38 protein-coding genes, 1 tRNA gene and 1 pseudogene (1 of these 40 only partly in view) are annotated in these 40,379 nt (G+C 64.5%); 31 read left to right on the forward strand and 9 right to left on the reverse strand.

What is annotated here, in order from left to right; genetic code table 11:
• On the reverse strand, positions 1–1,636 hold the 5' portion of the coding sequence (uvrA, locus tag AC5P99_RS11685) for an excinuclease ABC subunit UvrA (protein WP_012479453.1). Its footprint begins 1,358 nt before the window's first position; only the first 1,636 of its 2,994 coding nucleotides appear in the window; the start codon lies at positions 1,634–1,636; its stop codon lies off the left edge, out of view.
• Positions 1,637–1,954: 318 nt separating this feature from the next.
• Here uvrA and rplU point away from each other — a divergent pair, with 318 nt between their 5' ends.
• The 3 genes from rplU to cgtA all read left to right on the forward strand — a co-directional run bounded on the left by rplU (position 1,955) and on the right by cgtA (position 3,775).
• Entirely contained in the window at positions 1,955–2,263 is a 309-nt protein-coding gene (gene rplU / locus AC5P99_RS11690) for a 50S ribosomal protein L21 (protein ID WP_005408557.1), read from the forward strand.
• Positions 2,264–2,281: 18 nt separating this feature from the next.
• Positions 2,282–2,545: a 50S ribosomal protein L27 gene (gene rpmA, locus AC5P99_RS11695; RefSeq protein ID WP_005408558.1), complete on the forward strand. Its 264-nt coding sequence runs from the start codon at positions 2,282–2,284 to the stop codon at positions 2,543–2,545.
• A 177-nt stretch (positions 2,546–2,722) separates the two neighbouring features.
• The gene (cgtA, locus tag AC5P99_RS11700) at positions 2,723–3,775 is read left to right on the forward strand and encodes an Obg family GTPase CgtA (protein WP_049404715.1); all 1,053 of its coding nucleotides are present in this window, start codon (positions 2,723–2,725) and stop codon (positions 3,773–3,775) included.
• 343 nt (positions 3,776–4,118) lie between these two features.
• Here the strand turns inward: cgtA and rpsT are convergent, their stop codons facing one another.
• Positions 4,119–4,388 (reverse strand): 30S ribosomal protein S20, encoded by a 270-nt coding sequence (gene rpsT, locus AC5P99_RS11705; RefSeq protein ID WP_005408560.1) that lies wholly within the window; start codon positions 4,386–4,388, stop codon positions 4,119–4,121.
• Between the two features lie 117 nt (positions 4,389–4,505).
• Between rpsT and murJ the strand changes: the two genes are divergently transcribed.
• From murJ to ispH, 5 genes are all read left to right on the forward strand, one after another.
• Entirely contained in the window at positions 4,506–6,110 is a 1,605-nt protein-coding gene (murJ, locus tag AC5P99_RS11710) for a murein biosynthesis integral membrane protein MurJ (RefSeq protein WP_032965638.1), read from the forward strand.
• A gap of 75 nt (positions 6,111–6,185) precedes the next feature.
• Positions 6,186–7,133, forward strand: coding sequence for a bifunctional riboflavin kinase/FAD synthetase (locus AC5P99_RS11715; RefSeq protein WP_005408562.1), 948 nt, complete (start codon positions 6,186–6,188; stop codon positions 7,131–7,133).
• Positions 7,130–9,961 carry an isoleucine--tRNA ligase gene (gene ileS / locus AC5P99_RS11720; RefSeq protein ID WP_495213182.1) on the forward strand — a complete coding sequence of 944 codons (2,832 nt, stop codon included), beginning with the start codon at positions 7,130–7,132 and terminating at the stop codon, positions 9,959–9,961. Before AC5P99_RS11715 ends, ileS begins: the two co-directional genes overlap by 4 nt.
• The gene (lspA, locus tag AC5P99_RS11725) at positions 9,961–10,485 is read left to right on the forward strand and encodes a signal peptidase II (RefSeq protein ID WP_005408564.1); all 525 of its coding nucleotides are present in this window, start codon (positions 9,961–9,963) and stop codon (positions 10,483–10,485) included. Before ileS ends, lspA begins: the two co-directional genes overlap by 1 nt.
• A gap of 27 nt (positions 10,486–10,512) precedes the next feature.
• Entirely contained in the window at positions 10,513–11,463 is a 951-nt protein-coding gene (gene ispH, locus AC5P99_RS11730; protein ID WP_049448422.1) for a 4-hydroxy-3-methylbut-2-enyl diphosphate reductase, read from the forward strand.
• 70 nt (positions 11,464–11,533) lie between these two features.
• Here ispH and AC5P99_RS11735 read toward each other — a convergent pair whose 3' ends face one another.
• Positions 11,534–11,914, reverse strand: coding sequence for a hypothetical protein (locus AC5P99_RS11735; protein ID WP_123958321.1), 381 nt, complete (start codon positions 11,912–11,914; stop codon positions 11,534–11,536).
• Positions 11,915–12,329: 415 nt separating this feature from the next.
• Between AC5P99_RS11735 and AC5P99_RS11740 the strand changes: the two genes are divergently transcribed.
• The 4 genes from AC5P99_RS11740 (at position 12,330) to AC5P99_RS11755 (ending at position 15,980) form a co-directional block, all read left to right on the forward strand.
• The gene (locus AC5P99_RS11740; protein ID WP_141097954.1) at positions 12,330–12,668 is read left to right on the forward strand and encodes a hypothetical protein; all 339 of its coding nucleotides are present in this window, start codon (positions 12,330–12,332) and stop codon (positions 12,666–12,668) included.
• Complete coding sequence (locus tag AC5P99_RS11745) at positions 12,649–13,227, forward strand: hypothetical protein (RefSeq protein WP_143572877.1); 579 nt, start codon at positions 12,649–12,651, stop codon at positions 13,225–13,227. The genes AC5P99_RS11740 and AC5P99_RS11745 overlap by 20 nt, the downstream gene beginning before the upstream one ends.
• A gap of 207 nt (positions 13,228–13,434) precedes the next feature.
• Complete coding sequence (locus tag AC5P99_RS11750; RefSeq protein WP_123958324.1) at positions 13,435–15,318, forward strand: M61 family metallopeptidase; 1,884 nt, start codon at positions 13,435–13,437, stop codon at positions 15,316–15,318.
• On the forward strand, positions 15,315–15,980 hold the full coding sequence (locus AC5P99_RS11755) for a lysoplasmalogenase (protein WP_049482710.1): 666 nt from the start codon (positions 15,315–15,317) through the stop codon (positions 15,978–15,980). The genes AC5P99_RS11750 and AC5P99_RS11755 overlap by 4 nt, the downstream gene beginning before the upstream one ends.
• A gap of 82 nt (positions 15,981–16,062) precedes the next feature.
• Here the strand turns inward: AC5P99_RS11755 and AC5P99_RS11760 are convergent, their stop codons facing one another.
• From AC5P99_RS11760 to AC5P99_RS11780, 5 genes are read right to left on the reverse strand one after another with little or no spacing between them, the layout of a single operon-like run.
• A complete protein-coding gene (locus AC5P99_RS11760; protein WP_123958325.1) occupies positions 16,063–16,782 on the reverse strand; it encodes a hypothetical protein in 720 nt (239 codons plus the stop codon).
• Positions 16,779–17,735 (reverse strand): hypothetical protein, encoded by a 957-nt coding sequence (locus tag AC5P99_RS11765; RefSeq protein WP_495213183.1) that lies wholly within the window; start codon positions 17,733–17,735, stop codon positions 16,779–16,781. Before AC5P99_RS11765 ends, AC5P99_RS11760 begins: the two co-directional genes overlap by 4 nt.
• Positions 17,736–17,781: 46 nt before the next feature.
• Positions 17,782–20,568 carry a TonB-dependent receptor gene (locus tag AC5P99_RS11770; RefSeq protein WP_065183107.1) on the reverse strand — a complete coding sequence of 929 codons (2,787 nt, stop codon included), beginning with the start codon at positions 20,566–20,568 and terminating at the stop codon, positions 17,782–17,784.
• Positions 20,569–20,582: 14 nt separating this feature from the next.
• On the reverse strand, positions 20,583–21,551 hold the full coding sequence (locus AC5P99_RS11775) for a FecR family protein (RefSeq protein WP_495213184.1): 969 nt from the start codon (positions 21,549–21,551) through the stop codon (positions 20,583–20,585).
• Entirely contained in the window at positions 21,548–22,057 is a 510-nt protein-coding gene (locus AC5P99_RS11780) for an RNA polymerase sigma factor (protein WP_076738471.1), read from the reverse strand. The genes AC5P99_RS11775 and AC5P99_RS11780 overlap by 4 nt, the downstream gene beginning before the upstream one ends.
• Before the next feature lie 255 nt (positions 22,058–22,312).
• Between AC5P99_RS11780 and AC5P99_RS11785 the strand changes: the two genes are divergently transcribed.
• From AC5P99_RS11785 to AC5P99_RS11875, 19 genes are all read left to right on the forward strand, one after another.
• The gene (locus AC5P99_RS11785) at positions 22,313–25,183 is read left to right on the forward strand and encodes an autotransporter domain-containing protein (RefSeq protein ID WP_495213185.1); all 2,871 of its coding nucleotides are present in this window, start codon (positions 22,313–22,315) and stop codon (positions 25,181–25,183) included.
• A gap of 97 nt (positions 25,184–25,280) precedes the next feature.
• Positions 25,281–26,285 (forward strand): 2-hydroxyacid dehydrogenase, encoded by a 1,005-nt coding sequence (locus AC5P99_RS11790; protein WP_012479515.1) that lies wholly within the window; start codon positions 25,281–25,283, stop codon positions 26,283–26,285.
• A gap of 50 nt (positions 26,286–26,335) precedes the next feature.
• Positions 26,336–26,411 (forward strand) — tRNA-Thr (locus tag AC5P99_RS11795).
• A 138-nt stretch (positions 26,412–26,549) separates the two neighbouring features.
• The gene (locus AC5P99_RS11800) at positions 26,550–27,329 is read left to right on the forward strand and encodes a hypothetical protein (RefSeq protein WP_130519109.1); all 780 of its coding nucleotides are present in this window, start codon (positions 26,550–26,552) and stop codon (positions 27,327–27,329) included.
• A 38-nt stretch (positions 27,330–27,367) separates the two neighbouring features.
• Positions 27,368–28,339 (forward strand): hypothetical protein, encoded by a 972-nt coding sequence (locus AC5P99_RS11805; RefSeq protein WP_024957509.1) that lies wholly within the window; start codon positions 27,368–27,370, stop codon positions 28,337–28,339.
• 210 nt (positions 28,340–28,549) lie between these two features.
• Positions 28,550–28,798: a hypothetical protein gene (locus AC5P99_RS11810; RefSeq protein ID WP_024957510.1), complete on the forward strand. Its 249-nt coding sequence runs from the start codon at positions 28,550–28,552 to the stop codon at positions 28,796–28,798.
• 126 nt (positions 28,799–28,924) lie between these two features.
• Positions 28,925–29,614, forward strand: a complete 690-nt coding sequence (locus AC5P99_RS11815) for a DNA N-6-adenine-methyltransferase (RefSeq protein ID WP_447377079.1) — start codon at positions 28,925–28,927, stop codon at positions 29,612–29,614.
• The gene (locus tag AC5P99_RS11820) at positions 29,607–30,395 is read left to right on the forward strand and encodes a DNA methyltransferase family protein (RefSeq protein WP_242881240.1); all 789 of its coding nucleotides are present in this window, start codon (positions 29,607–29,609) and stop codon (positions 30,393–30,395) included. The genes AC5P99_RS11815 and AC5P99_RS11820 overlap by 8 nt, the downstream gene beginning before the upstream one ends.
• Positions 30,388–31,050 (forward strand): N-6 DNA methylase, encoded by a 663-nt coding sequence (locus AC5P99_RS11825; protein ID WP_031421652.1) that lies wholly within the window; start codon positions 30,388–30,390, stop codon positions 31,048–31,050. Before AC5P99_RS11820 ends, AC5P99_RS11825 begins: the two co-directional genes overlap by 8 nt.
• A gap of 498 nt (positions 31,051–31,548) precedes the next feature.
• Positions 31,549–31,719: a ribbon-helix-helix protein, CopG family gene (locus AC5P99_RS11830; RefSeq protein WP_140222693.1), complete on the forward strand. Its 171-nt coding sequence runs from the start codon at positions 31,549–31,551 to the stop codon at positions 31,717–31,719.
• A 46-nt stretch (positions 31,720–31,765) separates the two neighbouring features.
• Positions 31,766–33,415 carry a DNA primase family protein gene (locus AC5P99_RS11835; protein ID WP_480984727.1) on the forward strand — a complete coding sequence of 550 codons (1,650 nt, stop codon included), beginning with the start codon at positions 31,766–31,768 and terminating at the stop codon, positions 33,413–33,415.
• A 62-nt stretch (positions 33,416–33,477) separates the two neighbouring features.
• Positions 33,478–33,723: a hypothetical protein gene (locus tag AC5P99_RS11840; protein WP_099595987.1), complete on the forward strand. Its 246-nt coding sequence runs from the start codon at positions 33,478–33,480 to the stop codon at positions 33,721–33,723.
• Positions 33,724–33,790: 67 nt separating this feature from the next.
• Positions 33,791–34,819: an ArdC family protein gene (locus AC5P99_RS11845; RefSeq protein WP_149500834.1), complete on the forward strand. Its 1,029-nt coding sequence runs from the start codon at positions 33,791–33,793 to the stop codon at positions 34,817–34,819.
• A gap of 360 nt (positions 34,820–35,179) precedes the next feature.
• Entirely contained in the window at positions 35,180–36,934 is a 1,755-nt protein-coding gene (locus AC5P99_RS11850; protein ID WP_114618572.1) for an ankyrin repeat domain-containing protein, read from the forward strand.
• Positions 36,935–37,041: 107 nt separating this feature from the next.
• The gene (locus AC5P99_RS11855) at positions 37,042–37,521 is read left to right on the forward strand and encodes an outer membrane lipoprotein (protein WP_114618573.1); all 480 of its coding nucleotides are present in this window, start codon (positions 37,042–37,044) and stop codon (positions 37,519–37,521) included.
• Between the two features lie 223 nt (positions 37,522–37,744).
• On the forward strand, positions 37,745–38,062 hold the full coding sequence (locus tag AC5P99_RS11860) for a hypothetical protein (protein ID WP_197599486.1): 318 nt from the start codon (positions 37,745–37,747) through the stop codon (positions 38,060–38,062).
• On the forward strand, positions 38,059–38,373 hold the full coding sequence (locus AC5P99_RS11865; protein ID WP_040234037.1) for a hypothetical protein: 315 nt from the start codon (positions 38,059–38,061) through the stop codon (positions 38,371–38,373). The genes AC5P99_RS11860 and AC5P99_RS11865 overlap by 4 nt, the downstream gene beginning before the upstream one ends.
• Before the next feature lie 68 nt (positions 38,374–38,441).
• The gene (locus AC5P99_RS11870) at positions 38,442–39,485 is read left to right on the forward strand and encodes a hypothetical protein (RefSeq protein WP_480984728.1); all 1,044 of its coding nucleotides are present in this window, start codon (positions 38,442–38,444) and stop codon (positions 39,483–39,485) included.
• The gene (locus AC5P99_RS11875; protein WP_241889220.1) at positions 39,482–40,030 is read left to right on the forward strand and encodes a hypothetical protein; all 549 of its coding nucleotides are present in this window, start codon (positions 39,482–39,484) and stop codon (positions 40,028–40,030) included. The genes AC5P99_RS11870 and AC5P99_RS11875 overlap by 4 nt, the downstream gene beginning before the upstream one ends.
• A gap of 214 nt (positions 40,031–40,244) precedes the next feature.
• On the opposite strand, the pseudogene AC5P99_RS11880 reads toward AC5P99_RS11875, so the two are convergent.
• Positions 40,245–40,379: pseudogene (locus tag AC5P99_RS11880) on the reverse strand (IS3 family transposase); the annotation flags it as partial.

A 40,379-nucleotide genomic window follows, 5' to 3' on the forward strand; every position in this document is an offset into this window, starting at 1 on the left:
CCACGATCACCGTGTTGCCGAGGTCGCGCAGGCGGGTGAGGGTGCCGAGCAGGCGTTCGTTGTCGCGCTGGTGCAGGCCGATGGACGGCTCGTCGAGCACGTACATCACGCCGACCAGGCCGGCGCCGATCTGGCTGGCCAGGCGGATGCGCTGTGCCTCACCACCGGACAGGGTGTCGGCCTTGCGCTCCAGGGTCAGGTAATCCAGGCCCACATCGACCAGGAAGCCGAGGCGTTCGCCGATTTCCTTGACGATCTTCGCGGCGATTTCGCCACGCCAGCCCGGCAGGCTCAGTTCGCTGAAGAACTTCAGCGCCTCGTCGATCGGCAGCACCACCAGGTCCGGCAGCGGGCGGTCGGCCACGAACACGTTGCGAGCCGCCTTGTTCAGGCGCGCGCCGTGGCATTCCGGGCACGGCTGCTCGCTGATGTACTTGGACAGTTCTTCGCGCACCGCCGGCGACTCGGTTTCCTTGTAGCGGCGTTCGAGGTTGGGAATGATGCCCTCGAAGCGGTGCTTGCGCTGGGTGCGGCCACCGGCTTCGGTGAAGTAGGTGAAGGTGATCGCTTCGTCGCCGCTGCCGTACAGCACGGCCTGCTGCACCTTGGCCGGCAGCGAGTTCCACGCCGCGTCGACGTCGAACCGGTAGTGCTTGGCCAGCGAAGCGATCAGCTGGAAGTAGTAGGCGTTGCGGCGGTCCCAGCCGCGCACCGCACCGGCGGCCAGCGACAGTTCGGGATGCACCACCACGCGCGAGGGGTCGAAGAACTCGGCCATGCCCAGGCCATCGCAGCCGGGGCAGGCGCCCATCGGTGCGTTGAACGAGAACAGGCGCGGTTCCAGCTCCGGCAGCGAGTAATCGCAGACCGGGCAGGAATACTTGGAGGAGAACAGCGTCGGCGCGGTTCCGGTGTTGTCCAGGCTCTGCACCGAGGCCATGCCGTCGCCCAGCTTCAGCGCGGTCTCGAAGCTCTCGGCCAGGCGCTGCTTGATGTCCTCGCGCGGGCGGAAGCGGTCGATCACCGCCTCGATGGTGTGCTTCTGGCGCAGTGCCAGCGGCGGCACCGCGTCGATTTCATGCAGCTCGCCGTCCACGCGCACACGGACGAAGCCCTGCGCACGCAGCTGGTCGAACACCTGCGCATGCTCGCCCTTGCGGTCGCGGATGACCGGCGCCAGCAGCATGTAGCGCTGCTCCGGGTCCAGCGTCAGCACCTGGTCGACCATCTGGCTGACCGTCTGCGCTTCCAGCGGGTAGCCATGGTCCGGGCAGCGCGGGGTGCCGACGCGGGCGTACAGCAGGCGCAGGTAGTCGTAGATCTCGGTGATCGTGCCGACGGTCGAACGCGGGTTGTGCGAGGTCGACTTCTGCTCGATCGAGATGGCCGGGGACAGGCCTTCGATGTGGTCCAGGTCCGGCTTTTCCATCACGCTCAGGAACTGGCGCGCATAGGCCGACAACGACTCGACATAGCGGCGCTGGCCTTCTGCATAGATGGTGTCGAACGCCAGCGAGGACTTGCCCGAGCCGGACAGGCCGGTGATCACGATCAGCTTGTCGCGGGGCAGGTCGAGGTCGAGGTTCTTCAGGTTGTGCGTCCGCGCGCCGCGGATGCGGATGAAATCCATCGCCATGGGGGATCCGGTTGTGGGGGCGTTGGCTGGGTGCCGGGCCAGCAGGGAACGGCAATCGGTCAGCCTACCGAGGTGACCAGATGGGGGCAATGGGCGACAATGCCAGCCCGGTGTCTCACCTTGTGAGACAGGCCGTCAGCCAGGGGTCAGATCCCTTTTCACGCCGTGAAAAGGGATCTGACCCCCGTGCCGCTGCCGTCTCCTTCGACGTTCAGGGGTTGACTTGACCCGCGCCCGCTGATCTGCGTACAATTCCGCTCCTGTCCGCCCTCGATGGCGGCAGCTCAGACCACAATAACTACAGAGGAAGGCCTGGTCATGTACGCAGTACTGGTCACCGGCGGTAAGCAATACCGCGTGGCGCAGGGCGAAAAGCTCCGCATTGAAAAGCTCGAAGTCGAAGTCGGCAGCGAGATCAAGTTTGACAACATCCTGATGCTGGGTGACAGCGACGGCGTGAAGCTGGGCGATGCGCTGAAGGGCGCTGCCGTCACCGCCAAGGTCCTGTCCCAGGGTCGTGCTGACAAGGTCCGGATCATCAAGTTCCGTCGCCGCAAGCACCACATGAAGCGTCAGGGTCACCGTCAGTACTACACCGAAATCGAGATCACCGGCATCGCCGGCTAAGCATCAGGAGAAGCAGTCATGGCACATAAAAAGGGCGTAGGCTCCTCGCGCAACGGTCGCGACTCCAACCCGAAGTACCTGGGCGTCAAGATCTTCGGCGGCCAGGCCATCGAAGCCGGCAACATCATCGTGCGTCAGCGCGGCACCCAGTTCCACCCGGGCACCGGCGTTGGCCTGGGCCGTGACCACACCCTGTTCGCCCTCGTGGACGGCAAGGTGGAGTTCTCGGTCAAGGGCGCCAAGAAGCGTCGCACCGTCAGCATCGTCTCGGCCGACGCCTGATCCAGGCATCGCCGGCGCCCGTGCCTCGGCATGGGGGTGCTGCATGAAGAGCCCCGCTTCGGCGGGGCTTTTCGTTAGAGTTGAAGCAAGACCGGCCAGGCCGGGCTGCCGGCCATCGGCAGGCATAACATTCAAGGTGACGGCCGGCAGGCCGCGCCCATCGCAGGCATCGAAACAATGAAACTGGTAGACGAAGCAGAAATCGAAGTGTTCGCCGGCAACGGCGGCAACGGCTGCATTGGCTTCCGTCGCGAGAAGTTCATTCCGCTCGGCGGCCCGGACGGCGGCGACGGCGGTGCGGGCGGCAGCGTGTACATCCGCGCCGACGAAAACCTGAATACCCTGGTCGACTTCCGCCATGACCGCATCTTCAAGGCGCAGCGTGGCGAGAACGGCATGGGCCGCCAGGCCTACGGCAAGGGCGGCGAAGACCTGACCATCACCGTGCCGGTCGGCACCGTGGTGATCAACGTTGCCACCGATGAAGTCATCGGCGACCTGACCCAGCACGGCGACCGCCTGCTGGTGGCCAAGGGCGGCCGCGGTGGCCTGGGCAACATGCACTTCAAGAGCTCGACCAACCGCTCGCCGCGCCAGGCGCTGCCGGGCGAGCCGGGTGAGGAGCGCACGCTGAAGCTGGAGCTGAAGCTGCTGGCCGACGTCGGCCTGCTGGGCTTCCCCAACGCCGGCAAGAGCACCCTGATCCGTGCCGTTTCGGCGGCGACGCCGAAGGTGGCCGATTACCCGTTCACCACGCTGTACCCGAACCTGGGTGTGGTGAAGGTGGAAAACTACCGCAGCTTCGTGATTGCCGACATCCCGGGCCTGATCGAAGGCGCGGCCGACGGTGCCGGCCTGGGTGCGCAGTTCCTGCGCCACCTGCAGCGCACCCGCCTGCTGCTGCACCTGGTGGACATCTCGCCGATGGAGGGTGGGGTGGAAGGCATTTCTCCGGTCGAGCAGGTACGCGCCATCGAGCGCGAGCTGGAAAAGCACGATCCGGAACTGCTGCAGAAGCCGCGCTGGCTGGTGCTGAACAAGGCTGACCTGATGTTCGAAGACGAAGCGAAGGCTGCGGCCGAGCAGATCGTCGCCGAGCTGGGCTGGAAGGAGCCGTGGTTCCTGGTCTCCGCGCTGGGCCGCGAAGGCACCTTCCCGATCATGAGCCGGATCATGGCCTTCTTCGATCGCCAGAAGGAAGAGGAGCAGGAAGCCCGCGACGCGCAGTAATGCTGTTGTGGTTCCATGCGAAAAACCCGGCTTCGGCCGGGTTTTTTGTGGCCTGCGCGATGGGGTTGGGGCTGGCTGGGGTGATGGCTCCGGCTGGGTAATGGCGCCGGGTGGGTAGAGTCGACTGCTAGTCGACTGCTCTTCTCGCTACCCGTAAAGCCCGCGCTGCGCGCGTTAGTCGACTAACAGTCGACTCTACCCAGCCGGTGCAGCCGCCAGTCCACGCCGCCGGCCAATGCCGCCGTACCTGCGGCAATCCCCGGATCGCTGGCAACAAAAAACCCGGCCGGGGCCGGGTTCTTGTCTGCTGCCCGGCCCCTAAGGGCAGGGCGGCAACGCCGGATCAGGCGGCCTTGAGGGCCTTGATGCGGTCGTTCAGGCGGCTCTTGTGGCGAGCAGCCTTGTTCTTGTGGATCAGGCCACGCGCGCTGAAGCGATCCAGGATCGGCTGGGCAACGGCGAAGGCGGCTTCGGCGCCGGCGGCATCGTTGGCGTCCAGCGCCTTGATCACTTTCTTGACAGCGGTGCGCAGCATCGAGCGCTGAGCCACGTTGCGCGCGTTGCGCACGACGGTCTGCTTGGCGCGCTTCTTGGCGGACTTGATATTGGCCACGGTGGTGGTTTCCTGAAAAAATCGGTGTTATGGGAACAGCAAGCTAGCTAGTATGATGGCGTAAGAAATGCACGTCAAGTCGATTGTCAAGAGGGACGCTGAGTGAGTTCACCCAAGTTGTTGCGGGGCCTGCTGTCGTTCAGCAGCATGACCATGGTCTCGCGCGTTCTCGGACTTGTCCGGGACTTCGTGGTGACCACCACGTTCGGCACCAACGCCATCACTGATGCTTTCTGGGTCGCCTTCAGGGTACCCAATTTCCTGCGGCGTTTGTTCGCCGAAGGCTCTTTCGCCACCGCTTTCGTGCCCGTGTTCACGGAAGTGAAGGAGACCCGCAGCCACGCCGAGCTGCGTGAACTGATGGCCCGCACCGCCGGCACCCTGGGCGGGGTGCTGATGCTGGTCACTGCGCTGGCGCTGATCTTCGCGCCGCAGCTGGCCTCGGTCTTCTCCAGTGGCGTTGATACCGATCCGGTCAAGCAGGGCCTGCTGGTCGACCTGTTCCGCCTGACCTTCCCGTTCCTGTTGTTCGTGTCGCTGACCGCCCTGGCCGGCGGCGCGCTGAACAGCTTCCAGCGCTTCGCCATGCCGGCGCTGACCCCGGTCATCCTCAACCTGTGCATGATCGCCGGCGCGCTGTGGCTGGCCCCGCGGCTGGGCGGCACCCCGGAGAAACAGATCCTGGCGCTGGGCTGGGCGGTACTGGCTGCCGGCATCCTGCAGCTGCTGTTCCAGCTGCCCTCGCTGAAGGGCATCAACCTGCTGACCCTGCCGCGCTGGGGCTGGAGCCATCCGGGCGTGCGCAAGGTGATGACGCTGATGGTGCCGACCCTGTTCGGCTCCTCGGTGGCGCAGATCAACCTGCTGCTGGACACCGTCATCGCGGCCAAGCTGACCGATGGCTCGCAGTCCTGGCTGTCGCTGGCCGACCGCTTCCTGGAGCTGCCGCTGGGCGTGTTCGGCGTGGCGCTGGGCACGGTGATCCTGCCGGCGCTGGCCCGTCACCACGTCAGCACCGACCGCGAGGGCTTCTCGCGCTCGCTGGACTGGGGCCTGCGGATGACCCTGCTGATCTCGGTGCCGGCCATGCTGGGCCTGCTGCTGCTGGCCGAACCGCTGATCGCGACCATCTTCCAGCACGGCCAGTTCAGTGCCTTCGATACCCGCATGACCGCGCTGTCGGTGTACGGCCTGAGTTTCGGCCTGCCGGCGTTCGCCCTGCTGAAAGTGGTGTTGCCGGCGTTCTACGCACGTCAGGACACCAAGACCCCGGTGCGCGCGGGTGTGGCCGCGCTGGTGGCCAACATGGTGTTCAACTTCGCCCTGCTGGCGGTGCTGTACCAGGTCATGGTGCCGGACGAGCTGAAGGCGCAGGGCGTGATGGCGGCCATCGGCAAGCAGCCGGGCCTGCATCTGGCACTGGGCATTGCCAGCGCGCTGTCCAGTTACCTGAACCTGGGCCTGCTGTGGTACTGGCTGGGCAAGACCGACGTCTACCAGCGCCGGCCGGGCTGGGGCGGCTATCTGCTGCGACTGCTGCTGGCCTGTGCGGCCATGGTTGGTGTGCTGCTGGCCCTGCTGCACTGGCTGCCGGGCTTCTCGGCGATGAGCGTGTGGGAGCGGATCGGCAGCCTGTCGCTGCTGGTCGGCGGTGGCGGTGCCACCTACGCGGTAGCCATGCTGGCGATGGGCTTCCGCCCGCGCGATCTGCGTGGGCATTGATCGCGGCCTGTGGCGGCTATACTTCAGGGTTACACCATTGAAGCGGCGGCCCCGGTCGGGCCGGAACGAGAGTTGATGAGCAGGCTGTTCAGAAGCGTCGAGGGCGGGGACCTGTTCCCCAACGGAAGCGTGGTCTGTATCGGTGCATTCGACGGCCTCCACCTGGGCCATCGTGCGCTGGTCCGCCACGCGGTTGCCCGCGCGCGCGCCTTGGGCGTGGCCGCCGTGGCCGTGGCGTTCGAGCCGCTGCCGCGTGAGTTCTTCGCCCAGGGCACACCGCCGCCGCGGCTGACCCTGGCGCGCAGCAAGGTCGAGATCCTGCGCGAGCTCGGTGTCGATGCGGTCGGCCTGCTGCGATTCGACGCGGCGATGGCGGCGATGCCGGCCGAGACCTTCGTGCGCCAGTTGCTGGTCAAGCGCCTGAGTGCGCGTGAGGTCTGGATCGGCCCGGAGTTCTGCTTCGGCAACCGCCGCCGTGGCGACCTGGCTCTGCTGCAGAAAATGGGTGCCGAACTGGGTTTCACTGCGGGCGAAATTGAAGCGGTCGACCTGCATGGCGAACGCATTTCCAGCACCCGCATCCGCCAGCTGCTGCAGCAGGGCGACTTCGCCCGTGCCAACGATCTGCTGGGCCGTCCGTACGCGATCAGCGGCCGGGTGGTGCGCGGGCGCCAGCTCGGCCGTACGCTGGGCTTCCCCACCGCCAATCTGCGGTTCCCGAAGACCCCGGCGCTGTCGGGCATCTACGCGACCTGGGTGCATGGCGTGTTCGACCAGCCGTGGCCGTCGGTGTCCAGCTTCGGCACCCGCCCGACGGTGGAGGGCGTGGAGCCGCTGCTGGAAGCCCACCTGTTCGATTTCCAGGGCGACCTGTACGGGCGCCACATCGATGTGGAGTTCGTCGCCAAGCTGCGCGACGAAGAGAAATTCAATGATCTGGCGGCGCTGACCGACCAGATGCACCGCGACGCCGAACAGGCGCGCGCCATCCTTTCCGAACATAGATTGCGAGCCACTGCGTGAGCCAGGACTACAAGACCACCCTGAACCTGCCAGCCACCGAATTCCCGATGCGCGGCGACCTGCCCAAGCGCGAGCCGGGCATTCTGGCGCGGTGGGAAGAGCAGGGGCTCTACCAGCAGCTGCGCGACAACGCCGCCGGCCGCCCGCTGTTCGTGCTGCACGACGGCCCGCCGTACGCCAACGGCCGCATCCATCTGGGCCACGCGGTCAACAAGATCCTGAAGGACATCATCGTCAAGTCGCGCTACCTGGCCGGCTTCGATGCGCCCTACGTGCCGGGCTGGGACTGCCATGGCCTGCCGATCGAGATCGCGGTGGAAAAGAAGTGGGGCAAGGTCGGCACCAAGCTCGACGCCGTCGAATTCCGCCAGAAGTGCCGCGAGTTCGCCGAAGAGCAGATCAATATCCAGCGCGTGGACTTCAAGCGGCTGGGCGTGACCGGTGACTGGGACAACCCGTACAAGACCCTGAGCTTCGACTTCGAAGCCAACGAGATCCGTGCGCTGTCCAAGGTCGTGGCCAACGGCCACCTGGTGCGTGGTGCCAAGCCGGTGTACTGGTGCTTCGACTGTGGCTCGGCGCTGGCCGAGGCCGAGATCGAGTACCAGGAAAAGGAATCGCCGGCGATCGACGTGGCCTACGCCGCACGCGATGCGCAGGCCATCGGCCAGGCGTTCGGCGTGAGCGTGCCGGCCGACGTGGAAGTGGCCGTACCGATCTGGACCACTACCCCGTGGACGCTGCCGGCCTCGCTGGCGGTGTCGCTGGGCGCGGAGATCACCTACGTGCTGGCCGAAGGCCCGGCGCACAACGGCAAGCGCCGTTGGCTGGTGCTGGCTGCGGCGCTGGCCGAGCGCGCGCTGCAGCGCTATGGCGTCGAAAACGTGGTGCTGCACGGTGAAACCACCGGTGCGGCGCTGGAAAACCAGCTGCTGGCGCATCCTTTCTACCCGGAGCGCGAGATCCTGGTGCTCAACGGCGACCACGTCTCCGACGAGGACGGTACCGGTGCGGTGCACACCGCCCCCGGCCACGGCCAGGAAGACTTCGTGGTCAGCCAGAAGTACGGCCTGCTGGACAAGTACAACGCCGGCCAGGTGACCCCGATCGACGGCCGTGGCGTGTACCTGGAATCGACCCCGCCGGCCGGTGACGTGGTGCTGGCTGGCCAGCACCTGTGGAAGGCGCAGGAAGCCATCGTCGGCGTGCTGCGCGACAACGGTTCGCTGCTGGCGTTCCATCCGATCCGCCACAGCTACCCGCACTGCTGGCGCCACAAGACGCCGGTGGTGTTCCGCGCCACCCCGCAGTGGTTCATTTCGATGGACAAGGCCAACCTGCGCAACGATGCGCTGGCCGCCATCGACACCGTCGGCTGGTTCCCGACCTGGGGCAAGGCGCGCATCCAGAGCATGGTCGACGGTCGCCCGGACTGGACCATCTCGCGCCAGCGCACCTGGGGCGTGCCGATCGCACTGTTCACCCACCGGCAGACCGGCGAGATCCATCGGCGTTCGGTGGAGCTGATGCAGCAGGTTGCCGACCGCGTCGAAGCCGAGGGCATCGACGTGTGGTACTCGCTGGATGCCGCCGAACTGCTGGGCGCTGAAGCCGCCGACTACGAGAAGGTCACCGACATCCTCGACGTCTGGTTCGACTCGGGCGTGACCCATGAAGGCGTGCTTGCGGCGCGTGGCTTCGGCAAGCCGGCCGACCTGTACCTGGAAGGTTCCGACCAGCACCGTGGCTGGTTCCAGTCCTCGCTGCTGACCGGCGTGGCGATCGACAAGCGCGCCCCGTACAAGCAGTGCCTGACCCACGGCTTCACCGTGGACGAGCACGGCCGCAAGATGTCCAAGTCGCTGGGCAACGGCATCGAGCCGCAGGACATCATGAACAAGCTGGGCGCGGACATCCTGCGCCTGTGGATCGCCTCGGCCGACTACAGCAACGAGATGTCGCTGTCGCAGGAGATCCTCAAGCGTAATGCCGATGCCTACCGCCGCCTGCGCAACACCGCACGCTTCCTGCTCGGCAACCTGGACGGTTTCGATCCGGCCCAGCACCTGCGTCCGCTCGACCAGATGGTCGCGCTGGACCGCTGGATCGTGCATCGCGCGTGGGAGCTGCAGGAGAAGATCAAGGCGGCCTACGACGGCTATAACATGGCCGAGATCGTGCAGCTGCTGCTGAACTTCTGCAGCGTGGACCTGGGCTCGCTGTACCTGGACGTGACCAAGGACCGCCTGTACACGATGCCGACCGATTCGCACGGTCGCCGTTCGGCACAGAGCGCGATGTACCACATCGCCGAAGCGTTCACCCGCTGGGTGGCGCCGATCCTGACCTTCACCGCCGACGAGCTGTGGGGCTACCTGCCGGGCGAGCATGCCGGCCATGTGCTGTTCACCACCTGGTACGACGGCCTGGCGCCGCTGCCGGCCGATGCCCAGCTCAACGCCACCGACTTCGATCAGTTGCTGGCTGTGCGCGAGCAGGTGGCCAAGGTGCTCGAGCCGATGCGTGCCAACGGCGCCATCGGTGCCGCGCTGGAAGCGGAGATCACCATTGCCGCCAACGAGGAGCAGGCCGCGAAGTGGCAGCCGCTGGCCGATGAACTGCGCTTCCTGTTCATCAGTGGCGACGTGCAGGTGCGCCCGGCGACCACCGACGAGGTGTTCGTCAGCGCCCAGCCGACCACCAAGGCCAAGTGCGTGCGCTGCTGGCACCACCGCGCCGACGTCGGCAGCAACGCCGACCATCCGGAACTGTGCGGCCGTTGCGTGAGCAACGTGACCGGCGCCGGCGAAGTGCGGAGCTGGTTCTGATGGCCGCGCCCCGTCCGCATCCGAACGCCCTGGTCTGGCTGCTGCTGTCGGCCGCCATCATCGGCCTGGACCAGTGGTCCAAGGCCTGGGTGCTGTCGAGCCTGCCGGAGTTCCAGCCGGTGGTGGTCATCGACGGCTTCTGGAACTGGTACCGCACCTACAACACCGGCGCCGCGTTCAGTTTCCTGAGCGACGCCGGTGGCTGGCAGAAGTACTTCTTCACCGCGCTGGCGATCGCCATCAGCGGCCTGATGGCGTGGTGGCTGCGCGGCACCGCGCGCGGCAACTGGAAGGCCGCGGTGCCGTATGCGCTCATCATCGGCGGCGCCATCGGTAACGTGATCGACCGCCAGGTGCACGGCCATGTGGTCGATTTCATCCAGTGGTACGTGGGCAGCTACACCTGGCCCTCGTTCAACATCGCCGACTCGGCCATCGTGGTGGGTGCCATCGGCATCGCCCTGTTTGGCCTGTTCGACGGCAAGTCCGCCAAAAAGGCGGATAATGCCAATCCGAAACCGTAAGCCGGCCGCTGCCGGGAGATTGAACTGATGGATGTGCTGCTCGCCAACCCGCGTGGTTTCTGTGCCGGTGTCGATCGTGCGATCGAGATCGTCAAGCGCGCGATCGAAACGCTGGGCGCGCCCATCTACGTCCGCCATGAAGTGGTGCACAACCGCTTCGTGGTCGACGACCTGAAGCAGCGCGGGGCGATCTTCGTCGAGGAACTCGACGAAGTGCCGGACAACAACACGGTGATCTTCAGCGCCCATGGCGTGTCCCAGGCCGTGCGCCAGGAAGCCGAGCGCCGTGGCCTGAAGGTGTTCGACGCCACCTGCCCGCTGGTGACCAAGGTCCACTTCGAAGTCGCCCGCCACTGCCGTGCCGGCCGTGACGTGGTGCTGATCGGCCACGCCGGTCACCCGGAGGTGGAAGGCACCATGGGCCAGTGGAACCGCGAAGCCGGCACCGGCCAGATCTACCTGGTGGAAGACGTGGAGCAGGTTGCCACGCTGCAGATCAACCAGCCGGAAAACTTCGCCTACACCACCCAGACCACGCTGTCGGTGGATGACACGCGCGGCATCATCGATGCGCTGCGCGAGCGTTTCCCGGCGATGCAGGGCCCGAAGAACGACGACATCTGCTACGCCACGCAGAACCGCCAGGATGCCGTGCGGGATCTGGCCAAGCGCTGCGACCTGGTGCTGGTGGTCGGTTCGCCGAACAGCTCCAACTCCAACCGCTTGAGCGAGCTGGCCCGCCGTGAGGGCGTGGAGTCGTACCTGATCGACGGCGCGCACGAGATCGACCCGGCATGGGTGGCAGGCAAGCAGCACATCGGCGTGACCGCCGGCGCCTCGGCACCACAGGTGCTGGTGGATGGCGTGCTGGCCCGCCTGGCCGAGCTGGGCGCCAACGGCGTGGGCGAGCTGGATGGCGAGCCGGAATCGATGGTGTTCGCGCTGCCGAAGGAACTGCGTCTGCGGTTGGTGGATTGACTGCGGAAGGTGGTTCGCCGGGCATGGCCCGGCGCTACCGGGTGCATGTCCATCCACGCATGGCGTGGATCTACTGCATCCGGTCGGCACACCCGTAGATCCACGCCATGCGTGGATGGGCATCGCCCATGATCTTGTCCGCCCACGCGCGCCAGTAGATCCACGCCAAGCGTGGATGGGCGCACCGCGCGTGACCTTTTCCCGCTTGCGCATCGCAAATAGGTTCACGCCATGAGTAGATGGGCGCAGCGATGGTGAGTATCGAGGGTACCATCGCTGGAAGCTGCCAAATAAACACGCGACCCATGCTCAGCTCATTGCTGGCTGAGCAGATGAGCAGATGAGCGATCATGCCACTTGAACACTCCGAGCTTTGATGCGCTGTTCCATCAATGGTCTCGCCCGAGGTCTTTCTCTCTGCGAACGCATGGCGGTTTGTCTTCAAAATCATGACGCTTGCCCCAGATGCCGAAAAGTTTTAACGCGTTCTCGTTTCGGGTGTGATCGGCTGCAAATAGCGGAGTCTTTAGGAATTTTCCTATGATGAAAAAGGACTGCTGGCGCTATTTTTGAGTCGGATCGCTGTGATCCAAGGAAAGGGGTAAACAAATGGTATGGAAATACCTGATTTTGATCATCTCACTTCTTTGTCCGGCCTACGCGAAATCGCAGGCCTTCCCTGTAACTGGTTTGGGCCAGTGCGTAGACTTCATCTCCGCTGCTTCCACCACGCTTACCTCCCAGATCCAGGCACATAGGGGGTAAGAGCATACGGCCTTCCAGCTAGTTACGACCCGCTTACGGCGAAAATATTGGTTCCACCATACTCTTGCGATAGCAATGACTGGCCTGGGCTCTATAAAACTGTGGGCTATCTGAGTCATGAGCTTGGTCACCACGAGGCAGGTGTTCCCAATATTGATGCTCCGATCACCAAAGCCCAGTATGTTGAAAGGAATTGCGTGTGGGAGGCTAAGGCCGTGGTTAACAACGCGGTAGTAAGTGATCAGATTCGTGTGGCATCTGAAGGATTTGTTGAAGTCCCGTTGATTTCCGAGAACTCCGCTAAGCTATGGAGCATGTGGTCGGGTGGTGAGTCATTGGTGGATATCGGGAAAGTTTTCTGCGATAACAATCATGTCGCGTCGGGAAAAACGTATACCAAGCAGCACGAGGACTACTACGATGCCAACTATCCTTGGTGATTTTGTTAGGACGTCAGTGAAATCATTGCTGACCTTGCCTATGATTGTTCCGCTCGCCGCTGTAGCGGCAACCCCGCCCCCTCAGGCATGGAGTTCCGCGGCAAAAGCTTCGCAGCTCGAGGCGCTCGATTACATCGAGCGACTGGAATTGGCGCGAAGTGCGGGACCGGATGCCGCCGCTGATGCTTTGGGTATAAAAAACGGCTTGCTTGCTGATGTCGCCACTGCGACCGGGACCGTTCGTAATTTCGGCGGTATTGAGCTTGCCACCGAACTTGACCAACGATCAGGCCAGACAACGATAATTGTGAGAGCATCGGGCGGGTGTATCGATCGGGACGTCGCGAAGGCGAAACTCGTACTGGGCAAGATTGTATGGGCGCCGCTGGCCGATTCGCCGGCACCGGTTTTCGGTTACGCACACTTCCAAGGGGGTTCGGCATCGACTGTATTTTTTGATGCAACGGGTTCCAAGTGTTTGACAGGCGTCAGGATCGAAGATCCGATGAGGTTGAAGGGGGCAATTGAAGCCGCTTACAAGCAAGAAGCATCGAAATAGGTTTCCGATCCAGTTGGCTTGCCAGACCGCCGATAGGCCTGGCAAGCCAGCGCTCGGAAGAAGTGCATCGGTGTTCCCCAGAGATGCTGGGGGGGCTAGGGAATGCTTGGGGCTTTCAGCAAGCCTGTCTCCCATGACCTTTGGCCATAGGGCCACGCACGCCACAGGCCTAGCATCAAAGGCTCTACCGAAGCTGGAACCTGCCTGATGAAGACCCGTGCCCTGGTGATGTCCGTGCTGTTCGCGCTGGCTGCGACGCCTGCGCTGGCGCAGACCTCGCCGCCGGGCGATGCCGCGGCCCCCGGCCTGCTGCGCATCGATGTCGACGCGCGCGATCTGGCCCGGCGCATCTTCAAGGTGACCGCTACGGTGCCGGCCAAGCCCGGCCCGATGACCCTGCTGTACCCGCAGTGGATTCCCGGCAACCATTCGCCCACCGGCCCGATCGACAAGTTGGCCGGCCTGCGCGTGACCGCCAACGGCAAGCCGCTGGCCTGGCAGCGTGACCAGTTCAACGTCTATGCGTTCAAGGTAAACGTGCCCGAGGGCGTGAGCGAGATCGTCGCCCACTTCGACTTCCTGTCCTCGCAGGGCGGCAGCCAGGGCCGGGTGGTGATGATCCCGGAAATGCTCAACCTGCAGTGGAACGCCAATTCGCTGTATCCGGCCGGCGTCGATGCGCGCAACCTGCAGGCGCAGGCCAGCGTGACCCTGCCCAAGGGCTGGTCGTTCGCAACCGCGCTGGAAACCGCGCGGCGCGACGGTGACACCGTGGTGTTCAAGCCGATCTCGTATGACCATCTGGTCGATTCGCCCTTGTTCGCCGGCGAGCACTACCAGCGCATCGATCTCGACCCGGGCGCGAAGGTGCCGGTGCACCTCAATGTGTTTGCCGACGACGCCAAATCGCTGAAGCCGAGCGAGGCACAGATCACCATGCATCGCGCGCTGGTGCAGCAGGCCGACAAGCTTTACGGTGCGCGCCACTACAACCACTATGAGTTCCTGCTGGCATTGACCGACCGCCTCGGTGGCATCGGCCTGGAGCATCACCGTTCCAGCGAGAACAGCGCTGACCCGGGCTACTTCACCGAGTGGGACAGCAACGCGTGGATGCGCGATCTGTTGCCGCACGAGTACACCCATTCCTGGAACGGCAAGTACCGTCGCGGCGCCGACCTGGCCACCGCCAACTTCAACGTGCCGATGGGCGACAGCCTGCTGTGGGTGTACGAGGGCCAGACCCAGTTCTGGGGCCAGGTGCTGGCGGCGCGTTCGGGGCTGTGGTCGACCGCGCAGGCGCGCGACATGCTGGCCAATGTGGCCGCGACCTACGACCGTGGCCGACCGGGCCTGGCCTGGCGGCCGCTGCAGGACACTACCAACGATCCGACCATCGCCCAGCGCCGCACGCTGCCCTACCGCAACTACCAGATGAGCGAGGACTACTACTCCGGCGGCCAGATGCTGTGGCTTGAAGTGGAGGGCAAGCTGCGCGAACTGAGCGGCAACCGCCGCAGCCTGGACGACTTCGCGCGTGCGTTCTTCGGCGTCGGCAATGGCGACTGGGATGTCAACCCGTACACCTTCGATGATGTGGTCGCGACCTTGAACGGCATCGCGCCGTACGACTGGGCGACGTTCCTGCGCGGGCGCCTGGACGGCCACGGTTCGTTGACCGGCGGCCTGGAGCTGGCAGGCTGGAAGCTGGTTTACCGCGATACCCCGAACGACGCCTACAAGGCACAGGAAAAACGCGCCAAGGCGGCACTGCTCGCCTATTCGCTGGGCGCGACCGTGCTCGACAGCGGTACGGTCGGCGATGTGATCTGGGACAGCCCGGCGTTCAACGCCGGTCTTGCACCGGGCATGAAGGTGATCGCGGTTGGCGGCCGTGAGTACAGCAGCCAGCGCTTGAAGGACGCGGTGGCTGCGGCAGCGAAGGACAAGGCGCCGATCGTGCTGCTGGTGAAGCAGTTCGACCGCATCGAAACGATGAGCATCGCCTACCACGGTGGCCTGCAGTACCCGGTGCTGGAGCGTATCGCCGGCAAGCCTGACCGCCTCGCAGAATTGTGGAAGGCGCGATGAAGCCGCGCGCCCGCGATGGCGTGATCCTGCTGATGGCGATCCTGGCCATCGTCGGCACGTTCCTGCAGGGTGACGGGCGCTGGCTGCACTGGCTGGCCAAGCCGACCACCACGCTGCTGATCGCTGCCATCGTCTGGCGCGTGCATGATCCCGCGCAGCCGTTCTATCGACGCGCGGTGCTGGCCGGCATGCTGCTGTCGTGCGTGGGTGACATCGCGTTGATGCTGCCGATGGATGCGTTCGTGCCGGGCCTGGTCGCGTTCCTGCTGGCCCACCTCTGCTACATCGTGGCCTTCCGCGACGGCCTGCGTGCCGGACGTGGCCTGCTCGCCGCCAGCGTCCTGCTGGCGACGTTTGCCGTGCTCAACGTACTTGGCCTGTGGCCGCACCTGCCTGCACCGATGCGTGCGCCGGTGCTGGCGTATGTGGTGGTGCTGGCCTCGATGGCGGTGCTGGCACTGGCACGCCAGTGGCGCCGGCCACAGCCCGCTGCCGTGGAAGCCAGCAGCGCGCGCTGGGCGGCCGCTGGTGCGCTGCTGTTCGTCGCCAGCGATTCACTACTGGCCTTGGACCGCTTCGCCGGCGGCCTGCCGCTGGCCAGCGTGCTGGTGCTGTCCACGTACTACGCTGCGCAGTACGCCATCGCCCGCTCGGTGAAATAGAAAAAGGGGACGGAGGGGATTAAGTCGCAATCCGCACCAAGGCACATGCGACTTAATCCCCTCCGTCCCCTTTTTTTGTGGCCTATCGGCGGTTCACGCCGCGCAGGGTGCCCTGCGCATCGAACTGCAGGTGCACGGATTCGCGGTCACCGGCGACGTCATCCGGCAGCCACACCAGCTTGCCGCCTTTGCGCACGATCACGTAGACGTGGCCGACTTCGGATGCGGGGTTCTGCAGCGCGTTGCGTTGTTCCTGCAGTGCCTGCGCCACGCGCGGCACGGCCTCGAAATCGATGCTGGCCAGGGGGGTGCTGCTGCGCTGCAGGCTGATGGTCGGCGCGAACTGCTGCGGGTTCACCGGATTGCCCTTGCGCCACTGGCCACGTTCGAAGTGGTAGCTGTCGACGTGGCCCGGCTGTTGCGGGTCGACCAGATCGAGGTTGATGCGGCCATCGTCGTAGAAGTGGATGCTATGGAAGACCGTCAGCCTCTGGCCGGCCAGTGCCGGCAGCTGCTCCAGTGCCTGGCGCGCAGCCTGCAGGTAGTCCGCATCGAACAGGCGATTGTTGCGTTCGGGCGCCGCAGCGGTACTCGCTGCGGGGAAGGCGGCCGGGGACGGCACAAGCGATGCGGGTTGCTCGCGCGGCGACTGAGACGAGACGGAGGGTGGCAACCGGTCCGGCTGTACCGAATGCCCCAGCGTTTCGCTGATGGTCTGCAGGGCGCCGCCGGCAACGGCCACGCCCGCCAGAACCAGCAGCAGTACCAGGAACACGGCGCGGGTGGAGGGCGGCTGTTTCATACGCCCTCCAGGCGCACGTTGCCACGGTCATCCGGGTCGTACAGCAGGGTCACGTTTTCGCGCGGGATGTTGGCTAGATCGATCAGCGGGATGAAGCGGCGCACGCTCACCTGCTGTACGCGGCCGTCGCGATCGGTGTACTCCAGCTGGAACTCCACCTGCGGCTGTTCGTTGAGGTAGGTGCCGGTCTGACGCACCTTCAGCACCCTGGCCTCAACGCCGATGCCGCGGTACTTCAACGCCTCGCCGCGCGCATCAGCCTGCAGCAGGCGGCCAAGCAGGCGCAGCCCCAACATGTACCCACGCAGCACCAGCGGGCACACCAGCAGCGGGTGGCCGAAGGACAGGAAGGTCCAGCCAAGGCCCTCGCTCTGCAGCCGGTAGGCCGCCACATAGGCAGCGACTACCAGGACGATGCCGAGCGCTGCGCCGATGCTTCGCCGCCACAGGCTGGCGACATCCAGTTCGGGCTGGGCACCGTCCAGTACCACGTTCGGGAACGCGCCCGGCACCCGGCTCAGGCGTGCATCGACGTGCCTGCCGACGCCGAAGCGCTGCAGTTGCGGCTTGCTGTCGACCACCAGCAGCTGTTCGCGGATCGGTGTGCCGGACAGGTTCTTGAAGGACAGCTGCAGTTTCCATTGCGCGAAGCCACGCACCTGTACGCCGGTCTGTTCAGCGTGTTCGATCAGCGCATCGCGCGGTTCACCATCGGCGAGGATCGAGCGGACGCGATGCAGGGCGCGCGGTGGGCCGAGCAGCAGGAAATGCAGGAACGCGAACAGCAGAGAGAGCCATGCAGCCAGCGACAGCACAAGCAGCAGCAGGGACAGCCATGGCGCGCTGCGATCAGCCAGCGCCACCGGCCAGGAGGTTCCGAAATAGAGGATGCAGGGGAAGGGCAACGCGAAGAACAGCAGGAACGCGCCCCAGAACCAGAGATAGGCTTTCATGGGGAAGGTGGCAGACCGGTGGAACAGGCCGCGTAGCGTACTACGCTCAGCGGAACTGCAGGGTAAGCAGGTAGTAGCGACCCAGTGGATCGTCCAGCCCCGGCATCTGCCCACCATTGCCGACCAGGTAGTTCACCGGTTGCGCATCAAGCACGTTGTGCACGTCCAGCGCCGCGATGACGCGTGTGCCCAGGCGGCGCGCCAGGTGCAGGTTCCAGCGCAGCTGGCGCGGATTCATGCAGTGGTTCTGTTCGATCTGCCGCTGCGGGCACTCGGCGCCGGGCAGCCATGCGCGGGTGCGGCCCACCTGGTTGCCGCGCAGGGCGATGTCCCAGTTGCTGTTCTGCCATTGCACGTTGAGGACCGCCGCCATCTCGGGCGTGACATGCCCGCGCAGGTCGATCGCCGGCTCATGGTCCCGACGGCGGCGCAGCTCCTGCTGCTTCAGCGCGTCCAGCGAGAACAACCACTGGCCGGTGCTGCCGGTGTCGACCCGGTATTCGCCACGCAGCACCCAGTTGCGGGAAGTGGTGCGGCCGATATTGTCGAACGACAGGCGGAGGCTGCTCAGGTTGCCATCCTCATCCAATTGCCAGGTGTCACGGTTCCACACGGCATCGGCCGGTTGCAGCGCGAGGATCTCGTTGCGCAGCTCGACGATGTTGTGGGTCAGCGAAAGCGAGAACGCATCGCTGGGTGACCAGGTCGCCGCCAGCGAATGGCTGCGTGAGCTCTCGGCCTTGAGCGCGTTGTTCTCCTCCACATCCGCAGTGACCACGCAGCGGCCGTCCGGCTCGCTCTGTGCACAAGGTGGCAGTGCGCTTGAGACGGGCAGGGTAAGGGTGCCGAACTGTCCTGGCGGGCGGCGCTGTTCGAACAGGCTGGGCGCGCGATAGCCGCGGCCGCTGGCCAGCAGGAACGACCAGTGCGGTGTTGGCGTCCAGCGCAGGCCGGCACGGGGCGAGAATGCCGTGTAGTCGCCGTCGTAGTCCCAGCGCGCGGCCAGGTCCATGCGCAATTCCGACGTGAGTGGCAGGCCCAGTTCCGCATACGCGCCGCCACTCTGCCGCGACAGGCGCCGCTGCTGCTGCGGCAGCCCCAGTGCCAGATCGCCCTGGCTCAGCAGGGTGTCCGGGTGCGACGTCCAGCGTTCATGGCGCAGATCGATGCCGGTAGCCAGCTGCGCATTGCCGCCCCGCATCGGCATCAATGCGCGCTGTATGCCCCACCAGCCCTGCCACTGCTCGGTAAGTCCACGGTTGCGGATCGATGGGAACAGCGAGGTGGCTTCATCGGCGGGCAATGCATCGAAGCCTGGCAGGAACCTGAGCGACTGCGCCGCCTCGATGAACGGTTCGGCGCGCACGGTGCCCGGCGTGGCCAGGGTGACGTCGCTGCGCTGCGCGCTGATGCCGGCGTCCCAGCTGTGGCTGCCCTGGTCCCGGCCGATGCCCAGGGTGAGATCGGCGTCGGTGGCACGGACCTGGGGACGCACATTGCCGGCTTCGCGCAGGACACTGTTGAAGGTGTAGCCGTACAGGCCGAGGGCGACGGCGGTCGGGCCCAGATCGAAACGCTGCCGGTTGTGGCTGGCGCGGGCTTCGGCATAGACGTAGCGTCCCTGGCCACGCTCATGCCGGTAGCGCAGATAGGCCGAGGCGGTATCGGAGGCCGGTTGAAGCGAACGAGGGCGCGAACTGTCGAACCAGCAGGCGCCATTGCGTCGTTTCAATGGTCCGTCGCAGTGCGTAGCGGGCCAGTAGTCGCCATCGCGGAAGGCGCCGATCAGGTACTGCGACGTCTCTGCGTGCCAGTCACGCTGGTCCCCCGCCAGGTGATCGACGCGATGCAGGTCGATGCCTGCGAACCAGCGGTCGCCGCTCCCGCGCAGGCCTCCGGTGGCGGCCTGCACGCGGTACTGGCCGGCGTCGCCACGACTGCTCAGACCGGTCTGCAGCGTTGCCTCCGGGCCGTCGGCCTGGTCGCGGAGGATGATGTTGACCACGCCGGACATGGCATCGGCACCGTAGATGGCCGAAGCACCGCCGCGCACCAGTTCGATGCGTTCGACAAAGCTGAGTGGAATGCCGCCCAGGTCGGTGAGCCCGCCCTGTTCCAGGGACACCATCGGATAACGGGGCAGGCGCCGGCCATTGACCAGGAACAGGGTGGCGCGCGGTCCCATGCCATCCAGGCTGGTGGTGGCGGCTGCACCGACAGGCAGGTACTGCGAATCGCCACTGCGTGCGCTGCTCATCGCTGGCAGCCCGTTCATGCCGGGCAGGTGTCGCAGCAGGTCGAACAGGCTGCCGTAGCCGCTGCGCAGGATGTCTGCGCGATCGATCGTGGTCACCGGCAGGGTGGTCTGCACGGAGGTGCGCGGCAACCGGCTGCCGGTGACATGGATCGGCGCCAGGTCCACCTGGGGGGGCGACTGCGGGGGCATGCGCGGGCGCGGCGCCACCGTTGCCGGAACCGGCGGCGCGACGGCGGGCGCGACGCGGATGCGGCGGACCACGAAGCCACCGGACGGTGTTCGAAGGATGGTCACCGGCATGCCGGCGACCAGCTGTTTCAGGGCCGATGCTGGATCGGCTTGGCCATGGGTGCCGTTGGCATGGAGCCCCGCCAGTTCCCGGGCATCGAACACCAGAGCGATGCCGCTTTGCCGTGCCCATTGCTGCAATGCCGAGGGCAACGGGCCAGCGTTGATGCGGTAGTCGTGGGTGGCAGCCGGATCGCCTGCGAGGGCGGCAGGCGGCGCGGCGACCAGCAGCGCCAGGCACAGCAGGGGGCGGAGCAGCCCCCACTGCAGCGCGCCTGGTCCTGCCATCACCGCAGGCCTCCTCAGTACGTGCGGCGCAGTTCCAGCGCGCCATCCGGGCGCATCTGGCCAGCAATGGACCAGCCAAGTTCCAGCGCGGACAGCAACTCCTGTGCGTCGCCTGCGCGGAACGTGCCGCTGACTGCCAGATCGGTGATCTCCGGGTCGGCGATCACCAGCGGTGCATGGCCATAGCGGTTCATGCGTTCGACCACGATCGACAGCGGGGTGGCATCGAAGACCAGCTGCCCACGCAGCCAGCCCTCGGCGGCTGCCGTGGAGGACAACGCTGGGCCGGGCTGGATGCGCCCGGAGGGGAGTACCTGCAGTTGCTGGCCAGGGGCCAGGGTGTGCTGGGCGGCGCCGTTGCTGACTTCCACCGCACCCTCCAGCAGCGCGACCTCGACCAGGCCATCGTGCAGGCGCTCGACCTGGAAGGTGGTGCCGATATCGCGGATGGTGCTGGTGCCGGCGCGCAGCTGCAGTGCTTTGTTCGATGGCGCGACCTGCAACTGCAGGCGGCCGCGTTCGAGGTCCAGCTCGCGGTGGCGCCAGCCAAAGCGTGCGTGCAGCGTCGTGCCGGCATCGAGCATGGCTACGCTGCCATCGGGCAGGGTCAGCCGCTGCGCCTGATGCGTGTCATTGGCAAAGCGCTGCGGGGCTGGGTTGCCATCCACCGCTACCATCCAGCCCACGCCGATGGCCAGGCAGATACCAGCGGCCGCGGCCGCGGCAGGCAGCCAGCGGCGTCGGGCAGGCCGTGCCGCACGCGCCGCAGCCGTCCGCAGCCATGGGTCCGCAGCCAGGCCCTGGCCCTGCTGGAAAAGATCTTCGGCCTGCGCCCAGGCTTTGACATGGGCAGGGTCTTCAGCCAGCCAGTCTTCGAACGACTCGCGTTCGGCAGGGGTGCAGTCCGGGGCCTCCAACCGCGCCACCCAGGCGCTGGCGCGTGCGAACAGCGAGGCGTCTTCCGTGTGCCGGTGGCTGCTCATTCGGTATCCCCGTCGTTGTGCAGCGGATCCGGTCCCAACTCCTGGCGCAGGCCCTGCAGGGCGCGGGCGATGTGTTTTTCCACGGTCTTGGCTGTAATTCCACAGTGCCGCGCGATCTGCGTATAGCTCATGCCGGTGATCCGGTTGAGCAGGTACACCTCGCGCGCACGCTCGGGCAATTTGAAAAGGGCCTGCCGCAGCAGGGACAACATCTGCCCGGACTCTGCCTGGCGCAAGGGGTCCGGCGACGGGCTGGTGGGCTCGTCGTGACCCTCATGCTCGGCCAGTGACAGGTGCGGTCGCGACTGCGGCGATCGGCCGCGATCGGCCAGGCGATTGCGCGCGATACGATACAGCAGCAGGCGCAGTTCGTCGGTGCCGTGCGCGCGATAGCGGATCAGCCGCTCCATGCAGTCCTGCGCGATGTCCTCTGCATCCTCCGGCCCGACGCCCCGTGTGCGCAGGAACGCGCACAGTGGCGCGCGTTCCTCGCGTACGAACGCGATGAAGGCGTCCGCAGGCGCGGGTGGCTCCGGCGCGTGGTGGATCAGGGGGGACGGAACGGACAGGGCTGGCCTCGGCTGACGTTGGCGGGTGCGCCTTCGAGTTTTACGCGACGATGACCGGATGGGGAAGAGTGTGTGGTGCCCCTCTCTCATTGTGAATGCATTCATTTTTTCCGGCCGACCGGGCTGGGGGAGATTCCGGCGCTTTGCCGTTTGACTCCTTACCCGCGTGTTGCGGGTGGAGAGAGAGAACGTATGAAGCATTCGAAGTTGAGCCTGGCCCTGGCCGGGCTGATCGCCGTTGGCGCCATCGCGGCGGCTGATGACGTCATGGCAATGAGTTATCACGTGCAGGGGGATCGCATCTTCCTGAGCGGCGGGGTGACCTACGCCGATGTGGTGTCGTTGCCCGCGTTGCTGGCCAAGGCACAGGCCGAGGGCCGGCCGATCCGCGAAGTGGTGCTGCGCACCTCCAATGGTGGCGCGCTGATCGCCGGCGAGTGGCTGCAGGGCGTGATCCGCACGTCCGGCCTGAACACCATCGTGTCCGGCCACTGCATTTCGTCCTGCTCGATCATGCAGTCCGGTGGCGTCGAACGCTATCTGGCCGGTGATCTGCCGATCGTCGATTCGGTACAGATCCACGCGGCCAGCAACAGCGGCAAAGTGATCTACACGCCGTCGCCGCGGATGACCCAGATCTACACCGGCAACTACGGCGGCGGCATCGATGCCGGGCTGCTGCACAAGGCCATGTATGAAGTCGTGCAGCCCAACGGCCTGCTGGTGTTCCGCGATCCGGCGCGCACCACGGGTGCCTCGGTCACTTTCGATCCTGATGGCAGCGGCAGCAAGCTGGAGTCGTTCCCGGGCCAGGACATCTACAGCAACAGGGTCATCACCGCCAAGGGCTACCGCGACCCGGGCGATACGTTGAATGTCACCGCCAACGTGAGCGGCGACATCAACCCGGGCTACCTGCGCACCGGTCGCCAACTGCAGACCTTCGTCGATGATGACTTCGCGCGCTGGAACACCAACTGGCAGTCCAGCTACATCAACCTGGCGCAGAGCATCTACAACGCCTCCAGCAATGGTCCGCAGGGCATCGGCGCGAACTCGGTACAGGACTACCAGAACGATCCCACATACAAGGCCCTGCTGCTGTCGAAGCTGCGCCTGGGCGACCTGGATGTGTCCACGCTGGACAACTCCATGGGCGTGATCCGCGTGACCAACGGCGCGACATGGCGGACCTCCGCGACCACCGGTGCCGACTTCATGCTGGTCGACAACGGTACCATCGCACTGGAAGGCGGTGCCCTGCGCGCTTCGGAGGTGCGGGTAATGGGCGCAGGCATGCTGGTCGGCAATGGTGACGTGGCCGGCACCGCTATGGATCTCAGTGCGCTGGCCAGCGGTACCCGCCCGTCCTGGCGCGAGGACGGCTTCAACCGCCTGCGCGTGTACGGGACCCTGATGCCGCGCGGCGGCGATCTGGTCACCCATGGCTACGTCAACATCATGCCGGGCGGGAAGGTGCTGTTCGATGTGACCGAGAACGGCGGGGCGGGCAGTGGCCGCCTGCGTGTAGGCAGTTTCTTCGACAGCAAGCAGACCGACGGCGCGCTGGTGATCTCCAAAGGGGCCTTCCTCGAACTGAACGTGGCGCAGGGTTACTACGGCCAGGACTTCCGCCGTGACCTGGTGCAGGGCCCGATCTACCAGGGCGGCTTCGAAGAGGTCGTGCGCCTGGGTGACACCGGCTACAGCGCCAGCATCACCGGCGGCGAAGTGTTCCGCCCGCGCCACAACTCGCTGCTGAGCTTCAACGTGAAGCAGGCCGCTGACGGCCTGTGGCTGACCGCCAACCCGGGTTTCGACCAGCTGGGCCTGTTCACCAACGGCACTTCCGGCGATGGCTTGGGCCGCGCGCTGGCGACTGCTTCCGATCGCAGGGATGGTGGCCTGAAGTCGCTGCTCGGCGCCCTGCAGTTCGCCGACCGTGATGTGATCGCACAGCAGGCCGGTGCCCTGCGCGGTGACGCGCACGCGACCCTGCGCCTGGCCGACAACGCATTGGTGGGCAGCATCGGCAACGTGGTGCAGCAGCACCAGGCCGCGATGCGCAGTGGCGGTGATGCCGACGGTCTGGCCTCGCAGGCCGCGCAATCGGTGTCGGCGCAGCCGGGCATGCGCCACGGCAGCCTGTTCAACCAGCTGGCCATGCATCTGGTCGAGCCGGCGGCGGGTGGCGGTGAAGGCAGTGGCTCTGGTCGCAACCATGGCCTGTGGGCGCGCGGTTTCGCCAGCCACGGCCGCATCGATGCCGACGGTGGCGTGGCAGGCTTGAGCCATAACATCGGCGGCATCGTCGTCGGCGCCGATACCCGCGTTGCCGATGACCGCGTCACCCTGGGCGTCAGCGTGGCAGCGGCGGATATGTCGACCAAGGGCCGCGACGGCTCCGACTTCAGTGGTGACGTGCGCGCGCTGGACGTGGGCGGCTATCTGGACGCGACCTATTCGCGCGGCTATCTGTCGGCGGCGGTGCGCTACACAGACCTGCGTCACGACACCCGCCGCAGCGTCAGCGGTATCGATGGCCTGCAGCAGCCGCTGCGTGCCAAGTACAGCAACGATGCGATCTCCGCGCGGGTGGAGCACGCGTTCTCATTCACCACGGGCAAGGGCCTGGTGATCCAGCCGTTGTTGCCGGTGGTGGACTACGCGCGTATCTCGGCCACGCGCTTCAATGAAGGGCAGGGCGCGGGTGCACTGGTCGGTCGCAGCGGCAGCCTGGAGAGCATCCGCGTGGGCGCCGGCCTGCAGCTGTTCAGGACCTTCGAAGGCAACAACGGCGAGCGCATTACCCCGCGTGCCCGCGTGGTCTGGCAGAAGGAACTGGGCGACTCGCAGGCGCGCTACAGCACCGGCTTCGCCGCCGCTCCGGATCTGGTGTTCGGGGCAAGCAGCCAGGCCGTGGGCGAGCAGGTGCTGGCCTGGAACCTGGGCGTGACCAGCCGCGCCAGCGAACGCCTGTCGATCATGGCCGACTACGTGGGCGAGCGTCGTGACGGGCAGATCCAGAACGGCGTGATGCTGGGGCTGGGTTACAAGTTCTGAGTGGCACAGGGCACCGGCGATTTTCGCATCGCCGGTGCCATCCCCACGGACGCGTGGCTGCGGTATGGTCGGCATGGCATTCCATCCAGGTTCTTCCATGCAGATCGCCGTCTTCAGCGCCCGACCCTACGACCGTCGCTTCCTGGACGAAGCCAACCTGCGTGAGGCGGCGGGGCAGGGTTACACGTTCGTCTACTTCGATGCCGCGCTGGATGTGCATACCGCAGCGCTGGCACAGGACTGCGCCGCGGTCTGCGTGTTCGTCAACGATCGGCTGGATGCGCAGGTGCTGCGCGCGCTGCACGCGTTGGGTGTGCGGGCCGTGCTGCTGCGCTGTGCGGGCTTCAACAATGTGGACCTGGCCGCTGCAAAAGCGCTGGACCTGTTCGTCGCGCGGGTGCCGGCGTACTCGCCCGAAGCCGTGGCCGAGCATGCACTGGCGCTGGTGATGACCCTCAACCGCCAGACCCATCGTGCCTACAACCGCGTGCGCGAGGGCAACTTCATGCTCGATGGCCTGCTTGGACGGACCCTGCATGGCCGCACGGTCGGTATCGTCGGTACCGGCAAGATCGGCCTGGCCACCGCGCGCATCTTCAAGGGTATGGGCTGCACGGTGCTGGGGCACGACCCGTACCCGTCGCCGGCCTTCGCAGGTATCGGCGAGATGGTGGCGCTGGATGAACTGCTGGCGCGCGCTGACATCGTCTCGCTGCACTGCCCGCTGACGCCCGATACCCAGCACCTGATCAATGACGCCTCGCTGGCGCGGATGAAGCCGGGCGCGATGCTGGTCAACACCTCGCGCGGCGGATTGGTGGATACCCATGCAGTGATCCGCGGGCTGAAGTCGCGCCGGCTCGGCCACCTGGCCATCGACGTGTACGAGCAGGAAAGCGCGCTGTTCTTCCAGGACCTGTCCGGCGAGATCATCGACGACGAGGCCTTCCAGCGCCTGATGACCTTCCCCAACGTGCTGGTGACCGGCCACCAGGGCTTCTTCACCGTGGAGGCGCTGCAGGAGATCTCGGCGATCACGCTGGGGAACCTGCAGGATTTCGCGGCTGGGCGGGTGTGTGCCAACCGGGTAGAGGCGGACTGAGCCGGGTGGATTGACCGCCGGGCCGCCCAGCCCGTAAAATCGCGGGCTCCGCCGGAATAGCTCAGTTGGTAGAGCGGCGCATTCGTAATGCGTAGGTCGTAGGTTCGATTCCTATTTCCGGCACCAGTTTCAAGGTTGCAAAAAGCAGTAAAATCAAGGGGTTGGCCGGGTATCCGTCCAGCCCCTTTTTCTTGCCACCCCCAGTCCACCCCGGGAAAAACAGGGATTTCCAGGGATCGTTTTTCCCCACTTTTTCCCCAGCCCATGAACGGAATGCTGCACATCTTGCGCACCATGTTCCCCGACAAGCCGCTCTTGTCGGTCGAAGACGTGGCGCGCGTGCTCAACCGAACGGGGGCCGGCGGCTACGAGCAAACCCGCGAGCAACTGGCGGCCGGCGTCATCGTTCCCGGCCTGCGCAAACTGGGCGGTAGTTGGCTGGTGCCGGTGACCGCGCTCGCCGAGGCGCTCGACGGGCTCACAGACACCGACGCGGCCGGGCAGGCCACCCCAAAGGCCCACCCAGCCCGGCACACGGTCACCCGTGCCAACCCCATCGTGCCGCGCAAGGGGGGGCGGGTTCCTGACCGGGCCAAGCACATGGCACTGGCCGACATGACGTCCCTGGCTTTTGCGTTGGCCACCTTCGATGCAGCGGAGTTTTGGGGCGAGGTGCTGGCCGTGCTGGGGCAGCCCTTGCCGCGCCCTGCGCTGACCGCAACGCCCGCCGACTGCTTCGCCGAGCTTCAGCCCTGGGTGCGGCAGAACGGGCGTTTGGTGGGCCATGTGCAACTGCTGCCCATCGAGGAGCGCGACAGGGCCCTGGCAGAGGGCGAAATCTGGGAGGCCCCCCTGGCCGAGGCGCTGCTGGAGCCTTGGACCAGCGTTGCGGCGCGCGAGCCATTCGATGACGCGATGGAGGCGGCTCAGTCCGCGTTCCAGGCGGCGTGGAGGGAGGTCCGCAACCAAGCCCGTGCTCAAGGCTTGGACGACGGTCTGCCGCCCGCGGCGGACCCAATCACTCGCACGCCGTTCCGCTTCTAAGCATCTACAGTCCCCACCGATCCTAGTGGTTGCCCCGTATGTCGTTTGATTCGAAAGCAAAGACCGAAGCGGCGCTGATCCGTCGCTATGCTGACCGCTACGGGCACGTGGATGACACGTTCGCGGGCGGGTGGGGGGTAACCTGGGGAAAGTTGCTGCGCGCTCTGGACAAAGAGCTGGCCGATGAGAAGAAGCAACGCCAGGAACTGGGGGCTGGCAAGCGGGAGGCGGTGTGGATGGACACATGGACCGCAGCCGAGGCCGCGGGCCTGCTGAACATGACTTACGAAGCCTTCAACGCGTGGGCTCGCAAGGTGGGCGTGGTGGTGGACAAGCCGGGGCAGGCACGCACCCACGCAGCCATATCGTTGGTGGACCTTCTCGACGCCCTCGAGGACGAGAAAACGCGTCCGGCAGGGCGCCCATGGCGGGACGCGAGGGAGCCAGGCCATCTCTTGGGGGCCACGCGAACGTTGCCGGAAGGCTTGGCGACGTTTCGAGAGCAGCTCAATGGCGACCTCCTGCTCACGATTGGGGTCGATGAGCGAGGCGAGCGGGTGGTGGCGTCGGTAAGACCTGGTCAAACCTTGGGCGCGAAGGATCACATTCGGATGTTCTTCCGAGGCAAGAGCATCGCTGAGGTTGATCAACACAACTACTTCAAACTCGAGGTCGAGAAGTGCGGACTGGCCGAAGCGTTCGGCATGCCTTGGGCACAGCCCGCACTGAAAGGCGCGTTGCTCCAATGCCACAAGGACTGGCTGGGTGCCGTTTCCGACTTCATGGCGTGGGAGGAATCCCTGGCCATCAAAGACGCATCGGAAGCCCGGGCTGCATTCGATGCCGAAGAGGACCCGCAGGCCGCGCCAGCCATGGTGCTGAAAGCGCGCGAAGCAGAGCGAATGAAGGACGCGAAGATGGCGCTCACGGCTCGTAACGAAGCAAGGGCGGAACTGCTGGACGTCTCGCTTCCGGCCCCTGCCCCGAGCAGAAAGGGAACGCCCTTTTAGACGGCCCTTCAGGGGCGCAACGCCCCTGTCTCGCCGGCTGCCCGCCGGCTCGGTCGTGGAGAGATAAAAGCGGGGAGGCAGCGGCTTCCGCCGCCGCCCCAGCGTGGCTGGATGAATGAGGATTCAGGTCCAAGAGGGGAGGCCCTCTTAGGGCATCGAAGCGCGCGGATCGTGACTGGAAAATGGAGCCACACCAGCACGGAGACAGTCATGCAACCGCTCATCCTCTCGCTCGACCCCTCGCTCTTGAACCAGTTCTCTAACGTGACCTCGCAGGCCCTCGCGGACGCCCTGGCCGACGTTCTGCCCCACGCGTTGGGCGTGCTTGCCGCCGACACCAGCACGTCGGTCAACGTGCCCAACCGCGACCTGCGGGGCGTGCCCTCCGGCCAGGTGCTCACCCTGCAGCTGGCAACGCTGGACGCCTTCCTCGACGTCCAAGACGCCGCCAACGGCTAAGCCAGCAGCGCAGCGGTAGCCCGGGGCCAGGTCTGGCCCAACCCCTCAACCCTTTTCGCGAAACGCGGCAGACCAGCCGTGCTGGCGGAGCTTTGCCCAAAAACCCCTCAACCCTGGAGATCTCCCATGAACGCTGTTGCTCACCCCTTCGACCCCAGCGCGCTGTCCCTGCCGAAGCAGCGCAAGAACACCTCGGCCCCTCGCGCCACCAAGCTCGCGTCCGCCATGGTCGGTTACGACCGCCTGCCCGCAGCGCAAAGCACGGACACCTGGCTCACCCCGCCGGAGCTCATTTGGGGCAGCCCGAAGGAAGGCTACACTGGCCTGGGGCCCTTCGACCTGGATCCGGCAACGCCCGAGAACGGGATGCCGTGGCCCACCGCGGCTCGGATGCTCAAGCCCAGCGATGACGGCCTGGCGTCGGAATGGCCGGCGGATGCCTTCGTTTTCATGAACCCGCCGTTCGGCCGGGGGCAAGAGGCCTGGATGGAGAAGATGGCCAACCACCCGGGGGGCGGCATCGCCCTGGTGTTTGCGCGAACCGAGACCCGCTGGTTCCAAAGTTTCGTGCTGAACCACCCCGATGTCAGCGCGGTGGTCTTCCAGGAGGGCCGCTTGAAGTTCCACCGGGCCAACGGAGACGTAGGTGACGCGCCCCCTGCTGGCCCTGCGTGGATTGCCTACGGCGAGGAGGGCGCCCGTCGCTTGAAGCGGGCGGTCAGGGAGGGGCAGATCCGCGGATGTTTCCTGGAGCTGGACTTTGCCCGGGTGAGTTCTGGGGTGGGCGCTGACGTGGGGGCGGCCAACGATGAGTAAGGGCACTTCGAAGAAGGCAAAGCCGACCGATCCCCGCAATGAGGCTTATAGGCGGTTGCTGAAGGCCATCCAAGCCATCCCCGGGGATTCGCCCCGGGAAAAGATGCGCAAGTTCACCGCGTTTGCGCTGAAGATTTGCGTGATCAATCAGGCCGAGGAGTTGTTCACCCGGGGATTTGGGCCCTTGGTCGCCTGGTGTGACTTGACGCTGCTTGGGACTGACGTGCAAGGAAGCGAGGATTGGTGCCACGAAGCGGGCCAGGCCTACGGCGGCGCAGTGGAAACCTTCGAGCCGTTCGAATGCATCCTGGGCCGATTGTTTAATGAGTTGGTGTGGTCAGGGAAAAAGAACGACGCTCAACATTTCACCCCTTGGGGCTTGGCGAGGGCGATGAACGCCTTTGCTCAAGCGCCTCAAAAAGACGAGTGGCCCATGGGTGACCCCACCTGCGGAGCCGGCACGCTGTTGCTTGTGAAGCTTCACGAACTGGCCGGGAAGGATTCGAAGGCCCTTCGGGGGCTTACCGTGAAAGCGAACGACCGCGATCCGTTGTGTGCTGCGATGACCGCACTTCAGTTGCTGTCAAACCAGTTGATCTGGCGGATGCCCATCGGGCGCGTGGTGGTCGAGTGCAAAGACATCATCACTCAATACCTGGAAACGCGGGTGGTGTTTTGGTCTCTCACGCGAGATCGGTTCATCGCCATGGATGAGGAGATCCGGCTCGAGAAGGCCAACCGGGTGACGGGCGCTCACATGGGGGCGGCCAACAATGAATGAGGTCACTGCGCTTGTGAAGGCCATCCGCGCCATTCCTTCCACTCCTGGCAAGCCGTGGAATCCGCGGGTTGCATTCGAAACGTTCGTTCAGCACGCACTGATGTCAATGGCACATATCCACGCAGACACCAAGGGTCACCTCGACACCAAAGTCCTTGCTTTTGGACCCTTGAAAAAAAATGTCGAAGAAGCGCCTGAAGTGGTAGCAGCCATCAACGCTTACATCAAAGCGGTCTTCGCAAGCAGGCCGTTTGACGATGTCCTGGGACGGGTCCATGCCGAGCTGCTGGCCAGGAAGGGTGGAGAAGGGCTGGGTCAGTCTTTCACTCCCGGCGATCTTCTCGATCTGGTTCAAGCCCTTGCCACCAGGCATCGGCCTGGTGGGAGCGGAGCCAAGGTCTACGACAGCTGTTGCGGCGCGGGTTCGCTTGCCCTTGCCGCGATCAGGAGTCAACTGAAACACCTTCCAAGCGAAAAAATCCTGGTGCTGGCGGGGGACATCGATCCGTTGTGCGCAGCGATGACGGCTTTGCAGATCCACGCGAATCAAACGTTTCATTTCTTGCCGCTTGGGGCGGTCAAAGTCACGGTGGGGAACGAACTGATCGGTCCCAGGCGCCCCGGGTTTTGGTCCCACTTCCACCTCTACGAGTAGAGGCCGGAGGCCCGCCTTTCCCTCTTCAAGACTCGGCGGCGAGCAGCCGCCGGCTCTTGCTTCAAGCCGCTTTTGCTCTTGTTTTTCCTAACAGTAACAAGCACCTGTTACCCCCTTGTTACCCGTGAAAGCCTTGTCCCATAAGGAGGTAACAAGGGGTAACAGGGTAACGGGTGGATCGCGAGCTCCCGATGGATGTATGCATGGATGTTGTGAGCGGTGAGTGGATTTTTCTTGCGTGGATCTCTTAAACCACTTGTTACCTTGTTACCACCTGTTACCCCCAGTAAACATAAGGGTTTGAAGGGTAACAAGTGGGTAACAAGCACTTGCTACCTCCCAGGCTGATGCTTGAGGTATTTCACACTTTCAAGTGTTTCTGGAGCATCGAAAGCAGAAACGAACATCCGTTGGCGCGAGCCCTTGCCAGTTCCGTAAAGCCTGCTTAGATGGATTTGTGGCCACAACAGGACCACAAATCAAGAAACGGAGCAGGCAGTGAAGACGAAACGCGAAAAGACCGCACGGGATGAGTTGTTGAAGGCCCGGGTCAGCAAAAGTTTTAAGGCGTTGGTGGAGGAGACGGCGGTGGCCCGTGGGCAAACCCCTTCCGAGGCCATGCGTCAGGCGCTTCAAGAGTGGGTGCATCGCCCCAGTCAAGCGGCATAAAAAACCCCGGGTGCGAACCGGGGCGTTTACTACTAGGGATTACAACATGAAGAGTAAGTCGAAGACTGGCCCTGTCAAGGGCGGGGAGGCCAATGGCGACGCCGTTGATCAGGCTCCTAAGAAAAAGGGCAAGGCCTTTGGGGCCGATGTCAATCCCAACGACGCCACGGATGACCTGGGCGTTATTGGGGAAGACCTCTCGTTTGAGCTGGCTTATGCCGACGATATGCGCCGCGCCAACTGTTTCCGCATTGGCGGCAAGATGGACAACGGCGAGATCGATTTTTCGCTGTATCAGTGGGATGAGTCCGAAGGCATCTGGGCCCTGCAAGCCACCCGGGAAGTAGAAGCCCACGCGTTGGACTGGATGCGCAAGCACGCCCCGGAGGACGCCAAGCAGAGCAGCGCGACCAGCTGCGTCAAGACGGCCATTCTCGAAATGATCCGCTTGCCAGGCATGAAGTTGCCTGAAAGCCAGCATCGGGCCATCGTGCCGCTGAAGGGCGGTTACCTGGAGATCCTCAAGGACGCCAACAAGAAGGCCTACATCGAATACCTGCCGGCCGACCCCAAACACGGGATCACTTCCTTGGTCCCAGCGAAGCTCAACCTCGACCAGGTGAGGTCCGGCCGCTACACCCCCAAGCCGTTGGACCCCAAGTCGCGGTGGGCCAAATATCTGGATCGCTTCATGCCTGACATGGCCGTGCGAGGGTTGCTTCAAGAAGCCATGGCGTCGTCGGTCATGCCGATGTGCCTGGAAAAAGCCTTCCTGTTGCTGGGAAGCGGCAGCAACGGCAAGAGCACCTTGCTTCACGTCCTGCGAGCCATCCACCCCAAGAACACTGCGGTCCGCATCGACAAGCTGGATGGGCAGTTCGCCATGGCACCTCTCGCTTCCAAGACTCTTTATCTGGCGACAGAGGCGCCCAAGGTCCTCTCCGATCCCATCCAGCAGGTCTTGAAGGCGCTTATCTCGCGCGATCCCATGTCAGCGGAGAACAAGGGCAAAGATGCCTACACCACGGTGCCGCGCGGCACGCTCTTCCTGGCACTGAACGCCATGTTCTCGGTGACGAGTCACGAACACGGCTTCTGGCGAAAGATTTGCATGATCCCGTTCAATGTGCGCCTGGCCGAGAACGACAAGGACCGCGATCCGGACTTCCACAAGAAGCTGACCGAGGACCCGGCGGAAATGGCCGTGATCATCGACTGGCTGCTGGAGGGGGCCATGCGCCTCATTGAGCGTGGCGGCCTGCCCGAGGAAATGCCCGAGGCCGTCAAAGCGCTGGCCGAGCAGACCCGGCAAGAGACGGACACCACGGCATCTTATTTCGCCGAGCGCATGGTCATCGAAGAAGAAGGCACGTGGACCGACAAGAACGACATCTATGCCGACTACCGCGATTACGTGCTGGAAGAGCTGGGGCGCAAGCCGGTGGGCGCAGAAGAGCTTTGGAAGCGCGTGCGCGAACGGATGCCGGGGCTCCAGCAGAAGCAAAAGAAGGCGACGAAGGGCTCGAAGGCCGAGCGCTGGGTCAACCTGCGCGTGGGGGGATTGAAGCCGCGCCTGGAGGGCGGGGCTCCCCAGGCCATCCCGGACGAGGAGGTTCCGTTGGGTGACCCTCTGAGCAAAGAGGCCATGGAAGCCATCGACCTCCTGTCGGGCGCACCGATGGCTGAAGCCGCGTAGGCCTTTACAACCGGCGACGTTGCGCTATTGCAAAGGGGTATCCAAACCAAAACGGAGCCCCCATGCCATCCCCCAACCACATCCCCGACGACGCGTTCCCCGAATCGGCCATCGGCCCGGCCGATCTGGAGAGTCCAGAGACGCCGGAAGCGGACCCGCAATACTTGCTCGTGCAGAGCGGGTTTGGTCTCCATGTCCGTCTGGGAAAAGACGGCGACCAGGGATTGCGCAGCGAGGACGAAATCGCCGAGCTGGTGCGGCGAGCGTTGTATCACCGCAAGAGTCTGACCCTTCATATCGAGTTCTGACCCGACCCCACCCACAACCACCCGCTTGGAGGCGCAGGAGGTTGAAAAATATTTGAGGCAACCCAGCATGTTCAACTACAGCAAGCACACCGACGAGCGCACCCAGCAAATCCGCGACTATTCGCGGGAACACGGCCAACTTCCTTGGCGAGCAGGGTGGAACGACCCCAACGCGGCGCCAGGCCTCCTGGCCGGTGCTTGGAACCCGACCACTGGGCGCAGCTATCGCGGCATGAACACGATCTCGTTGTTGGCCGAGCGGCTCAATAAGGGCTACGACGATTCGCGCTGGATGACTTACAAGCAAGCGTTGTCGGTGGGTGGACAGGTCCGCAGAGGGGAACGTTCTACCACCATCATTTTTTGGGATTTCTCCAAGGTCTCCAAGGTGGGAGGCGACAGTCCCCAGCCGCAGGAAGGCGAGGGCTTGGAGGACGAGCAGAAGTCCAATCGCCCCATCCCAAGGCCGGGCTTCGTCTTCAACGCGGCGCAGATTGACGGACTGCCGCCCGCGCCCACGCTGGTCATGCCGGAGAGCATTCGCAACATCCGGGTGCGCGAGCTGCTGGAGAGGCACGCACCGAAGGTCCACCACGACGGCGGCAACCGGGCGTTCTACATGCCACTCACCGATAGCATCCATCTCCCGAAGCGATCTGCCTTTGAAGATGAGCAGACCTTTGTGGCGACCCTGATGCATGAGCTCTCCCATTGGACCGGAAGCCAGCAGCGTTTGGCGCGGGATCTGACCGGCAAGTTCGGCAGCGAGAGCTATGCGCGCGAGGAGTTGGTGGCGGAGTTGAGCTCGGTCCTGATCCAGGACCGCCTTGGGGTCTCACCGGGAAAGGCCCACTTCGAGAATCACGTGGCCTATCTTCAGCACTGGGAAAAGCTGCTCAAGGACGACAGCAAGGCGCTGTTCCGGGCCGCGGCCCAGGCGGAGCGGGTCGTTGGCTTCCTAGGCATTCCCGAATACGAATACCCCATGTTGCCGGTCATCCGCAGAGAGCATGAATCAGGTCACGGTCAGGATGCGCGGAAGACTGAAACCGGCCGAAGGTCTCCATCGCGACGCAAGGAACGCCAGGTTGCTTAACGCAGGTGGGGGGTTGACCTTTTAAGGTTTCGAGTTAGAAATGAATGTGTCGGGGGAAGTCCCGGCTGTGGTCCGATTCCCCTGCTTCTAACTAATAACTTTTGACGGGTGAGCAGTTAGGGGGTGGTGGGGTGGTTATCCTTGCTGTTTTGGTGGTTTCCGGTGGTTGCTGTCGCCGGGGTGGAAAGAATGCTTAGTTAACCGACCTCAGAAATCACTAACTAGGCGCCATGTTTTTTCTTGAGCTTCTTGCGCTGGATTGAGAGGGGTGGCGAAAGCCACCCCTTTTCTCTTTGCAGCCCCTTGCGCATCCCCCTTTCTTTGTTAAGACATGGGTATCACTCATCAAGCGGAGGAACCATGGCTGGCAACGTCTTTTCAAATCTACTTCGACCCTTCATCCGTCAAAAGGACACGGAACTTCCAGGCGTGGCTCCTTCTGAGCCGCCTGAACCCCCGGTCCGGGAGCGCTTGGACGATTCAAGCCAGCGGCCAGTGGCTTCAGCGGAGCCGGCAACCCTTTCGCCCGTTGAGGGCCCTCAAAGTGTGCCCTTCAACGATGAGGCAACGGATCGGTTGGGGAGCACTCTGGCCTTTGCTGGTCTGAAGACGAAGGGTCGCTTCGAGGACGAGGTGAGGCAGGCCATCGAAGACGGCGCCGATGTGAAAGGGTATCGCGACTCGCGCGGCGATTCCGCCTTGCATGAATGTCAGGAACCGTGGCAGATGGAGCTGCTCATCTCGGCTGGGGCGGATGTTCACGCGTTGGACAAACAAGGGCGTTCGCCTTTTGATCGCCTGTTGAGCACCTACCAAAGGGAACCCGCTTGGTCCGAAAAACCTACTGCGGAAGGTTTGGCGTTGTTGGCGAAGGCCGGAGCGGATGTCAATGCCCTGAGCCAAGGGCAATCCGCTCTGCATGTCGCTGCGAAGCGAGGGCTTGACGGCGACATCCACATGCTTGTCGATGCCGGCGCCGACGTGAATCTGCGGGCGGACGGGGGAGACACCCCGCTCCACCTGGCCAGCGATCTAGGCGTTGTGCTGCGCTTGCTGGATGCCAAGGCCGATCCCTCCCTGCTGAACTCCAGTGGCGAGCCAGCGCTCAAACATGATCCGGTGCTTTATCGAGAAAACGCTCGGAACCACCGAGACGATTTTTCGCCGCGTGAGCGCGTCGATGCGGCGACCGACCCGATTTTCCTGGCCGAAACGCCCAGCGAGCTTGTCGCTGCGTTGGGGCAGGGCGGCAGTGTGAGGGACACCGATGCGCTGGGCCGAACCCCGCTTCATTACGTCAAAACGGGGGAGATGGTGCAGGCGTTGGTGTTGGCCGGCGCCCAGGTTGACGCAAAAGACATGGAGGGAAACATTCCTGCTCACACCGCGGACGAGCGCGCCATGAAAGAGTTGGTCGATGGGGTGGGGCGAGGCGTTCCCCAGCACCACGTAGAGAACGACAGGGGGGAAACCCCTTATGCGACCCGCGATTACTACCACGAGGATCGGTATTGGGATGCCGAAGCGGAAGAGCAGGCCGCGGAAAAGGCGGAGGAGACGAAGGAGGAGCAAGACCGCGTGCTCAACATTGTGGCCCTCGTTGAGGCCGGCGACGCCAAACGTCTGCTGGAGCAGGTGGATCCCAACGAAGAACTGGTCAGTCGGAACCGAACGTTCAACATCGACGGAGACGAGGGCTGGGCCTACAACAACTATGCCGGCTACAGCGTCCTCCATGAAGCGGCGAAGCAGGGGAAAACGGAACTCTGCCGAGAACTGGTGTTCGCAGGGGCGGACTGGGACAAGGGGTGTAAGCTCGTCGGCGAGCAAGGCTTTGACAACCATGTCAACGGCTTTCGAAACGAGCCTCGTATGAAGCCCATCGATTTTGCGAGCAACCGAGAGACCAAGGCGTTCTTGAACAACGCTGAGAACGAGCTGCGAGCCCACAACCGATCCAAGCTCTTGGACGAGCTTCTTCCCGCTGCCAACGCTTGGAAGCCACCGGAAGGCGGGTTTGGGGCCGACGCCCAACGCCAGGTCGGTGCGGCCATGAAGGCCCATGGGCAGGATGGCCAAACCCAGGAGGTCCCTCGCTTGCGAGCGCGCTTCTAAGGCCAAGGGAAAGGGCGGCGAAGGCCGCCTTTTCTTTTCCAGATCCCCTTGCGCAAACCAAACCTTTTGTTATGGGTAGTGCAACCCATTCAAAAAAAGGAGGCCTCATGCGCGTTTTGGTTCTTTCTCTGGCCCTTGTCGGCCTGCTCCCCCTGACGGCCTCCGCTGCGGACAACGGTTCCGCCCATCGTTACGGCACCAGTGAAACCTTGAGTGTTCAGAACGCCCGCCTGGGCGAGGTGCTCATGGTTCGCAGCGTGGACATCAAATCCGACAAGCGCCTCAACGCCGGTTCCGCAATCGGCGCCGCCGTGGGTTATGCGTCCGTGCGAGAGGTGAACAAAAACTATCGAAACGCTTCCCGGATTGCGGCCGGGACCATCGGCGGGGTGGCCGGCACGGCGGTTCAGAACGGCTTGAGCAAGCGCAAGCGCAAGGGCGTGGAGGTGTATGTCCGCGACCTGGAGAGCGGCAAGGTGATTGCCATCGTCCAGGCAGACGACTTGCTGATCCGCGCCGGCGACAAGGTGTTCTTGACCGGCCGGGGTTCCAAAAGCCGCGTTGTGCCGATTGAAGGGCAGCGCTGATGAAGTGGAACGCATTTCCTCGTAAGCGCTCCGCTGCCTCATTGACCGTCGAAGACTTCAAGCAATGCGGGCATCTAGTCCTGGATGGCATGGACTGCTCCCCTGCGCAACCTCGCGAGCTGCATCACCTGCCAATGGCATGGAATCTCAAGCCCAGCCAGTGGGGCCAACCTCTCACCTTCCAGGCACGCCCGCTGAAGAGTCGCGCGGGAGGCCGCCTATGGTGAGCGCATTTCTTCTGCTGACCCTGCTTGGCCTCATGGTCCTGGTCCCGCTCTGGACGTTCAAGCGCTTTGGCGACGCCAAGGCAGCATGGCAACGGGTGAGGGGCGGTGAGCGAGACGCTCGCACGCACGGCCGCTTCGTGATCCATGGCGGACTGTTTGGGGTTGGGATGGTGGTTATCAGCGCGTTCTTGGCCCAAGCCACCTTCAGCATCTGGCACCAGGTCGCCACCGGGGGAGGCCTGTTTGTCCTCGGCACGGTCGTGGTGCTCTGCCTGCTGGCGCTTGTTTGCCGCAAGGGAAGGTCGCGCGAATGAGTGCGTTGACGATGCTGGTCCTTTCCGTGCTGGTCCTTGCCGTGTTTCTTTGCTCGGCGGCGTTTCTCTCTTCTATGGCCGCGTTGACTTACCCGACTGTAAAGCAATCGCTGGCCCTTTTCTGGGCTGGGAGGCGCGGCGCTTGGCTCTACCTGGAGTTAGCGATTTTTGGTGGGATCTTCGCGGGTTGCGTCCTCACGCTCGCATTCGGGGCGGTAATCATGGCCCTCAACATTTCCAGCGCTGAGGACGCCGCTCTATACGCGGCCACCTTGCTTAGCGCGGGGCTGGGCTACTGGGTGGGCCGATGACACGCGAGCCGTCCACCTTGTTTGCCCCAGACGTTCTTCCCGGGCCTGACGGCATCGAGCTGCTCCCCATGCCTGCGGAGATCCAAGCCATCTACGACGCTGCCCAGTGCAACACGCCTTTAAGCAAGGACGTGGACGACGCCCTGGCCGCGCACCGCAACGCACACGGCGAAGCGGAGCAAATCGAGCACGCTCAGCGTGTGGATCCTGCGGATGCCATGCCCTCGGAGCGCTACCGGGCTTATGTGAGCCAACGCCGCTATGCGGTCCGCGCCTGCATTCAGGCCGGCATGGCACGAAAGGACATCGCAAGGTTCCTCGGGGTGGCTGTTTACACCGTGCAGAAAGATGCTCAAGCCCTTGGACTGCGGTTGCCGGTCTGCCAACGACAACCGAGGAGCATTGCAGGGCACTCGGTTGAGGAAGTGCTGAGCCTGCTCCACGAACTGGGCACCCGCACCCGTGTGGCGGCTCGGATCGGCGTCACGCAGCAAGCGGTTAGCCTGTTTTGCAAGAAATACGAACTGGACATGCCGCAAAACGGAAAGAAGGCGGTTGTTCTGGCTCGGCGCAAAGAGGTGCGCCGGTTGAGCGAGGCCGGCCTATCGGTGTCTGAAATGGCGCAACAGTTGGCCGTGCCATACGCATGCATAACGGCCGACCGCCAAGCGCTGAAGCTGCCGCGTGTGCGTCTGCCGGCAGAGAAAATGACCCTCTTGGGCTTGAGTCGAGCAGAGATAGAGGCCCTTCTTGCTCGATTCCAGACCATCAAGGCAGTGGCTTTGCATCTCGGAACCAGTGGGGCGCATGTGTCCTCTTACATGAAGAGAGCCGGCCTCAAAGCGCCACGGGACGGGCGATGCCGCCAGGCCACTACACCATCGACCGACCGCAAACCGCTGAAGCTTCCGGGCATGCGTAAACCGGCGGAGAAAATGACCCTCTCGGGCTTGAGTCGAGCAGAGGTCGAGATCCTGCTCGCCCGATTCCAGACGGCCAACGCTGTGGCTCTGCATCTTGGGGTCAGCGCGTCGTCTATATCTGTTTACATGAAAAGAGCAGGTCTCAAAGCGCCGCGCGATGGGCGACGTCGTCAGGCCACTCCATCATGATTCCACGCAAAGGCTTCCTCGGCGGCCGCTCCCCGGCCCAGGTTCAATCCTGGCTGGACGAAGGGGTGAGCCAGCGCGCCCTGGCCCAACGCCTGGGCGTCACCCACCAAGCCGTGAACCGCTTTGTCCGGCGGCACCGCCTGGCCGGCTCCGGACGGCAGGCGTTCCGGGACCGCCAAGCCCGCGAGCTCGCTGAGCGTCGCCAGCAGGTGCAGCGGCTGGTCCGAGCCGGGCTGACCTCGGCCGAGGTGGCCCAGCGCTTGGGCTTGTCGCCGGCCACCATCGGCCTGGACCGCCGAGCCCTTCGCTTGGGGCGTGTCCTGAAAGGGCCGGAGCAGCGCAGCTTGCAGGGGCTGGGCCTGGACCAGGTTCGGGCTCGCTTAAAGGAGGTCAGCCGGGCTCAGTTAGCGCGGGAGCTTGGGGTGAGCAGTTCGGCGGTCTACCGCTTCTGCCGCCAGGCCGACCTGCATGCTCGACTGGACCGAAACCGCGCCGCTAGTGCCTGTTCTAACTCCGTTACGGCCCGAAAGCTTAGGAGCAAGTAGGACGCCGCCAAGTCAGCGGCTGAGGGGATGCTCTCCGAGTGTGAGGCACTGGCCCACTCGGCTATCGCTGGCCGATAATATCAATCCAGAGGCAGCGCTCCCGCTTCCCCTGCAATCTGCGCCACCCCGTGGCGACACCAACAGAAGCGCGAATGAACGCCGTAGAGATCGAAGAAGCCCTATCAGCCTTGGCCATCGAGTCTTTCGATGGGTTCTACCCCGAAATCACGGACGGTTGTAAAAGGGCTGAGAACTTCTGGTCTTGCCTGGCGACCCTTCGTCGCATCCTCGGGTTGTGGAACCGCTCGATGTATTCGAACACATCCGCCCTCGCGGCATCGAGCGTTGG

This window comes from Stenotrophomonas sp. YJH_SMC_80, assembly GCF_059372495.1.

Excerpts from the sequence above, each read along its gene's own strand:
- rplU (WP_005408557.1), top strand. The coding sequence starts at position 1,955 with ATGTACGCAGTACTGGTCACCGGCGGTAAGCAATACCGCGTGGCGCAG.
- rpmA (WP_005408558.1), top strand. The coding sequence starts at position 2,282 with ATGGCACATAAAAAGGGCGTAGGCTCCTCGCGCAACGGTCGCGACTCC.
- cgtA (WP_049404715.1), top strand. The coding sequence starts at position 2,723 with ATGAAACTGGTAGACGAAGCAGAAATCGAAGTGTTCGCCGGCAACGGC.
- AC5P99_RS11715 (WP_005408562.1), top strand. The coding sequence starts at position 6,186 with ATGAGCAGGCTGTTCAGAAGCGTCGAGGGCGGGGACCTGTTCCCCAAC.
- lspA (WP_005408564.1), top strand. The coding sequence starts at position 9,961 with ATGGCCGCGCCCCGTCCGCATCCGAACGCCCTGGTCTGGCTGCTGCTG.
- ispH (WP_049448422.1), top strand. The coding sequence starts at position 10,513 with ATGGATGTGCTGCTCGCCAACCCGCGTGGTTTCTGTGCCGGTGTCGAT.
- AC5P99_RS11735 (WP_123958321.1), bottom strand. The coding sequence starts at position 11,914 with ATGATTTTGAAGACAAACCGCCATGCGTTCGCAGAGAGAAAGACCTCG.
- AC5P99_RS11745 (WP_143572877.1), top strand. The coding sequence starts at position 12,649 with ATGCCAACTATCCTTGGTGATTTTGTTAGGACGTCAGTGAAATCATTG.
- AC5P99_RS11750 (WP_123958324.1), top strand. The coding sequence starts at position 13,435 with ATGAAGACCCGTGCCCTGGTGATGTCCGTGCTGTTCGCGCTGGCTGCG.
- AC5P99_RS11755 (WP_049482710.1), top strand. The coding sequence starts at position 15,315 with ATGAAGCCGCGCGCCCGCGATGGCGTGATCCTGCTGATGGCGATCCTG.
- AC5P99_RS11760 (WP_123958325.1), bottom strand. The coding sequence starts at position 16,782 with ATGAAACAGCCGCCCTCCACCCGCGCCGTGTTCCTGGTACTGCTGCTG.
- AC5P99_RS11765 (WP_495213183.1), bottom strand. The coding sequence starts at position 17,735 with ATGAAAGCCTATCTCTGGTTCTGGGGCGCGTTCCTGCTGTTCTTCGCG.
- AC5P99_RS11770 (WP_065183107.1), bottom strand. The coding sequence starts at position 20,568 with ATGGCAGGACCAGGCGCGCTGCAGTGGGGGCTGCTCCGCCCCCTGCTG.
- AC5P99_RS11775 (WP_495213184.1), bottom strand. The coding sequence starts at position 21,551 with ATGAGCAGCCACCGGCACACGGAAGACGCCTCGCTGTTCGCACGCGCC.
- AC5P99_RS11785 (WP_495213185.1), top strand. The coding sequence starts at position 22,313 with ATGAAGCATTCGAAGTTGAGCCTGGCCCTGGCCGGGCTGATCGCCGTT.
- AC5P99_RS11790 (WP_012479515.1), top strand. The coding sequence starts at position 25,281 with ATGCAGATCGCCGTCTTCAGCGCCCGACCCTACGACCGTCGCTTCCTG.
- AC5P99_RS11800 (WP_130519109.1), top strand. The coding sequence starts at position 26,550 with ATGAACGGAATGCTGCACATCTTGCGCACCATGTTCCCCGACAAGCCG.
- AC5P99_RS11805 (WP_024957509.1), top strand. The coding sequence starts at position 27,368 with ATGTCGTTTGATTCGAAAGCAAAGACCGAAGCGGCGCTGATCCGTCGC.
- AC5P99_RS11810 (WP_024957510.1), top strand. The coding sequence starts at position 28,550 with ATGCAACCGCTCATCCTCTCGCTCGACCCCTCGCTCTTGAACCAGTTC.
- AC5P99_RS11815 (WP_447377079.1), top strand. The coding sequence starts at position 28,925 with ATGAACGCTGTTGCTCACCCCTTCGACCCCAGCGCGCTGTCCCTGCCG.
- AC5P99_RS11820 (WP_242881240.1), top strand. The coding sequence starts at position 29,607 with ATGAGTAAGGGCACTTCGAAGAAGGCAAAGCCGACCGATCCCCGCAAT.
- AC5P99_RS11825 (WP_031421652.1), top strand. The coding sequence starts at position 30,388 with ATGAATGAGGTCACTGCGCTTGTGAAGGCCATCCGCGCCATTCCTTCC.
- AC5P99_RS11835 (WP_480984727.1), top strand. The coding sequence starts at position 31,766 with ATGAAGAGTAAGTCGAAGACTGGCCCTGTCAAGGGCGGGGAGGCCAAT.
- AC5P99_RS11840 (WP_099595987.1), top strand. The coding sequence starts at position 33,478 with ATGCCATCCCCCAACCACATCCCCGACGACGCGTTCCCCGAATCGGCC.
- AC5P99_RS11845 (WP_149500834.1), top strand. The coding sequence starts at position 33,791 with ATGTTCAACTACAGCAAGCACACCGACGAGCGCACCCAGCAAATCCGC.
- AC5P99_RS11850 (WP_114618572.1), top strand. The coding sequence starts at position 35,180 with ATGGCTGGCAACGTCTTTTCAAATCTACTTCGACCCTTCATCCGTCAA.
- AC5P99_RS11855 (WP_114618573.1), top strand. The coding sequence starts at position 37,042 with ATGCGCGTTTTGGTTCTTTCTCTGGCCCTTGTCGGCCTGCTCCCCCTG.
- AC5P99_RS11865 (WP_040234037.1), top strand. The coding sequence starts at position 38,059 with ATGAGTGCGTTGACGATGCTGGTCCTTTCCGTGCTGGTCCTTGCCGTG.
- AC5P99_RS11870 (WP_480984728.1), top strand. The coding sequence starts at position 38,442 with ATGCCTGCGGAGATCCAAGCCATCTACGACGCTGCCCAGTGCAACACG.
- AC5P99_RS11875 (WP_241889220.1), top strand. The coding sequence starts at position 39,482 with ATGATTCCACGCAAAGGCTTCCTCGGCGGCCGCTCCCCGGCCCAGGTT.